Genomic DNA, 55,663 nt, shown 5'->3' with positions numbered 1-55,663 from the left:
GGCGAGGCGGCCCGGCGCGGACGGCCGCTCGGCATCGTCGTGCCCGGCATCTGGCAAAGCGACGCCCAGCACCGCCGCGATGGCGCCGCGCGAGAGGCCGCCGGGCCGCAGCAAAGCGGGATGGGCGCCGGTGCAATCGACGATGGTGGATTCAACGCCCACCGTCGTCGGGCCGGCATCGAGGATGGCGTCGATGCGCCCGTCGAGATCGGCCCGCACATGGGCCGCGTCCGTGGGCGAGACGTGGCCGGAGAGATTGGCGCTCGGCCCCACCACCGGCACGCCGGCGGCACGCAGCATGGCCAGAGTGGTTTCGTGCGCCGGCACCCGCAGCGCGATGGTGGGCAGGCCGGCCCGGGCGAGATCGCACACCGCCCCGGTGTCGTGATACGGAACGACCAGCGTCAGTGGTCCCGGCCAGAAGGCGGCGGCGAGCGCCTGCGCGGCGGGGGAGAACACGCCCAGCCGCTCGGCCGACGCGCCGTCGGGCACGTGGGAGATGAGGGGATTGAAGGCGGGGCGGCCCTTGGACGCATAGACCTGCGCCACCGCCTGCGCATTGCCGGCGTCCGCGCCGAGCCCATAGACGGTTTCCGTTGGGAAGGCGACCACGCCGCCCGCCCGCAGCAGGCGCGCCGCCTGCGCCGCGGCCTCCAGGCCCGGTCCGCGGGCATCGAGCATCTGCGTGCGTTTTGGGGCGGGGCCGGTGGCGGTCATGAAAGCTGCTCCACGGCCCCCTACGACGAAAGCGGGTAGAGCCGGGTCTTGACGGGGGATCGTCGAGGCGCCGAATTGGTGCCCAACGTTCGCCGCACGGCTTAAGGCCGCGTCGTGCGGATGGTCAAGGCGCATGTCGCGCCGCAACAGGTTTCGGAGGTGATGATGCCCTATCGTGCGCCCGTGGAGGATGTGTCCTTCTTCCTCAAGCACTGCACCTCACTTCCCCACCTCATCGACCAGGGCGAGGTGGACCTCTCCTTCGACCTCATCGACAGCGTGCTGGAGGAAGCCGGAAAGTTCGCGGGTGCGGTGATCGAGCCGCTGGACCGGGTCGGCGACACCAAGGGCAATGTGCTGAAGGACGGCGTGGTCACCACCGCCCCCGGCTGGCGCGAGGCCTATGCGGCGTGGACGCAGGCGGGCTGGAATTCGGTGGCGGCCGAGGAAAGGTTCGGCGGCCAGCATCTGCCGACCGTCGTGACCTCGGCGCTCAACGAATTCTGGAACAGCGCCTCTCCCGCCTTCGGCATCGGCCCGGTGCTCACCATGGGGGCCATCGAGGCCCTCACCGTCCACGGCTCGGCGGCGCTGCAGGGCCTGTTCCTCGAAAAGCTGGTCTCGGGCACATGGACCGGCACCATGAACCTCACCGAGCCGCAGGCCGGCTCCGACCTCGCGGCGCTGCGCGCGCGGGCCGAGCGGGCGGCCGACGGCAGCTACCGGATCTTCGGCACCAAGATCTTCATCTCCTACGGCGAGCACGACATTGCCGAGAACATCGTCCATCTGGTGCTGGCGCGCCTGCCCGACGCACCCGCCGGTACGCGCGGCATCTCGCTGTTCGTGGTGCCGAAAGTCCTGGTGAATGCGGACGGCACGCTCGGCGCGCGCAACGACGTGAAATGCGTTGGGCTGGAGCACAAGCTCGGCTTGCACGGCTCGCCCACCTGCACCATGGCGTTCGGCGACACCGGCGCGGGCGCCATCGGCTATCTCGTGGGCGAGGAAAATCGCGGCCTCGCCTGCATGTTCACCATGATGAACAACGCTCGTCTCGCGGTGGGCATCCAGGGCGTGGCGGTGGCCGAGCGCGCCACCCAGCGCGCCATCGCTTTTGCCCAGGAGCGCCGGCAGGGCAAGGCGCAGAGCTGGTCCGGCGAAGGCATGGCACCGATCATCGCCCACCCCGACGTGAAGCGCATGCTGCTGACCATGCGGGCGGAGACCGATGCCGCCCGTTCGATCTGCCTGATGACGGCGGATGCGCTCGACCGGGCACGGCGCACCGACGACCCCACCGCCAAGGCGGCGGCGATGGCGGAAGCGAGCCTGCTGACCCCGGTGGCCAAGGCCTTCTCCACCGACATCGGCATCGAGGTCGCCTCCACCGGCGTGCAGGTTCACGGCGGCATGGGCTATATCGAGGAGACCGGCGCCGCCCAGCATCTGCGCGATGCCCGCATCTTCGCCATCTATGAGGGCACCAACGGCATCCAGGCCATCGACCTCGTCACCCGCAAGCTGACCCAGGAGGGCGGCGACGTGGTGGCGAAGCTGATCGGCGATTATCGCACCGTTGCGGAAGCGGTGGCGGCGCTGAACGCACCGGAATTCGGGCGCGCCGGCGAACAGCTCGCCGCGGCCGTGGATGCGCTCGGCCGCGCCACGCGGGTGATGCTGGATTGGCTGTCCGACGAACAATCCGCCAGCGTGCTGGCGGGCGCGACACCCTATCTGCGCCTGTTCGCCCGCGCCGCCGGGGGCGCCTATCTGGCCCGCGCCGCCCTTGCCGCGCACGCCGCCATCGCGGCCGGCGAGAGCGACCCGCGCCATGCCCGGCGAGTGCTGGTGGCGCGCTTCTTCGCCGAGGATTTGTGCCCGCAGGCGCTGGGCCTGGAGGCGGCGGTGGTGTCCGGCGGCGCGGCGGTGCTGCAGAGCGAGGCCGCGCTGGTGCTGTGAGCACCGATGCCGCGTTCTTGCTCAGCGGCCCGGCAGCACCAGCACCGTGGGCTTCGCCGGCAAGGTCTCGCGCGACAGGGTCACGCTGGGCGAGGCCTGGCGGGTGATCACATAGTCATTGCCCAGGCGGGAGAGGAAATTGTCCAATCCCCATGCGCTGAAATAGTGCATGGGGATCACCAGCGGCGCGTTGATCGCCTTCAGAGTCTCCTTCATCCCCTCGATATCGAGCGTGTAGGAGCCGTCCACCGGCGCCAGCACCACGTCGATGCGCCCGAGCGCTTCCAGATGGTCGGGGGTCAGCACGTGGTGCAGATGGCCGAGATGGGCGATGCACAGGCCCGCCACCTCGAACACGAACATGGAATTGGCGTCGTAATCGGTGCCCACGCCATGGCGGATGTTGGTCGGCACGTTGCGGATCCACACATCCTCGACGGTGAGGTCGTAATGCGCCGGCTGGCCGTTCTCGCCCCAGCCGCGCAGCACGTAGGCGATGCCGGGGTCGGGATGGTTGGTGTAGTGGGTATCGTGCGCCCGGTTCATGGTGGCGATCATCGGCACCACGTCCGGACGGACATAATCATTATAGTCGGTGGCGATGGTCACGCCCGCCGGGCTCTCGATGAGGAAGGTGGAATGGCCGACGAAGGTGAGGCGCACCTGTCGCCCCTCGTCCGCCCGCTTGGCGTCCGCCATCTGCCGGAAGGCGGCGGGCCACACGCGCGGCGCGCTCTTAAACGGGAGGTCCTGCGCCACCATGCGCGGGCATTTTTCCGGCGGCTCGGCGGCACGCGCCATGCTGCCCATAGGGAAGGCGAAAAGCAGAATCGCCCCCAAAAGCGCCGCCATCTGCCGCATGGATCGAGCCTCCCCACCGCCCGTCGGGACTGCTGATGACCGCACACCCTGCAGCGTTGTGCAATCCGCCGGCCTTCACACCGGCGTGACGGGGCGCGCCGTCTGCTGCGATGCGAAAGCAGGGGTGGAACAAGGGGAGCCGTTCTGATCTTTCTAGCGCGAGCGCTGCCGATGCGGCGGGCGCGCGAACGAGGTGGCAAAAATGACCCTGAGTATCGTTGCCCTCCAGCCGATCGTCGCCCTCGTGGCCGGCGTCCTGATTTTGCTGTTTCCCCGCCTGCTTAATATGGTGGTGGCGATCTATCTGATCGCAATCGGAATTCTCGGATTGATGCCGCATTGAAAGGCAAAATGATGGGCTGCGCCTAAGGGTGCAGTTGATGGCGGGAGCTGAGCGGGCTAAAGCATCCGCGCTCTTTGAAATGCGCGTCACCCTAAGGGATCTCCAGATGACGAAATGGGTCTACTCCTTCGGCGATGGTAAGGCCGAGGGGAAAGCCGAGATGCGGAACCTCCTTGGCGGCAAGGGTGCGAACCTTGCCGAGATGGCCAATCTGGGCCTGCCCGTCCCTCCCGGCTTCACCATTCCGACCGAGGTCTGCACTTATTATTACGCGCATGGCGAGACCTATCCCCCGGAGCTGAAGGCCGACGTGGATGCCGCCCTGGACCATGTGGGCGCGCTTACCGGCCGCAAGTTCGGCGATCCCGAGAACCCGCTGCTTGTCTCCGTGCGCTCCGGCGCCCGCGCCTCCATGCCCGGCATGATGGACACGGTGCTGAACCTCGGCCTCAACGATCAGACCGTGGAAGCCGTCGCCAAGTCCTCCGGCGACCGGCGCTTCGCGTATGACAGCTACCGCCGCTTCATCACCATGTATTCCGACGTGGTGCTGGGCGTGGATCACCACCATTTCGAAGACCTGCTGGAATCCTACAAGCTCAAGCACGGCCACACCCTCGACACCGACCTTTCGGCGGATGATTGGGCGGCGCTGGTGGTGCAGTACAAGGCCAAGGTGCAGCAGGAACTGGGAACCCCGTTCCCGCAGGATCCTCACGCGCAGCTCTGGGGTGCCATCGGCGCCGTGTTCGGCTCCTGGATGAACCAGCGCGCCATCACCTACCGCCGGCTGCACTCGATCCCCGAGGCCTGGGGCACGGCTGTGAACGTGCAGGCCATGGTGTTCGGCAACATGGGCGAGACCTCGGCCACGGGCGTCGCCTTTACCCGCAACCCCTCCACCGGCGAACATGCGCTCTATGGCGAATTCCTGGTGAATGCGCAGGGCGAGGACGTGGTGGCCGGCATCCGCACCCCGCAGGACCTGACCGAGAAGGCCCGCAAGGAAGCCGGCTCGGAAAAGCCCTCCATGGAGCTGGCGCTGCCCGAGGCGTTCAAGGAATTCGAGCGCATCTCCAAGGTGCTCGAGACCCATTACCGGGACATGCAGGACCTGGAGTTCACCGTCGAGAAGGGCAAGCTCTGGATGCTCCAGACGCGCTCCGGCAAGCGCACCGCCAAGGCGGCGCTGCGCATCGCGGTTGAACTGGCGGCCGAAGGGCTGATCACCCAGGAAGAGGCGGTCGCCCGCGTCGATCCCGCCTCCCTCGACCAGCTGCTGCACCCGGCCATCGACCCGAAGGCCGAGCGCAAGGTGGTGGCGAGCGGCCTGCCGGCCTCGCCCGGCGCCGCCGCCGGCGCCATCGTGTTCTCCGCCGACGAGGCGGAAGCCATGAAGGAACAGGGCCGCAAGGTCATCCTGGTCCGCGTGGAAACCTCGCCGGAAGACATCCACGGCATGCATGCCGCCGAAGGCATTCTCACCTCGCGCGGCGGCATGACCTCGCACGCGGCGGTGGTCGCGCGCGGCATGGGCAAGCCCTGCGTCTCCGGCGCCGGCTCGCTGCGCATCGATTACGCTGCGCAGACGCTCACCGTCTCCGGCCAGACCTTCAAGAAGGGCGACATCCTCACCATCGACGGCTCCACCGGCCAGGTGCTGGCGGGTCAGGTGGCGATGCTCCAGCCGGAACTGTCCGGCGAGTTCGCGACCCTGATGGGCTGGGCCGACAAGGTGCGCCGCCTGAAGATCCGCGCCAATGCTGAAACCCCGGCCGACGCCCGCATGGCGCGCTCGTTCGGCGCGGAAGGCATCGGCCTGTCGCGCACCGAGCATATGTTCTTCGATGCCGGCCGCATTCTCGCCGTGCGCGAGATGATCCTTGCCGACGACGAGGCCGGCCGCCGCTCGGCGCTGGCCAAGCTGCTGCCCATGCAGCGGGCCGATTTCGTCGAGCTGTTCGAGATCATGAAGGGCCTGCCCGTCACGATCCGCCTGCTCGACCCGCCGCTGCACGAGTTCCTGCCCCACACCGACGAGGAAGTGGCGGAAGTCGCCAAGAGCCTCAATGTGGATGTGGAGCGCATCCAGCGCCGCCAGAAGGAGCTGCATGAGGTCAACCCCATGCTCGGCTTCCGCGGCTGCCGCATTGCCATCGCCTTCCCGGAAATCGCGGAAATGCAGGCGCGCGCGATCTTCGAGGCGGCGGTGATCGCCGCCAAGACCACCGGCGAAGCCGTGGTGCCGGAAGTCATGGTGCCGTTGATCGCCACCAAGGCCGAGTTCGACATTGTCAATGCCGTGATCCAGAAGACCGCCAAGGCGGTGGAGGAAGAGACCGGCGCGACCCTCACCTTCCAGGTGGGCACCATGATCGAGCTGCCGCGCGCCGCGCTGCGCGCCGAGGAGATCGCCGAGACGGCGGAATTTTTCTCCTTCGGCACCAACGATCTGACCCAGACCTGCTACGGCGTCTCGCGCGACGACGCGGGCACCTTCCTTGGGCCCTATGTGCAGAAGGGCATCATCGAGGTGGACCCCTTCGTCTCCATCGACGTGGAGGGCGTGGGCGAATTGGTGAAGATCGGCGTCGAGCGTGGCCGCAAGTCGCGTCCGAACATCAAGCTCGGCATCTGCGGCGAGCATGGCGGCGATCCGGCCTCGGTTGCGTTCTGCGACGAGGTGGGCCTCGACTATGTGTCGTGCTCGCCGTTCCGCGTCCCCATCGCCCGCCTCGCGGCGGCGCAGGCGGCGCTGGGCAAGAAGGCCGCCAGCCAGGCGTGACCGGCCACACGGCATGAGGTTCGGGAAAGGCGGGCATCGGCCCGCCTTTTCTCTTTGCCGGCGTGCATCCAAGCGGCGCGCAAACCCGGCGGCTGCAATCGACCGGCGCCGGTTACCGTCGCGTCCGGGCGGGGCCCTCAGGCGGCTTCTCGCGCTTCAGGGTGAGGATGCCGTTGGCAAGCTTCACCTCCACGTCCTTCTCCTCCAGGCCGGGCAGCTCGGCGGTCTGCTTCTCGAAAGAGACGCGGATGGCCACGCTGAGCCATCCGCAAGTTCTCCCGGCGGGGACGGTGCCAGCCGGAGACATCGCGCACGGTTCAGTGAAACCGCACCTTCGCCGGGGGGAACGAAGCGTGGCGTTCGAGGCCACGGCCGAGGCCAAGGCGGTCCGAATTCACCGGACCTGCGACAGTTCGAGAGAAACATCGCTGGTATGTGCCGGCTTTGATTGGCATCAAGGAAGCGCGAGTATTCTGGGCGTTCTATTGTCACAGGTTGCATGACGCGGCCGGGGCAGTGGTGCGGTCTAGTAATGGCCGGGGCGCATGCCCATCTCCTTGGAAGGAGACAGGCTATGATATCCACAATGGTGATGATGACGTTGTTTTTGGTCCCCGCCGCCATGACCCTCGCCACGCTGTGGCGGATGGCGGAGCCGGCTCGGGTTCCGGTTCGGGTGCGGGCGCATCGCCGCCCATACTGATCCCGCATTGGACGCGACCGCTTCCTGCGCCCGGCATGCCCGCCGAAGAGGAGGACTAAGCGGATGGAGCACGTACATATTCCCTGGAAGGGCTGGGTCCTCGTCTGCGACGGCGGAAAGGCGCTGCTGTTCCGCAATGATGGCGACGCCGAGCTGCTCAACCTGAGCGCCGTCGATGTCCTCTCTCAGCCGGACGCGCCGGCGCGCGATCTCGGCACCGACCGGCCGGGGCGGGTGTATCAAGCCCATGGCGCCGCGCGCAGTGCGGTGGAAGACGTGGATCGCCATGCGCAGGCCGAGGCGGATTTTCTCGCCGCGCTCGCCGCCAATCTCGGCAGAGTGGTGCGGGAGAACGAGGTGAGCAGCCTCGTCCTCGTCGCGCCGCCGCGCGCGCTGGGGATTTTGCGCAAGCACCTTCCACCGGCTGTTACGGCTGTTCTCAAGGCCGAAGTGGCCAAGGACCTGGTCGGGATGACCACGCCCGAGATCGAGCGGCACCTCGCCGCCTGATCGTCGGGCGCTGCGGGCCTCAGCCCAAGATATCCCGCACCATGGGAATGACCTTCGTGCCGTACAGCTCGATGCAGCGCATGAGCCGGTCGTGGGGAATGGGGCCTGCGGAATATTTCAGATCGAACCGGTCGAGGCCAAGCGCTTTCGCCGTTGAGGCGATCTTGCGGGCGACGGTCTCAGGGCTGCCCACATAAAGCGAGCCATGCTCGATCTCGTGCTCAAACTCGTCCCGCCCCATGGGCGACCAGCCGCGCTCCGCCCCGATGCGGTCGCGCATTTCCTTATAGTCCGAGAACAATTCCTCGCGCGCCTGTTCGTCCGTGTCGGCCACATAGCCGGGGGAATGGGCGCCGATGGGCAGCGTCGGCTTGCCGAGCTGGCCGAGCGCGCGATGGAAGAGGTCCACATAGGGCCGGAACCGCTTGGGATCACCGCCGATGATGGCGAGCATGAGCGGCAGGCCGTAGCGCGCGGCCCGCACCACCGATTCCGGCGTGCCGCCGACCCCGATCCAGGTCTTCAGCGTGCCGTGCTCGATCGGCGGGAATACCGCTTGATCCTTCAGCGCGGTGCGGTGCGTGCCCTGCCAGGTGACCGGCTGGTTCGACAGCAGCGCCGCGAACAGGTCCAGCTTCTCCGAGAACAGGGTCTCGTATTGGTTCATGGGAAAGCCGAACAGCGGGAAGCTCTCGGTGAACGAGCCGCGCCCCAGGATCACCTCGGCGCGCCCGTTGGATACGGCATCGAGGGTGGAGAAGCGCTGGAACACGCGGATCGGATCGTCGGAGGAGAGCACGGTGACCGCCGAGCCGAGGTGGATGCGGGAGGTCTGGCCGGCGACCGCGGCCAGCACCACGTCCGGCGCGGAAATGGCGAAATCGCCGCGGTGATGTTCGCCGAGGCCGATGAAATCCACGCCGACGCTGTCCGCCAGCACCGCCTGGGCGACAACTTCGCGGAGCACTTGGGCATGGGGCGTCAGGGTGCCGTCGGGGGCGCGGGTCACGTCGCCGAACGTGTCTAGGCCGAGTTCAAGATGGGGCACGGGAGAAAGCTCCGATAAGACTTTGCAGCTTCATATCAGAGTTCGCGCGCGGCCTGCCTTGCCCCGGTGCAAGGTGCATTTGCACCCCTGCACCGCTCCCCGTGCGCGGCGGGGCGGGGCACACCCGCCGCGACGATGCAGGCTAGCGCTCAGGAGCTGAGTTCGCTCCGCATCTGCGCGAACGCCTCGCGCAGATGGTCGACCATGGGCCGTTGTCCGCCGGACGCGCTCCAGGCCTCAGCCGCGAGGCGCAGCGCGCCGATGCTCACCATGGCGACCATGCGCAGGGCACCGGCGCGTGCGGGATCCGGCCAGCGGGCCATCAGCGCCGCATGGAGCGCGCGTTCCTGGCGCTCGTATTTCCCTTGCTTGCGCGCGCGCAGCGCCTCGGTGGAGCGCAGCAGCCTGTCGATCGCGAGGGCCTGATCGCTCTCATAGCGGGCGATCACCGCCTCCAGCGCGAGGCGAACGGTTTCAAGCGGGGTCTCCGCCTCCGGCTGGGCGGCGAAGGCGGCGAGGAACAGGTCGTCGATGCCCGCCTCCCACGCCAGGAGGATGGCTTCCTTGCTGTCGAAATAATGAAAGAAGGTGCGGCGCGAGATGCCGGCGGCATCGGCAATGGCGTCGAGCGTGGTGGCCTCGAAGCCCTGCGCCACGAACAGGCGGAGCCCCGCCTCCGCGATGCGGGCGAGGGTTTCACGGCGTTTGCGCGCGCGCAGGCCCCCAGCGGGCGTGCCTGCAGCGGCTTTGCCCTCGGGAGAAGACACAGGGGCCGGAACACGCGGCACGGCGGGAAGCGGATCGCTCATTCCTTGCTCATCGCACATCGGGCGGCGCGCCTCATCTGATAAATTTACCCTCTTTGCAAATATGCACTCAGTGCATATTATTCGGGTATCGAACCAACAGCGAGCGCTTCATCGTGTCAGAGTGGTCAATCAAGGATATCCCGCCTCAGGCGGGCCGCATCGCGGTCGTCACCGGGACCGGCGGGCTCGGTTATGAGACGGCGCTCGCGCTGGCGGCCAAGGGGGGCGAGGTGGTCCTCGCGGGCCGCAACGCGCAGAAGGGCGCGGCGTCGGTGGGGCGGATCCAGGCGGCCGTGCCCGGAGCTGCGATCCGCTTTGAGATGATGGATCTTGCCAGCCTCGCCTCGATCGCCGCCTTCGGCGCGGGGATGATCGCCGCCGGCCGGCCGCTCGACCTCCTGGTGAACAATGCCGCCGTCATGTCGCCGCCCGACCGGCGGGAAACGGCGGACGGCTTTGAACTGCAGTTCGGCACCAATTATCTCGGCCATTTCGCCTTGACCGCGCACCTGCTGCCGCTGCTGCGTCAGGCGCCGGCGCCGCGGGTGGTCAATCTCTCCAGCCTCGCCCATCGCGGCGGGCAGATCGATTTCGCCGACCTGCAGGGCGCGCATCCCTACAAGCCGTGGAAGGCCTATTCCCAGTCCAAGCTCGCCATGCTGATGTTCGCGCTGGAGCTGCAGCGCCGCAGCGATGCCGGTGGCTGGGGCCTCATGAGCAACGCCGCGCATCCCGGCTACGCCCGCACCGATCTCATTCCCAACGGCCCCGGCACGGATCGTTTCCTGTGGCAGATCAACCGGATTCTCCAGCCTTTCGTCAGCCATTCCGCAGCGGCCGGTGCCCTGCCGACCCTGTTCGCGGCGACCGCGCCCGAGGCGAAAGGCGCCGCCTATTACGGACCGGACGGGTTCTATGAGCTGAAAGGCCCGCCGAAACCCGCCAGGATCATGCCCCAGGCGGAAGACCAGGTGGTCGCGCGGCACCTATGGCAGGTCTCGCAGGATCTGACGGGCGTCCGCTTCCCGGACTGAGGTCCGGCCGGCGGGAAGCGGGCAGGGCGAACCCTGCCTGCCTTCAATGGGCCGCTGCCGAGGCGCCGCCGGCCCCGCCCTTGCCGGTGAGCAGCACCGCCGCCGCCGCGATCAGCAGCATTACGCCGATGATGGCGAAGGTGTCGCTATAGCTCATCACCAGCGCCTGCCGCTTCACCAGGTTGCCGAGATAGATGATCGCCTGGTGATGCGCCGTCTCCATGTCCGGGATGCCGTGCTGCATGAAGTAATTCTGCATCACCGCAATTCGGTCGCGCACCACGCCGCCGAACTCCGTCACCGACTGGCCGATGACGTTGGAATGGAACTGCTCGCGCTTCGTGACGATGGTCGCCAGCGCCGCCGTGCCCACCGCGCCGCCGAGATTGCGCAGCATGTTGAAGATGCCCGACGCAGCCGCGCTGTCCGCCCGCGCGATGTTGCGCATGGCGATGCCGCTGAGGGGCGCGAGGATCACGGCCTGGCCGATGGCGCGCACGATATTGGGCCAGAACAGCTGGTCGCCGCCGTAATTGACGCTCATGTGGGTGTTCATGAAGCAGCTGATGGCGAAAATGGTCAGCCCGCCGAACACCACATAGCGGGCATCCACCCGCTTCAGCAGCATCGGCACCAGCGGGATCAGGATCAATTGCGGCAGGCCCACCCAGGCCATCACCGAGCCGATCTGCTCGGAATTATAGCCCTGCACCTGCCCGAGATATTGCGGCAGGATGAACACCGAGCCGTAGAGCGCAAATCCCACCATGACGTTGGCGACGGTGCCGAGCGCGAAATTGCGGTCCGCCAGCACGCGCAAATTCACCGCCGGCTTCTTCACGTTGAACTCGATGATGAGGAACAGGGCGAGGAACACCACCGCGATCAAGGCGGTGCGGGTGATGAAGGGCGAGCCGAACCAGTCGTTCTTGTTGCCCTCCTCCAGCACGGTCTGCAGCGCCGCGAGGCCGATGGCCATGGTGCCGATGCCGAACCAGTCGCCTTCTTTCAGAAGCGCGAGGTTCATGGGCTCGCGGTCCAGCGTCAGGGCAAGCGCGGTCAGCATGAAAGCGCCGGGCACGAGGTTGATGAAGAAGATGTACTCCCACCCGTAATTCTCGGTGAGATAGCCGCCGATGGTCGGGCCGATGGCGGGCGCGAACGTGGCAGTGAGCGCGAACATGGCCATGCCCACCGGCTGCTGGGTCTTCGGCAGCTTGGTGAGGGTGTAGGTGAAGGCCATGGGGATCATGACGCCGCCGCAGAAGCCCTGGAAGCCGCGCAGAACGATCATCTGGCTCAAATTCTGCGCGAATGCGCAGGCCACCGAGAAAGCCAGGAACAGCGCGGCGTTCGTCATCAGGAACAGGCGGAAGGAGAACACCCGGCTGAGATAGTCGGTGAGCGGGATGACGATGATCTCGCCGATCAGATAGGCGGTGGAGATCCAGGCGCCATTGTCCGCGCCGGTGCCGATGCCGCCCTCGATATTGGCGAGGGAGGAATTGGTGATCTGGATGTTCAGCACCGCCATGAAGGCGCCGAGCATGGTTCCCATCACCGCGATCCAGACGCGGGCGGAAGCTTTGTCCTGCATCGCGGCAGGGGCGGAGGGTGCGGCCTGGGACATGATGTGTCGTCCAGTGGCGCGGCGGGCGCGCCTCGGTTCGGCGGCGCCTTTTGCGGCGCCAAGGTTGGGACGCGCGCCTGTTCGCGCGCGGAAATCAGGCGCCTCAGGAGGCGTCGGCGGTCGCCTGCGGCACCGGCTTCACCGTCACCGTAGGCACCACCGACATGCCGGGGCGCAGCCGGCCGGCCAGCGGGCCCTGCGGATCGATGGTGATTTTCACCGGAATGCGTTGGACGATCTTGGTGAAATTGCCGGTGGCATTGTCCGGCGGCAGAAGCGCGAACACCTGCCCGCTGGCGGGTGCGACGCTATCCACGCGGCCCGTCACTTCCGCGCCGGGGAACGTGTCCACCTCGATGGAGACCTTCTGGCCCTTGCGCACGTCGGTGAGCTGGGTTTCCTTGAAATTGGCAATGATATAAGCGCCTTGCAGGGGCACGAGCGCCATCAGCTGGGTGCCGGCCTGGACGAACTGGCCGACCCGCAGGCTGCGGTTACCCACCACGCCGTCCTCGGGCGCGACGATCTGGGTATAGCTCAGGTTCAGCTGCGCCTGCTGGAGCAGAGCCTGGTTGTGGGCGAGCGTCGCCTTGGCCTTGTCCAGCTGGGCATTGAGCGTGTTCACCTGCTTCTGGGCGGCGACCAGGGAGGCCTCGTCCTTCTGCACCGTGGCCTTGGCAGCGGCGATCTTGGCGGTCGCCTGCTGGGCATTCTGCAAGCTGCCGAAGCCGCTCTTGGCCAAGGTGTTGTAGCGGGTGCTGTCCTGCTCGGCGAAGGTCTCGTTGGCCTTGTCGGTATCGAGCGTGGCGCGCGCGCCGTCGATCACCGCATTCTGCTGGTCCAGCAGGGCCTCGATATTGGCGATGTCGGCCTTGGCGCCGGAAACGTCGGCCTGCGCTTGGTCGAGCGCCACCTGATAGTCCCGGTCGTCGATGCGGGCGAGCACCTGCCCCTTGTGCACGGTCTCGTTGTCGCCCACCAGGACGGCGCCGATATAGCCGCCGACCTTGGGCGCCACGGTCACCACGTCCGCCTGCACATAGGCGTCGTCCGTGGATTCCTGGAACCGCCCGACGGTCCAATAGTGCCAGCCAAAATAACCGCCGCCCGCCAGAACGGCGAGAAGGGCGACGCCCGCCAGCAGGCGCTTGCGGGACCGGCGCGGCGGGGCCGTGCCGGTGTCGGGATCGTCATCGACGCTCGTCCTTTTTGCCTGCGCGGCAAGCTCGGGAAGAGCTTCGGCTTGCGGAACCGGGCGCTCGGCCTTCAGCTCCGACATGGGGGTCTGGCGGGTCATTTTGATTTGCTCCTCACCGCGCGAGCCTCGTTTGGGTGGCGCGGTGGTGTAACGCTTTACGAAACGAATTCGTTTCCTATATATGCCCAAAGTAATCTGGGCTTCAAGTCGCGAGGAGCTGAATCTTTGTCGAAAGCCACTGCCGCGCGATCCGGGGGTGTCGGACCGGATCGTGTCGCGCCTTCGCCAGCGGGCTGCCCAGACGAGGGCGCGGCCTGCAGCCGTCCCCGGGGCCGCCCCCAGGTGCGGCCGGATGCGGAAACCGCCCGCCTGGTGCTCCGTGCCGCGGAACACTCCTTCGCCGAGCGCGGCTATGCCGACACCACCATCGATGAGGTGGCCAAGGCGGCCGGGGTCGCCAAGAAGACCGTGTATCGTCTGTTCGGCGGAAAGGCCGACCTGCTGGGCGGCATCATCCGCGCGCGCGCCGATACCTTCACCATGAGCATTGAGGGTGAGACCGACGATATCCCCATCGCCCAGGCCCTGTTCGAGATCCTGGAGGAGTTCACCCGCCTGGTGCTCTCGCCCGAGGCGATCGCACAGAACCGGCTGAGCATGGCGGAGGCGCAGCGCTTTCCCGAGGTCGCTGCCGCATTCTACGAACATGGCCGCCTTCACACCACCAAGGCGCTGGCGGAATGGCTGGCGCACCAGTGCGACCGCGGCTTGATCGCCCTCGACGATCCGTTCACCGCCGCCAGCATCCTCCTCAGCATGGCGGCCGACGAACCGCTGCGCCGCACCAGCCTCGGCATTGCAGCGCCGGTGTTCGACGCCAAGAGCCGCAAGCGCATCGCCACATGCGTTTCGCTGTTCCTCGACGGGTGCCGAAAGCCGGGTTGAAGCCATGCCCCCAGGGGCTCGCCCCGACCCACGTGGTGTCGACGCCGGCCTGCATCGCCTTGTTCATGCAAGCGTTTCGCGACCAGTGCCGCCCGGCGGCCGGACCCGGACCAGCGCCGCAGGCCCGATGGGCAGCCGCCCTATTCCTGGCGCTTGGGCGGCGGGCGGCGCGCGGCTGTGGAAGGCGCTTCACGCAACCTTTGAGCCGTCTCAAAATCATTCCGTGGTTCGGTGGATATGGTATGTCAGGGAAGAAACAAATCTTGGACCTGACGCCAAATGTCCACGCTGCTCATCACGCACCCCGCCGGCCTCGACCATGTCACGCCTCCCGGGCACCCTGAACGCGTGGACCGCCTGAAAGTCCTGGACCGCATCTTCGAGCAGGAAAAATTCTCCACCTTGCTGCGCGAACTCGCGCCGCGCGGCGAGCGGGAGGACATCATCCGCGTCCATCCCGAGGATTTCGTGGACGGCCTCGCCGCCGCTTCGCCCGAGAGCGGGCTGGTGCGCATCGATTCCGACACCGTGATGGCGCCGGGCAGCTGGGAAGCGGTGCTGCGCGCCGTCGGCGGGGCCTGCTATGCGGTGGACGAAGTGATGGACCGCAAGGTGGATAACGCCTTCGTCGCCATGCGCCCGCCCGGCCACCATTGCGAGACGCGCCGGCCCATGGGCTTCTGCCTGCTGAACCAGGTGGCCATCGCCGCCCGCCATGCCCAGGCCAAATACGGCTTGAAGCGCGTCGCCATCGTCGATTTCGACGTGCACCACGGCAATGGCTCGCAGGAGATCTTCTGGGGCGACGACAGCGTGATGTATTGCTCCACCCACGAGATGCCGCTTTATCCCGGCTCCGGCGCGGTGAGCGAGACCGGAGCCGCCAACACCATCGTCAACGCGCCGCTGCGCTCCGGCGACGACGGGGTGAAGTTCAAGGAAGCCATGGAGACGCGCATCCTGCCGCGGCTCAACAATTTCGCCCCCGAGCTGATCCTGATCTCCGCCGGCTTCGACGCCCACGTGCGCGACCCTTTGGCCTCGCTGCGCCTGGTCGACACCGATTTCGCCTGGATCACCAAGCGCCTGATGGAGATCGCCGACAAGCGCGCCGGCGGCCGCCTGGTTTCGGTGCTGGAGGGCGGCTACGATCTGGAAGGCCTCGCCACCTCCGCCGCCGCCCACGTCACGGCGCTGATGCACGGTTGAGGGGAGCGGCGCAATACGGCGCGCCGCCGGGATTCACCGCCGCTCGCCGCTCGGCAGATAGGGCTGGAGCACGTGCGCGAGCTTTGAGGGTGTGAGCGATTGCAGCCACACCTTTCCCGGCCCCGTCAGCTCGGCCAGGAACAGCCCGTCGCCGCCAAACAGCATGTTGCGCACGCCGCGGATGGTGGTGATCTCGAAGCCAACCCCTTCCTCGAACATGCCCACATGGCCGGGATGGACCAGCAATTGCTGGCCCGCTTCCAGCGTGTAGGCGACGATCTCCCCGCCCAGCTCCACGAATGCCGCGCCCGTCCCGGTGAGGCGTTGCAGGATGAATCCGTCGCCGCCGAAGATGCCGGCGCCGAGCGATTGTTGGAACCCCATGGCGAGTTCCAGCCCCTGCGCGCCCGCAAGGAAGCCGTGGCGATGGATGAGGAAGCCGCGCCCCGGCGCCACATGGATCTCGACGATATTGCCCGGAACGGTGGCGGCGAACGCCACCAGCGCGTCCCCGCCCTGGGCGGTGAACTCGGTCATGAACAGGCCGCCGCCCGAGATCGCCCGCCCGATGGCCCCGAACAGGCCCGACGCCCCGCCGCTCGCGGTGGTGGTGTGCAGGGCGACGTTGGAGGTCATCCAGGACAAGCGATCGGTTTCGGCGATCAGGGTTTCGCCTGCGGAAAGGGTGACCTGGAGAACGGGAAGGGTCGAGCCGGTGATTTCCGTCCGCATTTGCTTGCTCCAAAGCCTTGATCGTGCTCGCAGGAAGAGGCAAGTCTGCGTTCGAGGCAAGCGCTGCCGTGGGGAAAATCGTCTTCTTCCGGTCGGCTCCGCGCTCGTGCCCGCGGACCGGCCGGGGTAGCCTCGGAGCGTGCGAGGGAGCTTCGCCGATGCGGTTCCGCCAGTCTGTTTCGCCAACGCCCGTGCCGCGCCCCCGCGAAAGGCGCAACCTGCGCCTGCTCGCTTTTCTGGCAGCCCTGGCGATGCCGGCCGGGGCGCATGCCGCCGACGCGCCCGACCTTGCCGCCTACAAGACCGCGACCTTCCTGCCCTATCTCGACGCGCCGCTTGCCGGCGCACCGATGACACGGCCGCCGTCCCTCGGCCTCTCGTTCGGCGGGCGGACGGTGCGGGCGGTGATGGATACCGGGTCCACCGGCGTCGTGGTAGCGGCGCGGGCCATTCCCAACCTCGCCAGCCTGCCCAGCCTCGGGCCGGGGCAGCTGACCTATACCAGCTCGGGCCGCATCATGAGCGGCACCTGGGTCGTGACGCCGGTCCAGATCAGCGGAACGCAGGGCGCCCAAGTGACGACCCGTCCCATCGCAGTGCTCGCGGTGACGCGCGTGGAATGCCTCAAGCACGCCCGCAAGTGCCAGCCGCGCCAGAATCCGGGCGGCATCGCCATGCTGGGCGTCGGCTTTGCACGGCAGGGCGATCATCAGGCGCAGAGCGCGCCGGACCGCAACCCGTTTCTCACCGTCGAGGACATGGGGGACGCCGCAAAGCCCGGCGCGGTGCGGCGCGGCTATGTGGTGACCAAGCGCGGCGTGCAGGTGGGGCTGACGGGGGAGGCGGCCGCCGGCTTCACCTTCACCAAGCTTGCCCGCAGCACGGCATTCGCCGATTGGGCGGCGGCGCCCGCCTGCCTGTCGCTGAACGGGCGCATGCCGCAGGCGTGCGGCACGGCGCTGGTGGATACCGGCGTTTCCGTCATGTACGTCACCTTGCCGCCGGCCCAGCAGCAGGGGCAGGTGACGCGCGACGCGCGGGGAAAGCCGGGCCTGCCCGCCGGCGCCACGCTTTCGGTTAAGCTCGGCACCGACGGCGCCGGCGCGGCCTACAGCTTCACGGTGGGCGACGTTGAGAACCCGCTGGCGCCGCTCGGCGTGGTGCTGGTGCAGCGGGGCGAGCGCACATTCGTTAACACCAGCCTGCGCTTCCTCAACGGCTTCGATTATCTGTACGACGCCGACGGCGGCTATGTGGGCTACCGGCCGCGGCAAGCCCGGTAAGGGTGTCGCTTCAGGCGGGGTCGCCCGGTGCCGCGCCGCGCTGATCGAACGCGGCCTGGGCGCTGGCGATCTCGTCCATATGGGCGGTCGCCCAGCGGGCGAGCGGCGCGAGGGTTTCCGCCAGCGACGCGCCGAGCGGGGTGATGGCATATTCCACCGTCACCGGCACGGTGGCGAAGGCGCTGCGGGTGACGAGGCCGTCGCGCTCCAGGCTCTTCAGGGTCTGCGAGAGCACTTTCTGCGAGAGTCCTTCCACCTGCCGGCGCAAGGCGTTGAAGCGGGTCGGCCGCGCGGCGACGATGCTGAGGATGAGCACCGTCCACTTGTCGGCGATGCGGTCGAGGATGCGGCGCGTGGGGCAGTCGGCTTGAAACGGATTTCCCTCGACATGGTCGTGCAGCATGGTCCCTCGCGCTGGGTTTCACCGGGGAAACCTGATGACCCCCAAGTGCCTTCTTTCGCCTTGGATGCATTTAGCGCATCTAGTTTCCATTGGATACCCGGTTTGGCCGGGCAATGGAGACTCGAAGATGAAAATCGCTCTGGTGGGCGCCTCGGGCGCCGTGGGTTCGCGCATCCTTCACGAACTGGCCGCGCGGGGCCATCAGGTCACGGCCATCGCGCGGGACCCTTCCCGCATTCCCGCCGCCCCGGGCGTGACCGCCATCGCGGGCGATGCGCGCCGCCCCGAGGCCCTGGCGCCGCTGCTGGCGGGGCACGATGCGGTGGTGAGCTCGATCCATTTCACCGATGTCGATGCGGGCGCCCTGATCGCGGCCGTGAAGGCCGCGGGCGTGCGACGCTATCTCGTGGTGGGTGGCGCCGGCAGCCTGGAGGTCGCGCCGGGCGTCGCCCTCTATGACATTCCGGAATTCCCAGCGATCTATCTAGCCGAAGCCAAGGCCGGCGGCGCCTTCCTGGACCTGTTGAAGGGCGAGGATGCGCTGGAGTGGACCTTCCTCTCCCCCTCGGCGGAATTCGTGCCCGGTGAGCGTACCGGTGTCTTCCGCCTGGGGACGGATACGCTTTTGACGTCGGCCTCCGGCCGCAGCTTCATCAGCTATGAGGATTTTGCGGTGGCGCTGGTGGATGAGATCGAGCATCCGCGCCACGTGCGGGCGCGCTTTACGATCGGGTATTGAGCGGCGCGGAGCGCTTGCGTCACTCTTCTCAGCCCCCTTCGGTTGTTCCCCCTCCCCATTCCCGCTCCCTCCGCGAGGGGCAGACGGGGAGCGCGCACCCGTTCGGGACAAAGAAAAAGGGCGCGGCTTGCGCCACGCCCTTCTCCCTTAAACTTGGTCGGCTGGACGTCCTCAGAAGTCCATGCCGCCCGGAAGCCGGCACTGCCGGCTTCCCACCTCAAGGTTTTGGTCGGCTGGACTTCCTCAGAAGTCCATGCCGCCCATGCCACCCATGCCGCCGCCGGGCATGGCGGGCATGCCGCTGTCCTTCTTGGGCAGCTCGGCGATGAGGGCTTCGGTGGTGACGATCAGGGCGGCGATGGAGGCCGCGTCCTGCAGGGCGGTGCGCACGACCTTCGCGGGATCAACGATACCGGCCTGGATCATGTCCACATATTCTTCCGACTGGGCATTGAAGCCGAAGTTGGCGTCGTTGGACTCCAGCACCTTGCCGACCACGATCGAGCCTTCCACGCCGGAATTCTCGGCGATCTGGCGGATCGGGGCTTCAAGCGCGCGCAGCACGATCTTGATGCCGGCGGTGATGTCGGAATTGTCGGAGGTCAGCGCCTCGACGGCCTTCTTGGCGCGCAGGAGGGCGATGCCGCCGCCCGGCACGATGCCTTCTTCCACCGCAGCGCGGGTGGCGTTCAGGGCGTCGTCGACGCGGTCCTTCTTCTCCTTCACTTCCACTTCCGTGGAGCCGCCGACGCGGATGACCGCGACGCCGCCCGCCAGCTTGGCCAGACGCTCCTGGAGCTTCTCGCGGTCGTAGTCCGAGGAGGTTTCCTCGATCTGCGCCTTGATCTGGTTCACGCGGGCTTCGATATCGGCCTTCTCGCCGATGCCGTCCACGATCGTGGTCTTTTCCTTCTCGAGGATGACCTTCTTGGCGCGGCCGAGCTGGGCCAGCGTCACGTTCTCAAGCTTGATGCCGAGGTCTTCCGAGATCACCTGGCCGCCGGTGAGGATGGCGATATCCTCCAGCATGGCCTTGCGGCGATCGCCGAAGCCGGGGGCCTTCACGGCCGCGACCTTGAGGCCGCCGCGCAGCTTGTTCACCACCAGGGTGGCGAGCGCCTCGCCTTCCACGTCCTCGGCCACGATCACCAGCGGCTTGCCGGACTGAACGACGGCTTCGAGCACGGGCAGGATCGGCTGCAGACCGGAGAGCTTCTTCTCGAAGATCAGGATGTAGGGATCTTCCAGGTCGGCGATCATCTTCTCCGCATTGGTGACGAAATAGGGAGAGAGATAGCCGCGGTCGAACTGCATGCCTTCGACGACTTCGAGCTCGGTCTCGGCGGTCTTGGCTTCCTCGACCGTGATGACGCCTTCATTGCCGACGCGCTGCATGGCGCCGGCGATCATCTCGCCGATGGACGAGTCGCCATTGGCGGAAATGGTGCCGACCTGCGCGACTTCGGCGGAGGACGACACCTTCTTGGCGCGGCCCTTGATGTCGGCGATGGCGGCGGCGACGGCGAGGTCGATGCCGCGCTTCAGATCCATCGGGTTCATGCCGGCGGCGACCGACTTGGCGCCTTCCTTCACGATCGCCTGGGCGAGCACGGTGGCGGTGGTGGTGCCGTCGCCGGCCAGGTCATTGGTCTTGGAGGCGACTTCGCGCACCAGCTGGGCGCCGAGGTTCTCGAACTTGTCTTCCAGTTCGATTTCCTTGGCGACGGTCACGCCGTCCTTGGTGATGCGGGGCGCGCCGAAGCTCTTCTCGATCACGACGTTCCGACCCTTGGGGCCGAGCGTCACCTTCACTGCATTGGCGAGGATATCAACGCCGCGCAGCATCTTCTCGCGGGCATCGCCGGAAAATTTTACGTCTTTGGCAGCCATGTGCCGTCTCCTGAATAGCTAATCTTGTGGAAGCGAAAGGGCGAACCTTCAGGCGATGACGCCGAGGATGTCGCTTTCCTTCATGATGAGCAGGTCCTGGCCGTCCACCTTCACTTCGGTGCCGGACCATTTGCCGAACAGAACGCGGTCGCCCGCCTTCACGTCCAGCGCGACGACCTTGCCGCTTTCGTCACGGGCGCCGGGGCCCACGGCCACGACTTCGCCCTCCTGGGGCTTTTCCTTGGCGGTATCGGGGATGATGATTCCGCCGGCGGTCTTCTGCTCGGCTTCAATGCGCTTCACGACCACGCGGTCATGCAAAGGGCGGAAGGACATGGGCATGATCCTCTTGGTATTGGAGCGAGCCGGGGGCTCGCGGTCTTTGGCACTCGCGCGATGGGAGTGCCAATCCCGGCCGGAGATAAGGAGCCGCCGCCCGCGCGTCAAGGCAGGCAGACTTACCAATGTGTAAGAGATCGCCGCATAAAGTGACTCAAACAGCGTGTCGGGGCGGCGCGAACGCGAATTTGTGTGTTGGACCAAGCATCGACGCCGCGACGAACAGGCTTTATGGTTGCGTCTCGCCCCGTTTCCCCGACGGGCGCGGTGCCGCATGCGGGTTGCCGTATTCGAGTAAGCTCTCGCCTCGGAGTGTGTGAATGTCTCAGTCCGCAGTTCGGTCCGTCGCCGGGGATGCCTGCGACACCGGCCCTGTTCGCCGTTCCAGCATCTCTTTCTATCGCCTCGGGATGGTCGCGGCCGTCATCGGAGGCCTGGGTCTTGGCGCCTGCGCGACCGGCCCGAGCGAACCGCCCCCCCCGGCGGCGCCGCAATATACCAGCCCTATTCCCGCCGCCAGCCTGGTGGGCCGCTACGGCCTCGCCGCGTTCCACCGCCCGGAGGACGCCGCCCGCACCGAGACCCAGGCGCGCGCGCAATGCAGCAATCCCTATGTCATCACCGCCGGCCCCAATGGCGGCGTGATGATGTATCTGGCCGACGACAACAAGCTCACCGAGCTGGTGTCCAAGGCCGCCGGCGGCCCCACCTTCATCGGACCGCCCGAGGACCCCGCCGGTGGCGAGCGCGACCGCCAGGTCCTGCGCTGGGACGGCCAGGTGCTGGTGCTCAAATGGGTGGACCCGGAAATCTCCAAGCGCTACGGAACCATGGTCTACGTGCGCTGCAGCTGAGCGGGCATGTCCGGGTGGCGGCGTTGGCCGCTGCCCGTCATATGAGCTATTGAACTGTCGCGCCGCGCCGCGGCGACCGGCACTTCCGGGGCGAGCGTGCGGCGCCCCAGAGGGCCAGATGGATCGTTCCGAAAAGCTGCTCCACGGCATCGACAAGAGCATGCGCGTGCTTGAGATCGGGCCGTTGTTCCGCCCCATATGCAGCCGGGCCGAGGGGTGGAACGCCTATTCCATCGATCACGCCAGCGAAGACGAGTTGCGGCAGAAATACCGCAACCATGTGGACGTGGATGTCTCGCGCATCGAGCGCGTCGACTTCGTCTGGCGGGGCGGGCCGATGGTGGATGCCGTTCCCAAGGTCTATCACGGGGCGTTCGATGCCTGCATCGCCAGCCACGTCATCGAACACATTCCCGATCCGATCGCGTTCCTGCGTTCCCTCGCGGCCCTGCTGAAGCCGGGCGCGGTGGTTGCGCTCGCGGTGCCCGATAAACGCTGGTGCTTCGATTTCTTCCGTCCGCTCAGCACCACGGCGGGCTGGCTGGAGGCCAATCGGCTCGGGCTCACCAAGCACAGCCGCGCCACCCGGTTCGAGTACGAGACCTCGGTGATCAATAGCGACGGGCGGGTGGCCTGGGGCCCCGGGCCGCTGGGCACGCCGAGCTTCTCGGGATGCCCGATCTGGCAATCCTATAATGTGTTCCGGCCGCAGAGCGACCTCGAGAACGAGGATTATGTGGACTGCCACGCCTGGTGCTTCACGCCCAGCAGCTTCGTGCTGATCATCGAGGAACTGCACGCCCTTGGCGCGCTCGACTTCCGCATCAAGCACACCTTCCCCACCGTAGGGCACGAGTTTTTCGTCATTCTGGAACAGAGCCAGGAGCGCGAAACCGATGTCGCCCGCATGCAGAAGAGACGCATGCGCCTCATGATGGCGACGGCGCGGGAATTGCGGGAGCAATTGGAGATGCTGCCGGTTCACCTTGACCTGGATTAGAGCTCTTCTGACCTTCCTGCGTGCGGGCCGTGAAAAGCGCGGCGAAATCTTGCAATACGGCGGATGCCCGCTTCCCTCGGCGGAAAACCCGCTTTAGATGGGTCCGGACTCCGCACAGCCTCAGGCGCCGCGGCCCCCTTCTTCGCGCCGCGCTCGGAACGGGCCGCCCGCGCCAGCACCTTGAGTGACACGATGGAACGCGCCGCGACCACCTATGATCCCCTGACTCCCGTGCCCCCCCACCGGCGGGTGTTCTCCGGCTCGGATGCCTTCGCCCTCTGGTTCAGCCTCGGCATCGGCCTGCTGGTGCTCCAGGCGGGTGCGCTGCTGGTCCCGGCGCTCAGCCTCGGCACGGCCTTTGTCGCGATCGTCGCCGGCACCGTGCTCGGGGTGGTCTTGCTCTCCGCGGTGGGGGTGATCGGCGCCGATTCCGGGCTCTCGGCCATGGCGAGCCTGCGGCCCACGCTCGGCTTGCGCGGTGCCATCCTGCCGACGCTCATCAATATGGTGCAATTGGTGGGCTGGGGCGCATTCGAGATCATCATCATGGGCGAGGCGGCGGAAGCCTTGTCCAAGCAGGCCTTCGGCTTCTCGCTGCCGGGCGTGTGGACGCTGCTGTTCGGCGTGCTCGCCACGACCATCGCGGTGATGGGGCCGGTGTCCTTCGTGCGGCGCTTCCTGCGCGCCTGGGGGCTGTACCTGCTGCTGGGCGCGGCGGTGTGGCTCACCTGGCGGCTCATGGCCAATTACGATCTCGCCGCGCTTTTCGCCAAGCCGGGCACCGGCGAGATGAGCTTCGGCGGCGCCATCGACCTCGTGGTGGCCATGCCGCTGTCCTGGCTGCCGCTGATTTCCGATTATACCCGCTTCGGCAAGTCCTCCGGCAGCGTCTTCCGGGGCAGCGCGCTCGGCTATCTGGTCGCCAATATCTGGTTCTACGGGCTCGGCGCGGCCTATGCCCTCGCGTCGGGCGGGGAGGGCACCATCGTGGTGGCGCTCGCCACCGCCGGCGGCGGCTTCGCGCTGCTCCTGATCCTGCTGGACGAGACCGACAACGCGTTTGCCGACATCCATTCCGCGGCGGTCTCCACCGGCACCTTGGTGCCGCTCGCGGTGCCGCATCTCGCGCTCGGCTTCGGCGCGCTGTGCACGCTGATCGCGCTGCTGGTGCCGCTCGCGCAGTATGAAGGGTTCCTGCTGCTGATCGGCTCGGTGTTCGCGCCGCTGTTCGGGGTGGTGCTGGCGGACCATTTCATCGTGCGCAAGCGCCGCATCGAGGCCGAGGAGATCACCCGCGTGCGCGGCGCCTATTGGTTCTCCGGCGGCTGGAACATCGCCGGCATCCTGGCCTGGGGCATCGGCATCGTCACCTTCCATGCGGTGACCGCCCTGCTGCCAGACCTCGGCGCGACTCTGCCCTCGCTGGTGACGGCGGGCGTGCTGTTCGTGCTTGCCCGCCGCCTGATGCCCTGATCGCGGGGGTAAACCCCCGCCGCTTTCGCCTCAGACTACGGTGCCGAAGAGGGCGCCGATGCCGGCGGTGGCGGCCATGGCGATGGCGCCCCAGAAGGTGACGCGGGCCGTGGCGCGCATCACTTCGGCGCCGCCGGCCTTCGCCGCGATGGCGCCCAGCACGGCAAGAAACACCAGCGAAGCGCCCGCCACCACGGGCACCTGAAGCGTGGACGGTGTCACCACCGCCATCAGCAGGGGCAGGATGGCGCCGACCGCGAACGAGGCGGCGGAGGTGAGCGCGGCCTGGATCGGCCGGGCGGTGGTGAATTCGGAAATGCCCAGTTCGTCGCGCGCATGGGCTTCAAGCGGGTCGCGCGCCATCAACTGCTCGGCCACCTGATGGGCCAGCCCCGGTTCAAGCCCGCGGCTGATATAGATGGCCGCCAGCTCGCGCCGCTCGGCGACCGGATCGGCCTTGAGTTCCGCGGTCTCGCGCGCGAGGTCGGCCTTTTCCGTGTCCGATTGGGAGCTGACCGAGACATATTCGCCCGCCGCCATGGACATGGCGCCGGCGACCAGCCCCGCCACGCCGGCGACCAGAATGTCCGAATGGGTGGCCGAGGCGGACGCGACGCCGACGATCAGGCTGGCGGTGGAGACGATGCCGTCATTGGCGCCAAGCACGGCGGCGCGCAGCCAGCCGATGCGGTCGATGAGGTGACCTTCCGTGTGCGGGCTGGCCATGAAGCACCTCGATCCTGTGGGAGTGGAAAGGGCATCAGCCGGTTCCTCCCAGGACCGTCCGAGCGCAGCCGGGGCTCTGGCGCAGGCTGGGGCGAGGGACGAATCGCCGTCTGCCCGAGATCCGTGATGCTCGGGCAGACGCGACCCGTTCCAGCAGCCCCCCGACTGCCAGCCGTCTCGACGACCCCGCGCTGGTATCAGCCGCGCATGACACCTGTGCGTCGGGTCAACGCCTTGTGTTCAAAATCTTTTCCCGCATATGTTGCGGCGCAATTGTCGCATGCTGCAGTGCGCGCGCCCGGCTGAACCTGGGGTCAGTCGTCCATCTTCAGCGCGGCGATGAAGGCTTCCTGGGGAATCTCGACGCGCCCGAACTGGCGCATCTTCTTCTTGCCTTCCTTCTGCTTGTCCAACAGCTTGCGCTTACGGGAGATGTCGCCGCCGTAGCATTTGGCGGTCACGTCCTTGCGCAGCGCCTTGATGGTCTCGCGCGCGATCACCTTGGCGCCGATGGCGGCCTGGATCGGGATGTTGAACAGATGCTGGGGGATCAGGTCCTTCAGCTTCTCGCACATGGCGCGGCCGCGATGATCGGCACGGGTGCGATGGACCAGCATGGAGAGCGCGTCCACCGGCTCGGCATTCACCAGGATCGACATCTTCACGAGGTCGCCCTCGCGATAATCGGTGATGTTGTAGTCGAACGAGGCATAGCCCTTCGAGATGGACTTCAGCCGGTCGTAGAAATCGAACACCACTTCGTTCAGCGGCAGATCGTAGGTGACCATGGCGCGCGCGCCCACATAGGTCAGTTCGATCTGGTTGCCGCGCCGGTCCTGGCAGAGCTTGAGCACGCTGCCGAGATAATCGTCCGGCGTGAGGATGGTGGCGCGGATCCAGGGCTCGCGGATTTCCTTGATCTTCACCACGTCCGGCATGTCGGCCGGGTTGTGCAGGTCGATGGTGGAGCCGTCGCTCATCTCCATCTCGTAGATGACGGAGGGGGCGGTCGCGATCAGGTCGAGGTTGAACTCGCGCTCCAGGCGTTCCTGGATGATCTCCAGGTGCAGGAGGCCCAGAAACCCGCAGCGGAAACCGAAGCCGAGCGCCGCGGAGGTCTCCATCTCGAACGAGAAGCTGGCGTCGTTGAGGCGCAGCTTGCCCATGGCGGCGCGCAGATCCTCGAAATCCGCCGCATCCACTGGAAACAGGCCGCAGAACACCACCGGCTGGGCCGGCTTGAAGCCCGGCAGGGGCTCGGCGCAGGGGCGCTTCTCATCCGTGATGGTGTCGCCGACGCGGGTTTCCGCCACTTCCTTGATGGAGCCGGTGAGGAAGCCGATCTCGCCGGGGCCGAGGCTCTCCATGGCCACCATTTTCGGGGTGAACACGCCGACGCGGTCCATGTCATAGGCGGCGCCGGTGCGCATCATCTTGATGCGCTGGCCCTTCTTCACCACGCCGTCGACCACGCGCACCAGCACCACCACTCCGAGATAGGTGTCGTACCAGCTATCCACCAGCAGCGCCTTCAGCGGCGCGTCGCGGTCGCCCACGGGCGGGGGCAGGCGGGTGACGATCGCTTCCAGCACCTGGTCGATATTGAGCCCGGTCTTGGCCGAAATGCCGATCGCCTGGGAGGCGTCGATGCCGATCACGTCCTCGATCTGCGCCTTCACCTTCTCCGGCTCGGCGGCGGGCAGATCGATCTTGTTGAGCACCGGAACGATGTCGTGATTGTTGTCGATGGCCTGATAGACGTTGGCCAGCGTCTGCGCCTCGACCCCCTGGGAGGCGTCCACCACCAGCAGCGAGCCTTCCACGGCGGCGAGCGAGCGGTTCACCTCATAAGCGAAGTCCACGTGGCCGGGGGTGTCGATTAGGTTGAGGATATAGGTTTCCCCATCCTTCGCTTTGTAGGAGAGGCGCACGGTCTGCGCCTTGATGGTGATGCCGCGCTCGCGCTCGATATCCATGTTGTCGAGCACCTGCTCGGTCATCTCGCGTTCGCTCAGGCCGCCGGTGAGCTGGATCAGGCGGTCGGCGAGCGTGGACTTTCCATGGTCGATATGGGCGACGATGGAGAAGTTGCGGATATGGGTCTGCGGCGTTGCGGTCATCCGCGCCGCATAGCACCGGCATTCGAGGGCCACAAGGCGCGCGCCGCATTTGTCCCTCCCGCGCCGGGATCGCGCGGGGCCGGGGCGGCGGTTCCGGGGGGCAGAGCGAGAGGGCGAGGGCGAGGGCCCCACAAAAGCAAAACCCTCAGGACGTGCGGAGCCGCTCGCTTTCAAAACCATCGAATAGTGCCAACAGAGCGTCCAGCCCGTCGGTGAAGGCGGCGGGGCCGGGCTGCAGGATGAGGCTCGACTTGATCTCATGCAGCCGCCCCGCGCGCACTGCGGGAAGCTCGGCGAAGCCCGGACGGGCGGCGAAGCGGGCGGGATTGAACTTCTTGCCGCACCAGGAGCCGATGACCATGTCGGGCGCCCGCGCGATCACCTCCGCCTCGCTCACGAAGCGTTCGCGGGCGGCGCGGCCTTGGGCGCGGTCGGCGAAGATGTCGATGCCGCCTGCGATTTCCACCAATTGCGACACCCAGCCGATGCCGCAGATCATCGGCGCGTCCCATTCTTCGAAATAGACGCGGGGGCGCACGGCGCGTGCGGCGGCGCGGACCTTGGCCGCCCCCAGCCGCGCGTCCAGATCGGCGATGAGCGCGGCCCCTTTTTCGGCCGCGCCCACAAGGGCGGCGAGGGTCGCGATCATGGCGAAGATGCCATCGATGCCGCGCTGGTTGAAGACGTGCACATCCAGCCCGGCGCGGGCGAGATCGGCGACGATGTCCGCCTGCAGGTCGGAAAAGGCCAGCACCAGGTCCGGCGCGAGCGCCAGGATCTTCGGCAGGTCCGCCGAGACGAAGGCGGAAACGCGGGGCTTTTCCTTGCGCACGCGGGGCGGGCGCACCGCATAGCCGGATACGCCGGCGATGCGGTGGTCCTCGCCAAGCAGATAAAGCGTCTCCACCGTCTCCTCGGTGAGGCAGACGATGCGGCGGGGATAAGGATCGCGTCCCACCCCGCCCGGTCACATGCCGGGACGGGAGCGAGGCTCAAGGGCCTCGTCGTCGTCGAGCTCCGGGCCCGGGTCGTCCGGTAGCGGCGGCAGGGCGACGAGCGGGGCGGGCTTGGGCGTCTCCGCTCTGGCGCCCTCACTCCGGGTGGTCTCGGCCGGACCGGCGGGTGGATGAGTGCCGTTGGTCGCGGGCTCGGCCGCCGCATCGTTGCTTTCGGCCGGTGGCGCCTCGGGCGCGGCCACGGGCTTGGGCGGAATGGCGGCGATGGCGGCGCGCACGCGCTCCGCCTCGTGTTCCAGGATAGGGGTCGCGGCAACCCCCGGCGGCACGGCCCACACATAGGCGTCGAGCTTGCCGGTGACCGGCGAGAGCGGCGCCCATTGCTCGGACACCACGCCGTCGGCGATCCAGGCGGGGTCGCGCGCGGCGCGGACCGCCCGGGCGGCCCATTCGCGCGCCTTGCCGATATCGCCGTGCTCGCTTGCTTCCAGCTCCGCCATCAGCAGGCAGATGCGCTGGGTCGGCGCGGCGGCGAGCGGCTGGAGCACGGCGCGCGCCTCGCCGAATTCCAGCGCGTCGATGCAGGCGTGGGCGAGCGCGATCGCGCTTTCCGGGTGCGCCGGCGCCTTGGCCGCGAGCAGGCGGATGCGCTTAAGCCGATCGAGGGCGGCATCGCCCGGCCGCAGATGGGCGGCGACTTCGGCCAGTTCGGGATGGGGCGTCGTGGCATAGGCGGCCTCGACGATCTTGAGCGCCTTCTTCAATTCGCCGGCGGAGCCGAGCAGGCGCCCTGCGACGGCGGCGGCGGGCACCAGCGTCGGCGCGAGGCGTACGGCTTCGAGCGCGCGTTCCTTGGCCACCGGCGGGTCGGAGATTTCCACCGCCATGGCCTCGGCGGCGAGCAGGATTGCGCGGCGCCGGCGATGCTGCACCTTGTCGATGCCCTTCGCCGCCATCTGCTTTTCCAGCACCGCGCGGGCGCCGGGATAATCGCCTTCGGCGCAGCGCGCCTCGATCACGGCATCGGCCGCCCAGGCGAGCGCCGGGGCCTGTTCGGCCGCCTGTTCCGCCAGCAGGCGCGCGGCGGAAAGATCGCCGGCGCGGCGCGCTTCCATATGCAGGCCGCGCAAGGCGAGCAGGCGGGTGTCGGGGGATTCCAGCATCAAGCGGAAGCTCGCCCGCGCCAGTTCCGGGTCGCCCTCGAACTGGGCGGTCTGAGCTGCCAGAAGATGGGTGAGCGGCTCATGTGGCAGCAGACGGGCGGCGTCCTGGCTGGCTTTCTTTGCTTCCGTGCCGTTGCCCGCGCCGATGGCGAGCAGGCCGCGCGACACCGCGGCCCAGCCTTTTTCCCGGCGCCGGCGGCGCGAGAAGCGGGCGATGAGGCGCGGCGAGGACAGCAGCAGCGAAATCAGCCGCCAGACCAGAAGCAGCACACCGCTGAACAGCGCGAGGGCGGCGAGCGCCACCGGCACGCTGGTCTCGATGCGCCAGCCTTGCCAGACCATGGTGATCTCGCCCGGCCGGTCGGCGAGCCAGGAGGCGCCGAACGCGACGGCGGCGAGCAGAACGAGGAGGATGACGAGACGGATCACGGCACTTTCCCGGAAATGGCGGCCAGGGCCTGGAGATAGAGCGCACCGACCGCATTGGCTGCGTTCCGGCGCTGCTGGATCTCGGCGATCAGGGACTTGAGCTTGTCCTTCGTGCCCTGGGGCAGGGCGTCGAGCCGCGCGAGCGCGGTGTCGAAATCCCCGGCGCGCAATGCGGCGAGCGCCTGGTCGAGCGTCGCCTGGACCTCGGGCGTGGGCGCGGTTTCAGCCGGGCGCACCTTGACCAGGCTTTCGGCGCTGGACAGCAGGCGGTTCACCACGCTTCCCGCCGTCGATGTCGCTTCGGCCGGGGCGGCCGCAGCCTCGGTTCCCGCCTGCTGCAACCGGCTCGCGAGCTTGGCGGGAGAGGAGAAGCCGACGCTCGCGAGCGAGGCGAACGGATCAAGCGGGGCGGCCGTGGTGCCGAGCACGGCGCGGGCGGCATCCAGTTCCGCGACGAACGGGCGGCCGGACCGGATGGCATCGTTCAGCACCGCCAGCACCGCGATGGAGGCTGCGGCGCGGCTGGTGGATGTGGACGCGGCGACGGATTGATCGACCCGGGCGCTGAGGGCGGTCACCTGCTGGCTGGCGCCGGCGGCGGCGGTGGCCGCGTCCTTCACCGAACCCTGAAGGCCCTGCTGCCCCTGGCGCAGGGTGGTGATGTCGGCCTGAGCCTGGGCGAACAACGCGCGCTCCTGCTCCGGGGAGGGCTGCTGCGCGGCGGTGGCCTCGATCTTGTCGACCCGCTGCGTCAAGGCTGCGAGCGCACGCGGATCGGCGGCGCCGCGCGCCTCCAGGGCCGCGATGCGGGCGGCCAAGGGCTGGATTTCGTCGCTGACGCTGACCGTTCCAAGGCGCGAGGACAGGCCATAGACCACCAGGGCCGCAACCACGGCGCCGCCCAACGTGCCCAGCAGCAGCGCAAGCCAGGGCGAGGCCCCGCGCGCCGCCGGGGCGGGCGGAGGGATGAGAATCGGCTGGGCGGCTTCGAAAGCGGCCTCGTCCGCAGCCTTCGAGGCGGCGCCGGTTGCCGGGCTAGCCGGCGCGTCCGCGCCGGTTTCCTCATGGGGCTCGGTGGGCGGGGCGGGGGGCAGAGGGTCGTCCACGGCGCCGTCGGGGGCGGCACGCGGCACATCCTGGGGCTCATTCGCGCGCGGCTCCGCCTGCGGACCGACCGGGGCATCGAGCGCGTCGGTGGCAGCGGCGGCGCCGCTTGCATCGTGCGGCTCCACGCCATGGGACGTTTCTCCCGCAGCCAGGGAGGCGGCGGCCGGGTCCTTCGGACGGGCCGTATCCTCGCGGGTCGGATCGTCGTGCGCCATGGGCCTCCTCGTATTCTTGGTTACCGGCAGGCCGGTGACGAATGTCCGGCCGGTTCGGCCGGCAGCTTGCCTCTGCCTTACAGCAAAGTCAGCAGCGCGTCCTCTTCGGCCGCCCCGGCGATCTCGACCGCGCAGCCGGCGGCAGCCAGCGGCGCGGCGATGGCCGGCGACAAGCACAAGTGCCGCAAAGCCCGTAAGAGTTCCTTAACGCCGTCCGTAGCGACGCAATGAAGCAGGGTTTGGGCGCTGCGCGCCGAATAATGCAAAGCGGTGTCGAGATTGCCCAGAAGCAGCGCCGTGCGCGTTGCATCCGCAAGGGTTTGCGCGGGGGCCATGGCATAGAGCACGCACAGCGCAACCGCCAGATGGTGCCGCCCGAGCAAGGCGGCGAGGTCGCCCGCCCGGTCGGCGCCGGCGGCATGCAGGATTCGGGCACCCGGCGCGAGCCGCGCCGCCAGCAGGGCGGCGAGAGCCTGCACGTTTCCGTCCGCCTCGATCACATGGGCAAAGCCGGCCGCCCGCGCCTGCGCGCCGGTGCGCGCGCCCACGGTGAACACCGGCAGGCCCCGCAGGGCGCTGGCCTGCGGCCGCGCGGCGAGCGCCCGCACCCCATGCGCGCTGGTGAAGGCGAGAGCGGAGAACGGGCCGCGCGGCAGCGGCGCGCCGGTTTCCTTGAAGCGCAGCATGGGATCGCTCACCACCGTGTGCCCGAGCGCCTCCAGCCGCGCCCGCGTGCGCGCCGCGCCCGGTTCCGGGCGGGTCAGCAGGATGCGCTGGGACGGGACGGCGAGGGACATGGGACCGGGCTTTCAGGCGAACGATAGCGGGAGTGGGGGTAAAGGGTCCATGCGGAAGCCGACCCCGGCCCGCGGCAGCGTGCCGAGCGGCGCTTAGCTCCTCCCAGTCGGCGCATGAGGCCGGCGTAGCGTCTACAGGCCGAGCGCCCGCGCCGGCGCGCTGGTGCGCAGTTCCTTGCCCAGGTCGGCGCCGAGCCGCGCGGCGTCCGCAACGGGGGCGCTGGAATCGGCTTCGGCGGCGTCGCGCCCGTCGGGCGAGAGCACCAGGCCGCGCAGGCGCACCCGCTCCCCGTTCAGGGTCGCGAGCGCGGCGATGGGCGTGCGGCAGGAGCCGTCCAGTGCGGCGAGGAAGGCGCGCTCGGCGGCGAGCGCGATGCCGGTGGCGCGGCACGTGATAGCCGCGATGGCGGCATTGGTGGCTTCGTCCGAGATCCGGCACTCGATGGCGACGGCGCCCTGGCCCACGGCGGGCAGGAAATCATCTGTGTCCAGGATCGCGCTCGTCTCATGGGCGAGCCCGAGCCGGGTGAGGCCGGCGAGCGCCAGCAAGGTGGCGTCGAAGATGCCGGAGCGCACCTTGGAGAGGCGCGTCTGCACATTTCCGCGCAGCAATTGCACCTCCAGATCGGGCCGCTTGCGGCGCAATTGCGCCTCCCGCCGCAGCGAGGCGGTGCCGATGATGGCCCCGGGCTTGAGGTCGGACAGGCCCGCGCCCTCGCGCAGGATCAGCGCGTCGCGCACGTCGGCGCGGGGGAGATAGCCGGCTAAATGCAACCCGTCGGGCAGATAGGTCGCCACATCCTTGGCCGAATGCACGGCGAGATCGATGCGACCGTCGAGCAGCGCTTCCTCGATCTCCTTGGTGAACAGCCCCTTGCCGCCGGCTTCGGAGAGTGCGCGATCCTGGATCGCATCGCCCGAGGTGCGGATGATCTCGATGGCGATGCTGTCGGCCGGGCGGGCCAGGGCCGTGGCCAAGGCGTCGCGCACGGCATGGGCCTGCCACAGCGCCAGCGCGCTGCCGCGGGTGCCGATGGCGAGGCGGGGCGCGTGGGCGGGGAGCGGGGACGCGGCGGAAGAGGACTCGGAAGAGGACATGGGGGAGAGGTTCGTCTCTTGTGTCATTGGCGCGTACAATGATAGCCGGAATCGCAATGGCATAGAGCGGCGTGGCGGCGCAGGCCGCGCTACCCCCGGCGCAGGCGCCGGTCTGGAGGATAAAGTGGCGGATCTGCTGGTGCTCGGCATCGAGACCACGTGCGACGAAACCTCGGCGGCCGTGGTGGCGCGCTCGCCTTCCGGGGCCGGCCACGTGCTCTCGAACGTGATCCGCACCCAGGTCGAGGAACATTCCCCCTATGGCGGCGTGGTGCCGGAAATCGCCGCCCGCGCCCATGTGGAAGTGCTCGATGTCGTCATCGCGGAGGCGATGCGCGCGGCGGGACTGAACTTCGCCAATCTCGCCGCCGTGGCCGCCGCCGCGGGTCCTGGCCTGATCGGCGGCGTCATCGTCGGCCTCACCACCGCCAAGGCTATCGCCTTGTCCACGCGCCGCCCGCTGGTGGCGGTGAACCATCTGGAGGCGCATGCGCTCACCGCGCGCCTTACCGACGGCGTCGCCTTTCCCTATCTGCTGCTGCTGGTCTCCGGCGGGCACACTCAATTGCTGGCGGTGGAGGAGATCGGCCGCTATCGCCGGCTCGGCACCACGCTCGACGATGCCGTGGGCGAGGCCTTCGACAAGGTGGCGAAGATGCTGAGCCTGCCGTATCCGGGCGGGCCGCAGGTGGAGCAGATGGCGCTGCTGGGCGATGCCCACCGCTTCGCCTTCCCCCGGCCGATGCTGGGCCGGCGCGAGCCGGACTTCTCCCTGTCGGGCCTGAAGACCGCCGTGCGGCTAGAGGCGGACCGCCTCGCCCCCCTGTCGGACCAGGACGTGTATGACCTGTGCGCCTCGTTCCAGGCGGCGGTGGTGGATCTGATCGCCGACCGGGTGCGCGCCGGCGCGCGGGCGTTCCGCGATCTCGTCGGCTGCGGGCCGACCGCGCTGGTGGTGGCCGGCGGAGTCGGCGCGAATGCCGCGATCCGCGAGGCGCTTCAGCGCACGGCGGTGGATCTCGGCACGCGCATGGCGGTGCCGCCGCCGGAACTGTGCACCGACAACGGCGCCATGATCGCCTGGGCGGGGGCCGAGCGGCTCTCGCGCGGGCTCACCGATCCCCTGAGCATCAGCCCGCGCGCGCGCTGGCCACTCGATCCCGCCTCCACCGGCGCCAAGGCCTGAGAGAGAGGCCTGAGAGACATGGCGCAGGCGGCAACCGCTTTTTCCCGCATCGGCGTGGTGGGCGCCGGCGCGTGGGGCACGGCGCTCGCCAATGTGGCGGCGCGGGCCGGGCGCAGCGTAACGCTCTACGCGCGCAATGCGGATCAGGCGGCGGACATGGAGGCGCGGCGCGAGAATGTGCGCGGCCTGCCGGGTATTCCCCTGGAGCCGGGCGTGCACGCGAGCGCACGGCGCGAGGATCTCATCCCCTGCGACGCGCTGCTCCTCGTGGTGCCGGCGCAGGCGCTGCGGGCGGTGCTGGCGGAGCTTGGTCCCTCAATCGCGGCGGGAACGCCGCTTGTCTCCTGCGCCAAGGGCATCGAGCGCGGCACCGGCGCTTTCATGAGCGAGGTGATCGCCACCACCTTGCCGCACGGCCGCGCGGCGGTGCTTTCCGGCCCGAGCTTCGCCCATGATGTCGCGGCCGGCTTGCCGACCGCGGTGACGCTCGCTGCCGCCGATGTGGCATTGGCGGAGCAACTGGCGGATGCGCTGGGCGGCCCCACCTTCCGCCTTTATCATTCCACCGATGTGCGGGGCGTGGAGATCGGCGGGGCGGCCAAGAATGTGCTCGCCATTGCCGCCGGCATCGTCGCCGGCCGCCGGCTGGGCGCGAGCGCGGGCGCGGCGCTGACCGCGCGGGGGTTTGCCGAGCTGGTGCGCTTCGGTCGGGCGTTCGGCGCGCAGGCGGAAACGCTCACGGGGCTGGCGGGCCTGGGCGATCTCATTCTCACCGCCTCCGGCCCGCAATCGCGCAATTTCGCCCTCGGCTTCGCGCTCGGCGAGGGCCGCGCCGGCGAAGGCAAGCTCGCGGAAGGGGCCTATACGGCCAGCGTGCTGGTGGAAATGGCGGCGGGCCGGGGCGTCGACATGCCCATCTGCGCGGCGGTCGATGCGGTGCTGGCGGGCCGGCTCACCATCGCCGGGGCGATTGATGCGCTGATGGCCCGCCCGCAGCGGTCCGAGACCAGCCGGGCTTAGGCGGACGGCCGCTGAACGGGCTTTCGCTTCTGCCCGCGCGCGCCGCACGGCGTCGGTCAAGGACCGATGCTGGCCTCAGAAGCCCTTCACCACCGTGTGGCGATGTTCCATCTGCGGGCCAGACACGAAATAGGGGCTCACCAGCGCGCGCCATTCCTTGAAGGCGGGCGATTCGCGGAAATGGATCATGTGGTCGTCCACGGTCTCCCATTCCACCACCAGCGTATAATGGGTCGGCGACTCGATCGAGCGGTCGACGCGCATGCTGCGGCAGCCGCGGGCGTTCTGGAACAGGGCAACGGCTTTGGTCGCGCCGGCTTCGAAATCGGCTTCCTGGCCGGGCTTAACTTCGATGTGAGCGAATTCGTAGACCATCTTATCCTCCCAAAAGGGAGGCGACGGTATCAGGCGACAAGCCGTGCACAACTGTCCCGCACGGAAAAAATGCCGGGCGCTGCATCCAGCGCGTGCGCGGCCTTCGGCCGGCTTGCCAATCGCCCCGCCCGCTCGCTAGAGCAGAAGCGTGCGCATTCAGGCGTCTGGAGTTTCGCGATGGCCCATTGGCTCTACAAATCCGAGCCGTTCAAATGGTCGTGGGAGATGCAGGTCAAGGCCGGCGCGAAGGGCACCCATTGGGATGGCGTGCGCAACCATTCGGCCAAGCTGAACCTGCTCGCCATGAAGCTGGGCGACCAGGGATTCTTCTATCATTCCAACGAGGGCAAGGAGATCGTCGGCATCGTCGAGGTGATCCGCGAGGCCTATCCCGACCCCTCCGACCCCACGGGCAAGTTCGTGATGGTGGACCTGAAGGCGGTGAAGCCGCTCAAGGCGCCGGTGTCGCTGGAAACCATCAAGGCCGATCCCCGTCTCCAGGACATGGCGCTAGTGAAATTCTCCCGCCTCTCGGTGCAGCCGGTGACGGACGAGGAGTGGGACCTGGTGCTGGCGCTCGCGCAGGGGTGAGCGGCAGCCGTCACTCCGCCGCTTCCAGCCGCGAGGTGGCGACGATCTGGGCCAGCACCTCGGCGCGCCGGGCGGGCGAGCGGCAGCCCTTCAACGTGGCGGAAAAGCGCTCCAGAACGCCGTCCTCGAAGGCGGTGACGATGGTGCCGTGCACATAGCTTTTTCGGCAGACGGTGGGCGTGTTGGCGAGCGCCTCTGCCGCGTCCCGCACCGCCTCCAGCACCTGGGAGCGGCGGGCGCGGGCGCTGCCGGCGGGCACCGCGCGGGCCAGCGTCTCCAGCACGCTGGCGGAGGCGACGAGGGTGCGGAAATCCTTCAGCGAGATGGGCGCGCCCGACATCTCCTTCAGCGCCCGGTTCACCTCGTCCGCCCGCACCGGTCGCACCGTGCCCTCGGCGTCGCGATACTGGAATAGCCGGCGCCCCGGCAAACGGTGCAGACGGGCGATGGCGGCGGCGAAACGGGGAACGCACACGTCCTTCTCCACCTTCTGCCCGCCCTTGGCCTTGAAGCGGATGACGACCCGGTCGCCGTCGCGCGTGACGTTCGACTTCAGCAAGGTCGTGGCCCCGCGCGTGCCGCGTGCGCGGGCATAGGCTTCGCCGCCGGCACGGATGGCGGTGAGGGCGACCAATTCGATCACCGCGGCGAGCGCGAACTCCTTCGTCGGATCGCGGTCCGCCCCGGCGTCGGCGAGCCCCCGGCCGAGCGCGCGCCGCAGCGTCGGCAGGGCATCCGCGAGCTTCGCCAGCCGCCGGGCCTTGAGCACCTCGCGCACCTTTTCCCAATCGGGATGGTAGCGATATTGCAGCCGCCCCGCCGCATCGCGGCCGATGGCCTGCAGATGCGCGCGCGGATCTGGGGCGTAACGCACGTCTTGATAGGCGGGCGGCACGGCCTGCGCGGCGAGGCGGGAGAGGATCTCCGCATCCCGGATCGGCGCGCCGGTTTCGTCCCGGTAGGAGAAGCCGGTCCCGGCCTTGCGGCGCGACCATGTGAGGTCCTCGGGGCCGGCGAGCACGAGGCCGGCCTTGTGGGCAAGGCGGGTCATCTGGGAGGGACGGCGGTTCATGGCGGGGGTCCAGCTGCCGGCGGGCGCCGGCTTTCCCATTGAAAATGCGGGGGATGCCGCGAAGTTCCCACCGGCGGGCCATCGGTTTTCCTTGTGGCATGCCCCGCGGGCGGCCAAGGTCGCGGCGTGAGCGAACCGAAATCTCCACCTCTCCCCTCTCCGACCGCCATCGATCCCGCCTGCTTCGTGCGCGCGGAGACGCGGCTGCGCCCGGTGCCGCTGGTACCGGAGCTTTCCCTCCATGTGGCCGATGAGGCCGTGCCGCTCTGGCAGCGCACCGAGGAGCAACTGGGCGCCATGGGCTTGCCGCCGCCGTTCTGGGCCTTTGCCTGGGCGGGCGGGCAAGCGCTGGCGCGCCATGTGCTGGATCATCCCGACCTAGTCGCGGGGCGGCGGGTGCTGGATTTCGCCTCCGGCTCCGGCCTGGTGGGCATCGCCGCCACGCGGGCGGGGGCGGCGCACGTCTCCTGCGCCGATATCGATGCCTATGCGCTCGCCGCCATCGCGCTCAACGCCGCGGCCAACGGCGTCGCGGTGGAGGTGTGCGGCACCGATCTGATTGGCACCGACGCGGGCTGGGAGACGGTGCTGGCCGGCGACATTTGCTATGAGCGCGACCTCGCCGAGCGGGTCTTCGCCTGGCTCAAAGCGCTGTCGCGGCGCGGCGCAATCGTGCTGATCGGCGATCCCGGGCGGTCCTATCTGCCGAAAGCGGAACTCGAGCAGGTGGCGGAGTATTCCGTGCCGGTGACGCGGGAGCTGGAAGACGCGGACATCAAGCACACCTGCGTGTGGCGCCCGCGCTGAATCGATCGCGGGGGGAACCCCGCGCACGCCCCATCGTTGGCCCTGGAGCCCTCAAGAGGAGATGCACCATGGATAGCCACGAGATCTGGGAAGAAATGGCCGGCCGCCATTCCTGCATGCTGATCGACCGCGACGGACACCGCCTGCGGGCGCGCCCCATGGCGCCGGTGGCGCGGGAAGAGGACCACGCCATCTGGTTCGTGACCGACGCGCACGCCTCGAAGGATGACGAAATCGCCCACGATCCCCAGGTGTGCGTCACCTTCGCCGACCCGTCCGACCATTTTTATCTCTCGGTCTCGGGACCGGCGGAAGTGGTGCGCGACCCCGCCAAGCTGAAGCAGATCTGGTCCAACGCCATGGAGGCGTATTTTCCCGGCGGGCCGGACGATCCCAATGCCATCCTGCTGCGGGTGCGGCCGGAGCAGGCCGAATATTGGCAGGGCGATTCCACCCTCATGACCGGCGTGAAGATGGCCGCCGCGATCATGAAGGAAGAACGCGCGACCCTCGGCGAGAACGCCAAGCTGCGGCTATAGGATCAGGCGCGCGACCAAATCGCGCGCACACCGCCGATGGCGAACACGAGCCAGCCGGCAATCATCAGGGTGCCGCCCGTCGGGGCGGTGCCCCAGAGCAATTTGACATCCATCAAAGCCCGCAGCGTCAAATCGCCCGAAAATAAAAGCGTGCCAAGGCCGATGGCCGAGGCGCCGACGAGAATCCCGGTGCGGCCCCGCAGCAGAGTGACGCTCACGGCCACCGCCCCGAGGAGAGTGAGCGCGCCGAACAAGAAGAACTGGGCCGCCGTGGCGAGCGAGGCACCCCCCGCGAGATGCGCGGCCACGGCCGAAGCGCCCACGCCGGCCGCGCCATAAAGGCCGGCGACGAAGAGCAGGGAGCGGAGCCAGAGAGTCATTTCGTGCCATCCTACGATCACGGGGCCGCATCTTAGCGGGCGACGATCTATAGCGCGCCGCACGGGCGCGAAGCAGCGTGCGCGGCGCCGCAGGGCGCGCGGTCGCACGTGCCTGTGCATTGCCATTTAAAATCCGGAAGCGCTTTCCTACGCGCCGCGCCGGATCGTCTAGAACCAAAGTATTCTTGGTCCAAAGTCTGCCCTGCCCGAGCCTTGTGGAGCGCCGACCCGCTCACCATAATCGCGCCAAGCAAACACGATCGGGCGCAGCGCGGACCTCATGTGACGCGCGAAACGCCAACGCACGAAGGGGAGGTCTCAATGTCCGATACGGTCTATCAGGTCCCGGCTGAATGGCAGGGGCGCGCCTTCGTGGACGCCGCCGAATATGCGGCCATGTACCAAGCCTCCGTTTCCGATCCCGACGCCTTCTGGGCCGAGCACGGCAAGCGCATCCATTGGTTCGAGCCCTTCACCACGGTGAAGAACACCTCGTTCGAACCCGGCGCGGTCTCGATCAAATGGTTCGAGGACGGCATCACCAATGTCGCCTACAATTGCGTGGACCGGCATCTTGCCGAGCGCGGCGACCAGGTGGCGATCATCTGGGAAGGCGACGACCCCTCCGAATCCCGCAACGTGACCTATCGCGAGCTGTCGGAGCAGGTGAACCGCTTCGCCAACGTCCTGCGCAATCGCGACGTGAAGAAGGGCGACCGCGTCACCATCTACATGCCCATGATCCCCGAGGCCGCCTATGCCATGCTGGCGTGCGCGCGGCTTGGCGCGATCCATTCGGTGGTGTTCGGCGGCTTCTCCCCCGACAGCCTCGCGGGCCGCATCTCGGATTGTGAATCGCGCTGCGTCATCACCGCCGACGAGGGCCTGCGCGGCGGCCGCAAGGTGCCGCTGAAGGCCAATGTGGATGCCGCCATCGCCCGCGTCGAGGGCGGCGTGGACCATGTCATCGTGGTCAAGCGCACCGGCGGCAAGGTGGACATGGAGCCGGGCCGGGACGTCTGGTATCACGAGGCCGCCGACATGGTGACCGACGAATGCCCGGTGGAGCATGTGAACGCGGAAGACCCGCTGTTCATCCTCTATACCTCGGGCTCCACCGGAAAACCGAAGGGTGTGCTGCACACCACCGGCGGCTATCTGGTCTATGCCTCCATGACGCACCAATATGTCTTCGATTATCACGAGGGCGACGTCTATTGGTGCACCGCGGACGTCGGCTGGGTGACCGGCCATTCCTATATCGTCTACGGCCCGCTGGCGAACGGCGCGACCACCTTGATGTTCGAGGGCGTGCCCAATTATCCCAGCAACTCCCGCTTCTGGGAGGTGATCGACAAGCACAAGGTCAACATCTTCTACACCGCCCCCACCGCCATCCGCGCGCTGATGCAGAGCGGCGAGGAGCCGGTGAAGAAGACCTCGCGCGCGTCGCTTCGCCTGCTCGGCTCGGTGGGCGAGCCGATCAATCCGGAAGCGTGGGAATGGTATCACCGCGTGGTCGGCGAGAACCGCTGCCCGATCGTCGATACCTGGTGGCAGACGGAGACCGGCGGCATCCTCATCACCCCGCTGCCGGGCGCGACCGCGCTGAAGCCGGGTTCGGCCACCAATCCCTTCTTTGGCGTCCAGCCCCAGGTGGTGGATGCGGAAGGCAAGGTGCTGGATGGCGCCTGCGAGGGCAATCTCGTGATCGCCGACAGCTGGCCGGGGCAGATGCGCACGGTCTATGGCGACCATGAGCGCTTCGAGCAGACCTATTTCTCCACCTATCCCGGCAAGTATTTCACCGGCGACGGCTGCCGCCGCGATGCCGACGGCTATTATTGGATCACCGGCCGCGTGGACGACGTGATCAACGTGTCCGGCCACCGCATGGGTACGGCGGAAGTGGAAAGCGCGCTCGTCGCCCATCCCAAGGTGTCCGAGGCGGCGGTGGTGGGCTTCCCGCACGATATCAAGGGCCAGGGCATCTATGCCTATGTCACCTTGATGGACGGGGAAGTGCCGAGCGAGGACTTGCGCAAGGAACTGGTGAATTGGGTGCGCCGCGAGATCGGCCCGATCGCCTCGCCGGACCTGATCCAGTTCGCGCCCGGCCTGCCGAAGACCCGCTCCGGCAAGATCATGCGCCGCATCCTGCGCAAGATCGCCGAGGACCAGTTCGAGAGCCTGGGCGACACCTCGACCCTCGCCGATCCCGGTGTGGTGGACGATCTGGTGCACAATCGCCAGAACAAGCGCACTGCGGCCTGATCCTCCCGCGCCTGAGATTTCGAAGTGCCCGGGCTTGGCCCGGGCATTTTCGTTTGTGCCGGTGATTTGAAGGGCGAGGGTGTTTGCCCTCGCGGAAGCGTGTGCTACATAGCGTCACGTGAAATTACGAATTTCACAAAGAATAATAGTTTTATGGAGAGCCCCATGCTGACGCGCCGCGCGTTCTCGACCCTGAGCCTCGCCGCCTTGCTGGCGCCCGGCGTCGCCTTCGCCCAGCAGCCCGGGCCGAACTCGATCCTGAATGTCTCTTACGACATCGGCCGGGAATTGTTCACGGCGGAGAATGCCGAGTTCGTGCCGTTCTGGAAACAGAAGACGGGGCAGGAGCTGACCGTCAACCAGAGCCACGCCGGCTCCTCGCGCCAGGCGCGCGCTATCCTGGAAGGGCTGGAGGCGGACGTGGTGACCTTCAACCAGGTGCTGGACGTGGATGTCCTCGCCAAGGCCGGTTATGTGGCCAGGGACTGGCAGAAGAAATTCCCCAACAATGCCTCGCCCTATTATTCCTTCCCGGCCTTCCTGGTGCGCGACGGAAACCCGAAGAACATCAAGGATTGGAACGATCTCGTCCGCGACGACGTGAAGGTGATCTTCCCCAATCCCAAGACCTCGGGGAATGCGCGCTACACCTATCTTGCGGCCTATGCCTATGCGCTGGAGCAGAACAAGGGCGACACCGCCAAGGCGGACGCGTTCGTGAAGAAGCTGCTCGCCAACGTGCCGGTTTTCGACACCGGCGGACGCGGCGCCACCACCACCTTCGTGGAGCGCGAGACCGGCGACGTGCTGGTAACCTTCGAGGCCGAGACCCGCGCCATCGAGGGGCTCTATAAGGACAAGAAGCTCAAGACCATCGTGCCGTCGGTCAGTCTGCTGGCGGAATTCCCAGTGGCCGTGGTGGACAAGGTGGTGGACAAGCGCGGCTCGCGCCCCGCCGCCACCGCCTATCTTGAGTTCCTTTATTCGCCCGCCGGCCAGACGGTGGCTGCAAAGGCGTTCCACCGCGTGGTCGACAAGAGTGTGGAAGCCCAGTTCAAGGATCAGTTCCCGCCGGTGCGCCTGGTGACGGTGGAAGATGTGTTCGGCGGCTGGGAAAAGGCGAATGCCGACCAGTTTGTCTCCGGCGGCAAGCTGGACCAGGTGTTCGGCGCGCGCTGACCCACCTCGCCCGCGAAAATGCCAAGGGCCGCCCACGGGGGCGGCCCTTTTTGTTGGGGGCAAGCCCTTGGCGGGAGCGACATCCGCTGTCGGATTCGCGCCGCGGATGGCGCGGGAGTGTCGCAACCGGCCGGACACGGGCCGGCGCGCGGGCGGCGTGGCGCATGTAAGCTATTGCGAACGCGTGGGTTTCAGAACGGCCGGCGGCGGCATGCTCCTTGAAAGGCAAAGGGATGTTCCGCACAGGGGTCCCAGCACCGCCATGACCGACACCACGATTGCGCCGACCGAAACCCTTTCCATGGGCGACGTGCCGCAGGTCTATCGCCGCCACGTCTTCGCCTGTTTCCAGCAGCGCCCGCCGGGACATCCGCGGGGGAGCTGCGCCAATTCCGGCGCCAAGCCGTTGTGGGATCGCCTGGGCCAGAAGATCGAGGCGACGGGCCAGCGCGACATCGCCATGAACGCCAGCGGCTGCCTGAGCTTCTGCGCCGCCGGTCCGCTGATGGTGGTCTATCCCGAGGGCATTTGGTACGCGCCGAAGACCGTCGAGGACATCGACGAAATCGTCGAGACCCATCTGGTCGGCGGCACGCTGGTGGAGCGTCTGGTGATCGTGCCGCGCGTCTGAACCGGCGCGCAGGTACGAAAAAGCCGGGCCACCGGGCCCGGCTTGAAAAAGGCGAGGCGCGACGGGATCCCGTCGCGGTATCGCTCAGGCCGTTGCCTTGTCCAGCTCGGCGAGGATCGCGTCGCCCATTTCCTCGGTGCCGATGATGGCGGCGCCGGGGGTGCGAATGTCGCTGGTGCGCTTGCCGGAGGCCAGAACCCCGGCGATCGCCGCCTCGATGCGGTCGGCCACCGGGCCGAGGCCGAACGAATAGCGCAGCGCCATGGCGAGCGAGCCGATCATGGCGATGGGATTGGCGATGCCGCGCCCGGCGATGTCCGGCGCCGAGCCGTGCACCGGTTCATAGAGCGCCGCGCGCTTGCCGGAGACCGGGTCCACCGCGCCCAGCGAAGCGGAGGGCAGCATGCCGAGCGAGCCGGTGAGCATGGCGGCGATGTCCGAGAGCACGTCGCCGAACAAATTGTCGGTCACGATCACGTCGAACTGCTTGGGCCAGCGCACCAATTGCATGGCCAGCGAATCCGCCAGCTGGTGCTCCAGCTCCACGTCCGCATAATCCTTGGCGTGCAAAGCGGTGATGGTCTCCTTCCAGAGCACGCCGGAACGCATCACATTGTGCTTCTCGCAGGAGGTCACCTTGTTGCGGCGGGTGCGCGCCAGCTCGAACGCCACGCGGCCGATGCGGTCGATCTCATAGGTGTCGTAGACCTGGGTATCGATGGCGCGGCGCTGGCCGTTACCGAGGTCGAGAATGGTCTTCGGCTCGCCGAAATAGACGCCGCCGGTCAGCTCGCGCACGATCAGGATGTCGAGCCCTTCCACCACTTCGCGCTTGAGCGAGGAGGCGTCCGCCAAGGCGGGATAGCACAAGGCCGGGCGCAGGTTGGCGAACAAGGCGAGGTCCTTGCGCAGGCGCAGCAGGCCGGCTTCCGGGCGCGCCTCATAGGGCACGTTCGCCCATTTCGGGCCGCCGACCGCGCCGAGCAGAATGGCGTCCGCCGCCTTGGCCTTTTCCATCGCGCCGTCGGAAATGGCGACGCCGTGCGCGTCATAAGCGCTGCCGCCCACCAGATCTTCTTCCACCGCGAAGGACGCGAGGCCCTGCGCGTCGAGCCAGGACACCACGCGCTTCACCTGCGCCATGACTTCCGGGCCGATGCCGTCGCCGGGGAGAAGAAGAAGCTTGTGCGTGGCCATGAGACGTTCCTGCTTGTGAAGACCCCGGCTCCTTGAGCATGGGTGGGGGCGGTTCTGGTTGGCGCGGAGTGCTAAAGCCTTCCGCCCCGCAAGACAAGCTTGGCGTTATCTGTTGGCATATTGTCGACCAGTTCGCGTCGCGATCCACGCTCCGCCCACGATGAGCGCGCACGCCACAAGGAGGGGCCAGCGCGCGGCGGCAAATCCGGCGGCGACCAGCAACAGGGTGGAGAGCACCGGCGCCGCGTAGGAGGCGACGCCGAGCAGGCCCACGTCGCCGCGTTTCATCCCGATGTCCCAGGCATAAAAGGCGATGCCCACCGGGCCGATGCCGAGCGCCGCCACCGCCGCCCATTGGATCGGCCCGGCCGGCCACACGGTCTCCTCCCAGGCGAGGTGGCAGAGCGCCGCGAGAAGCGCCGTGGCGAGGCAGAAGCCGGCGACGGCCTGTGTCGGCACATCCGCGAAGCGGGTCGCGGTGACCGAATAGATGGCCCAGATGAAGGCGCAGGCGAGGGCCGCCAGATAGCCCGGCAGGAAGCGCGCCTCGAAGCCGGAGAAGCCGCCTTTCCCCATCAGAAGCACGCCGGTGCCGGCAAGGCCGAGCAGGGCGCCGAGCACGTGCGCCCGCTTCAGGCCGGCGCCCGGCAGCATGGCGGAGAGCAGAACGATCAGCAGCGGCCAGAGATAGGCGATGAGCCCGGCCTCGGCCGGCGGCGCCAGCTTGAGGGCGGTGAAATACATGAAATGATAGCCGAACAGGCCGCCCACCCCGTGCAGCCAGGCGGCCGGCCGCTGGCGCAGGACGCGCAGGCCCGGCCCCCGCAGGGCGGCGATCAAGCCCACCAGCCCGCCGATGGCGAAGGTGAGCGCGGTGAGCTGGAACGGCGGCACCTGCCCGGTGGCGGCGGTGCAGAGCGCCAGCGTCGACCACAGGGCAATGGCGATGAGGCCGACGCGGGTGGCCCGGCGGGAGGATAAAGGCGGCGTCCGGCGCGCCGGCGGCGCTGCGGATTCATCGTCGCGAAACTTCGTCCGAAATGGCGGTTTCATCCGCCGTCAAGCCGCGGAGAAGCGGCCTTAAACCGATGTTCGTCTACGCTAAACCATTGTTTCACGTGAAACATTTTCGGAAGAACGCGGCTTGGGGGGGGCGCTTCTGCGGGCCACCTGGAGCGGCCCGCAGAAGGAGGATTGAGCGGCGAAAAGCCGAAGGCGGCGCGTGAAGTCCGCCCTCAGCAGATATATTGCGCGCCGTTGGCGGTCAGCGTCGAGCCGGTGATGAAGCCCGCGTCGTCGGCGGCCAGGAACACCACGCAACGGGCGATATCCTCCGGCTCGCCGAGGCGGCCGACCGGGATGGTGGCGACGATCTTCTCCAGCGCGTCAGCCGGCACCGCCCGCACCATTTCGGTGGCGATGTAGCCGGGCGCGATGGCGTTGACGGTGACGCCGACCTTGGCGCCTTCCTGCGCCAGCGCCTTCACGAAGCCGATCTCGCCGGCCTTGGCGGCGGAATAATTGGTCTGACCGAACTGGCCCTTCTGCCCGTTGATGGAGGAGATGCAGATGACGCGGCCGAACTTGCGGGCGCGCATGCCCTCGATCACCTGCCGGGTCATGTTGAACAGGCTGTTGAGGTTGGTATTGATGACCGCCTGCCACTGCTCCAGGGACATGCGGTGCAACTGCCCGTCGCGGGTGATGCCGGCATTGTTCACCAACACGTCCACCGGGCCGACTTCCGCCTCGACCTTGGCGACGCCGGCCTTGCAGGCTTCGAAATCTGAGACGTCCCATTTGAAGGCGGGGATGCCGGTCTTCGCGGTGAAAGCCTCGGCCGCGGCATCATTGCCGGCGTAATTGGCGGCCACCTGATAACCCGCCGCCTTGAGCGCGATGCAGATCGCTTCGCCGATCCCGCGGGTTCCCCCAGTCACCAGTGCGACACGCGCCATGTTCGTCTCCCTCTCGGTTCGTCTTCTGCCATGGCCGCATTGGTGCGGCCTTCCTCATCCGGCCGGGTGGCTGGCTGAGCCGTGCCCGGACCGTTCGCACATCGCTCCGCTTCGTTCGAGCGTGTCCGACGCGTCTTGCTGCCGCGCCCGGACCCGGGATCGAATCGGTGCAACCTTCCTTACGCCGACAACCGTGACGGATGAAAGCAAGAGGAACCATCCCCTTAGCGGGGATCGCTTCCGTTAGGTTTGATTCATCCCAAGGGAATTCGCCCTCCGCGGGTAAAAAACCGGATTGCACCGGACGCGGCGGGACCCTGGTAACGAAAACGCCCGGATTGGCGGTCCGGGCGTCATCGAAATCGAGGCGCGGCCGGTTGTCTCTACCGGCCGCGATTGAGATGCAATCAGTCGCGGGCGATGCACATGGCGATGCCCATGCCGCCGCCGATGCACAAGGTGGCGAGGCCCTTCTTGGCGTCGCGCTTTTCCATCTCGTGCAGCAGGGTCACCAGGATGCGGGTGCCCGAGGCGCCGATGGGATGGCCGATGGCGATGGCGCCGCCGTTCACATTCACCTTGCTGGTGTCCCAGCCGAGTTCCTTGTTCACCGCGATGGCCTGGGCGGCGAACGCCTCGTTGGCCTCGATGAGGTCGAGGTCATCGATGGTCCATCCGGCCTTTTCGAGCGCGGCCTTGGAGGCGGGGATGGGGCCCGTGCCCATCACCTTCGGATCGACGCCGGCCTGGGCCCAGGAGACGATGCGCGCGAGCGGCTTCTTGCCCTCGGCGGCGGCGCGGGCGGCGCTCATGAGCACCACGGCGGCGGCACCGTCATTGATGCCAGAGGCGTTGCCGGCGGTGACCGTGCCGTCCTTCTCGAACGCAGGCTTCAGTTTGGCCATGGCTTCAAGGGTGGCGCCGTGGCGGGGATATTCGTCGGTGTCCACCACCACATCGCCCTTGCGGGTGGAGATGGTGACGGGAACGATCTCGTCCTTGAAACGGCCGGCCTTCTGGGCGGCTTCCGCCTTGTTCTGGGAGGCGACCGCAAAGGTGTCCTGGTCGGCACGGGTGATCTGGTACTGGCGCGCCACGTTCTCGGCGGTATTGCCCATGTGGTAGCCGTTGAAGGCGTCCCACAGGCCGTCCTTGATCATGGTGTCCACGAAGCCGAGGTCGCCCATGCGGGTGCCGTTGCGCACGTGCGCGGCATGGTTCGACAGGCTCATGGATTCCTGGCCGCCTGCCACCACGATGTCGCTGTCGCCGGTCTGGATGGCCTGGAAGCCGAGGGCAACGGAGCGCAGGCCGGAGCCGCACACCTGGTTGATCTCCCAGGCCGGGCTCTCGATGGGCACGCCGGCGGCGATGGAGGCCTGGCGGGCGGGGTTCTGGCCCTGCGCTGCGGTGAGCACCTGGCCGAGGATCACTTCGCTGACCTTATCGGACGGCACGCCGGCGCGCTCCAGCGCGGCCTTGATGACGATGGCGCCCAATTGATGGGCGGGCAAGGTGCTCAGCGCACCGTTGAACGAGCCGACCGGGGTGCGGGCGGCTCCGACGATGACGACGTCGTCTGGCATGATGGTCTCCTGCGGGCGGGCGGCTTTTGCGCCGCACTCGGATGCCGCGCATCGTGGTTTCGCGCGGCTCTCCGTGTCAATGACCCATGTCGTCGTACGGCACTGCGCAAATACGAAACAGGCGTGCATGTTGCGCACTATTTGCGCAGCAATTTCCACGCCTGCGCTGCACAAAAGGGTGGCACAACCCACGGAAACGACTTAACCTCGGCACAGTTGAGGAAACGGATGACCGGACAATGGCCAAGACGCAAGAGCCAGTCACCATCAAGAAATACGCCAATCGCCGTTTGTATAATACGGGCACCAGCACGTATGTGACCCTCGAAGACCTCGCCACCATGGTGAAGGAAGGCGAGGATTTCGTCGTATACGATGCCAAGAATGGGGACGACATTACCCATTCGGTGCTCACGCAGATCATCTTCGAGCAGGAAAACAAAGGGCAGAACCTTCTGCCCATCGCTTTCCTTCGGCAGATCATCCGCTTTTACGGCGACAGCATGCAGATGATGGTGCCGCGCTACCTGGAGATGTCGATCGACAGCTTCACGAAGGAGCAGGGCAAGTTTCGCGACCAATATGCGAAGACCTTGACCAATTCGCCGCTCACGGGCTCGCCCCTGCCGGGCACGCCGTTCGGTGGGTTCGATGAGCATGTGCGGCGGAACATGGAAATGTTCGAGCGCGCCTTCAATATCTTCCTGCCCTTCCCGAAGGGAGAGGCCGGCGAGCCGCCGCCGCCCGCCGCTCCGGCTGCCGCCGAGCATGCGGCGGACGATCTGGAAGCCCTGAAGCGCCAGATGCTCGACATGCAGCAGAAGCTGGAAAAATTGGTCTCGAAGCCGGACACCTCCGGTAATTCCTGACGAAAGCCGGCATGGCCACAAGGCCATGCCGCGCCAGGCTTTTAGCGGAGCGCAGCCTGATTGCGGGGCATGCCAGCTATGCCCCGCGCGTAAAATCCGAGACGCGCGCATTGCGTTCGTTGCGCCACGGAAGACCTCGGCATGTTGGCTGGATACCCGCGCGCCTCTACCAGAGGGCGGGATCGGCCATGGGCTTTGCCAGACCGGTCAGCGCACCTTGGATCAGATCGCAACCCGCGGCCGTGAGCATCGCCGCCGTATGTTCGTCCTGAACCCACTCGGCCACGGTGGCGATGCCCAGTTGGCGCGCAAGATGGATCAGCGCTTCCACGAAGGCGCGGTCGTCGGCGGACTGCGTCATATGCATGATGAAGCCGCCATCGATCTTCACCATATCGACGCCAAGGCTGCGCAAGTTCCGGAACGAGGTTGAGCCGGCGCCGAAATCGTCGATCGCCACCCTTGCACCCGTCGAGCGCGCCAGTTCCACGAAGGTGCGGGCGGCGTTGAGATCGTGGACAGCAACGGATTCGGTGAGCTCCAGCACCAGGCGGGCGCCGATGTCCGGTGTCACCTCGGCCGCGAACAGGCGCATCCACTCCCGGTCGGCGATGGAGGAGGGGGAAACATTGACCGACAGCCGCAGATTCTGGTCGGCACGCATCGCCGATGTCACCAGCCTCAGGACGCGCCGATCCAGCACGCCCATCAGCCCCAGCGCTTCGGCGGTGGCGATGATGCTGCCGGTTTCATGTGGATTGTCGTTCGGCCCCGGCGAGATGCGGGCAAGAGCTTCGTAGAACACGACCGCACGCGAATGAGCATCCGCCACGGGCTGGAGCGCAATGGTTACGCGCTTCTCTTTCAGCGCCTTGACGATGTCTTCCGCAATCCTGAGATTGGTGCGGCGGCGCCCATCGCGGGCCGCGTCGCGCTCGTAGAGGTGAACTGATCCACGCTCGCGCTTCTTGGCGCGCTCAAGCGCCTCCTGCGCCCGCGCGACCATGTGCGCGCCGGTTATCGCCCGCAGCGGGGCAACGGCGGCGCCGATGGTAACGCTGACCGGCATCGGGCCGGCACCAGTGTCGATCGGCGTGTCCCGCACGTGCGCAATCAAGGCTTCGCAGAGCTCCGGCAGGGCCTGGGGATCGATTCCCCGCGCCAGCAAGGCGAACTTGTTGCCGGAGAAGCGCGAGAGCACATCGGACCCGCGCACCCGCGTGCGCAGCCGCGCGGCGACCTGGCCGATCGCCTGATCGGCGATCTCGAAGCCGAAGCTGTCGTTCATGCGGCCTAGATAATCGATTCCGATCAGGATCAGCGCCCAGCTGATATGGGTATCCTCGACCGCCTTGATATGGTCGGACAGGATATCCATCAACCGGCTGCGCGTGACCAATCCCGTGAGGGGATCTATATGGCCGCCGTGCAGGGCGTGTGTGCTCTTTGGGATCTCGCCGATCACATGCAGCGTGCCCAATGCGTGGCTTGGGCGCCCATCCGGGCCGCCGAACCAGCGGCCATTGTCCACCACCCAGATCAGGCGTCCGTTTTGCCCGGACCCAAGCTGGAGCTGATAGGAGGAATCATAGGGTGCGCCGTCGCCGATTTCGCGCAAAGGGGCATGCAACAGGGACTTGCGGCCGGTGGCGGCCCCGGCGGCGGTGCGGCAATATTCATCGAACGAACGGCCGGTCGCAAATAGTCGTGTGGCTTCGTCACCTAAAACGCGAGTTGCGTTGTCGCTCCAAGACAGTCTGTCGGTTGTAATATCCCAGCGATAGCCCACGCATTCGATGGCGGTCATAAAGTCAATGATATCGGAAGGGACAGGCCCTGATCTGGCGGAATCATTCCCTCCGCCGCTGGACATGCCGGCATCGTCGATCTGCCCTGCCACGGTTGCCTACCTCTGCCTGGCCGAACCCTCACGGGTTGCTCTGCTCAGGTCAACCCCGCGATCACCTAACCGTGTCCAGTGACTACCGCACGACACTTTTCAGTTTGCGCGAGGCTCGACGCTGAAATCACGCTGCGCGACGCGCACCGAAACGGAAAACCCAGCCACCACATCCAGCAGCATGATGCACAGAAGGAGGGCAAAAACCGAAGTGCCAGCCTGAGGCACCAAGAGAAATTCGACGATGCCGCCAATGAACACCAGCATCGAGAGCATATGGTCGACCAGCGAGCGTGACGAGACGCGGGTGGATTTGAGGATCTCGAAAAACAGGATGAACAGGCTGAATGCGACGAATGCGTCCGCAATCGTGATCTGCCAGACAGCACCCGACATCATCGCGAACGACCCGAGGATGGAATGCCAATCCAGGCCCGGGGTCAGGAAGCAGAAAATGTTATAAATGGCGAGCGGGACAATCAGCAGCGGAATCGGCGTCAGCATTGATTGCTCCTCCACCCGGCTTCACCGGAAGCGGAATGCCCGCTGGTCCGGTTATCGGGGGATGGGTCGCACATTCCCGCGCAAAAGTCACCGTCCCCGCAGCGGGGCGGTCGCGACTTTCCTGCCTGATCAAAGACTTGGCTAAGAATGGCTTGCGATCCGCGCAAAATGCGGTTGAAGGGCCAATGCCCGGAATCCACCGCATTGCGCATGTGCGTGCGATCCGCAGGGCGATCGCCGCTATAAAATGACGCTTCGCCTCGGGCGGAATCATCCACTCAAGAGGCGGAGGCCTCCCTCAGGAGGCCATATGCGCGGGCTGTTCCCCGCGGCGCCTTGGCGAGAGGGCGCCCGCGCTGTTCGCGTACGCCAGCAGGCTCAGGCTTCGGCCTTGGGCTTCAGGATCTGACGGCCGCGATACATGCCGGTCTTCGGGTCGAGGTGGTGCGGGCGACGCAGTTCGCCGGAATCCTTGTCCTCGACATAGGTCGGCTGCTTCAGCGCATCGGCCGAGCGGCGCATGCCGCGACGGGACGGCGAGGTTTTTCTCTTAGGGACGGCCATGTCCAAACTCCGGGGAAAACGACCAAACTCATTGCGCCTGCAGCGAAGGTCCGCGCAGACTAGCGAAACCAAAATCTCGATTGGAGGCGCGCCTTATACAGGCTTGCGCGACGGAGCGAAAGGCCCCCGCGGCAAATTCTGGTGGGCGAGATTTCTCTTAATTGGCACGCCCGCGCCGCACGAATGCCCACTTGCCACGCGAAGGGACCTGAGCGAGGGTGCGCGCCGCTTCGGGCACCCGCAAGATTTTAAGGACTTCGGACATGATGCGTTCCGCTCCTACCGCCGCAATGGCGCTCGCGCTGTCGGCCTTCGCCTTTGGCGGCGTGGCTTCGGCCCAGACGGCCGCCCCGGCGCCGGCTGCAGCTGCTGCCGCCGCTCCTGCGGTTCCCGCCGGGACGCCCGCCGGCGACGCGATCGTGGCGACCGTCAACGGCACGCCCATCCGCGCCAGCGAAGTGGCGATCGCCGAGGAAGACATCGGCCCCGGCCTGCCGCAGGTGCAGGGCGAAGCGCGGCGCGAATATGTGCTTTCCTTCCTCACCGACATGACCCTGCTCGCCAAGGCCGCCGAGGCGCAGAAGCTGGACCAGACCGCCGATTTCAAGATGCGGATGGATTATTCCCGCACCAAGGCCCTGATGGAAGCGCTGATGAGCGCCGAGGCCAAGAAGGCCGTGACCGAAGAGGCCAAGAAGGCCACCTATGATGAGTTCGTGAAGGCCAGCAAGCCCGAAACCGAGGTGCGCGCCCGGCACATTCTGGTGGATACCGAGGCCAAGGCCAAGGAAATCGCCGCCAAGGCCAAGGCCGGCGAGGATTTCGCCAAGCTCGCCAAGGAAAACTCCAAGGACAGCGCCGAAGACGGCGGCGATCTCGGCTATTTCACGAAGGAACAGATGGTGCCGGAATTCGCCGACGCCGCGTTCAAGCTCGAAAAGGGCCAGATCTCCGACCCGGTGAAAAGCCAGTTCGGCTGGCACGTCATCAAGCTGGAAGACAAGCGCACCAAGCCCGTGCCGACCTATGACCAAGTGTCCGATCAGATCGACCAATATCTGATCCGCAAGGCCCAGGGCGACCTCGTCACGAAGCTGCGCGCCGAAGCAAAGATCGAGCGCACGACGCCGCCTGCCGGCGCCACCCCCGCCGCGCCCGCGCCAGCCGCTCCTGCCGCGACGCCGGCCCCCGCCGCGAAGTGAGGCGAGGCCGGATCAGCCGGTCGGCTTGTGTCATGTAATTTTGCGCCGTCCGGGTATCCCGGGCGGCGTTTTCTTTATTTTATGGCAATGAGGTGAAGGCCGCCCGGCTCAGGCCTGGAGGCCGAGGGCCTTGCGCAGGGCGAGGCTGCGCGCCGTGCGCTCGGCTGCGGGCAGGGGCACGCGCGTGCCATGACCGAACACCGGGCCGGGCCAAGCCGCGTCGTCGGGATTGCGGCCGACCACATGCACATGGAGCTGGGCCACCACATTGCCAAGCGCCGCCACGTTGAGCTTGGCACAGCCGCTGATGGCCTTCAGGGCGGCACTGGCGGCGGAAATCTCGTCCATCAGGACGCGCCGGTCTTCCGGAGGCAGGTCGATGATCTCGCTCGCCCCCGCGCGGCGCGGCACGAGAACGATCCAGGGGAAGCGGGAGTCATCGACCAGGCGCACATGGCACAGGGGGAGGTCGCCGAGGGCGGGGCCATCAGCTGCGAGCCTGGGATCGATATGGAAAAGGGATCTGGACATGGAGCCACTTGAGCTTGCGTCCTCGCGAAGGGCAAGCGACCAGGAGGTGTGCACGAAAAGGTGAACAGCCCCCGCCCGCCGCCGGCCTGCCGGGAGGGCCCGGAACCCCCATCCGCAAGAAAGAGAGCCGGCGCGCTTGCCAAGCGGGCTGCAGCCGACGATATAGGGGCCGGGAGGTTGGCGGTGGACGAGCCACTCGCCAACCGGGTCAGGTCCGGAAGGAAGCAGCCCCAACGAGACCGTCTCGGGTTGCCGATCAGCCTCCCACCTTTTTCTCCACCTCGCCTGGAAATCCGCATCGCCTGATGCCGCATCGCGCGGCCCCGGGCTCGGGTGGCGATCAGATGCGGAGGCGCATATGTGGGCCATTGCGGTCATTCTGCTGAGCGCCTTGTCCGGTCCCGATGCCCACGTGGTCACGAAGGCCGGCCTGTTCACGACCGAAGACAGCTGCAAGGCCGGGCTCGCGGCCGGCGTGCCGTCGCGGCTGGAAGGCGAGGCGGTCCAGCAATTCAAGGACGGCTATCGCCGCTACATCTGCGTCCGTGTGGGCGGGGCCGATCTGTTTCAGCGGGCGAAATGATTTTCGCGGGATCGGGCGGCCGGCGAAGCGGCGGCCGGAAGGGCTGGAAGCCCTGTGATTTTCGCAAAATGTTTCACGTGAAACAATAACTTAGCGAAGACGAACAGGGGTTTGGTGAAGCGTCTCCGTGCCTTTTCGCCGGACGACACCGCCTTTTCGCCCGAAGTTCCGCGAAACGCTTCGCCACCTTCCAGGCTGGGGGCGAAGCAGCTGGGATCGCCAAAAATCGCTGCGCCCGCCGCCCGGAATGGTATGAAGGGACATGAGCGCGGATCTTCCTGACGACACCCCCGGCTTCGACCTCGGCGCCCCGCCCGCGGCGGCTGCCGCTGCGCCCTATCGCGTGCTGGCGCGCAAATACCGGCCCCAGAATTTCACGGACCTGATCGGCCAGGAGGCCATGGTCCGCACCTTGTCGAACGCCTTCGCCTCCGGCCGCATCGCCCAGGCCTATATCCTCACGGGCGTGCGCGGGGTGGGCAAGACCACCACCGCCCGCATCCTCGCCCGCGCGCTCAATTACGAGCCCATGGAAGGCGGCGGCGGGCCGAGCCTCGACCTCTCGGTCATGGGCCGGCATTGCCGGGACATCATCGAATCGCGCCATGTGGACGTGATGGAGATGGACGCAGCCTCCAACACCTCCATCAACGACATTCGCGAGATCATCGAGGGCTCGCGCTACCGCCCCGCCATGGCGCGGTACAAGGTCTACATCATCGACGAAGTGCACATGCTCTCCACGGCGGCCTTCAACGGCCTGCTGAAGACGCTGGAGGAGCCGCCGGAGCATGTGAAATTCGTGTTCGCCACCACCGAGATCCGCAAGGTGCCGGTGACCGTGCTCTCGCGCTGCCAGCGCTTCGACCTGCGGCGGGTGGAGGCCGGCGTCCTCGCCGCCCACATCGCCGGCATCTGCGCGAAGGAGAACGTAACGGTCGAGGCGGAGGCGCTCTCCACCATCGCCCGCGCGGCGGAAGGTTCGGTGCGCGATGCGCTTTCGCTGCTGGACCAGGCCATCGCCCATGGCGGCGGCAGCGTCGGCGCGGAAGAAGTGCGCCGGCTGCTGGGCCTCGCCGACCGGGCGCGCGTGATCGACCTGTTCGAGGCGCTGATGAAGGGCGACATGGCCCGGGCGCTGGACGAGTTCCGCGAGCAATATGACGGCGGCGCAGACGCGGCCGTGATTCTGACGGATCTGGCCGAATTCACTCATCTTGTGACACGGCTAAAGATCGTGCCTGAGAGCGCGAGCGATGCGGCGCTGGTGGAGGCCGAGCGGGTGCGCGGCGTCGAGATGGGCAAGGCGCTTTCCATGCGGGTGCTGTCGCGCGCCTGGCAGATGCTCGCCAAGGGCATCGCCGAGGTGCAGCAGGCGGCCAAGCCCGCCCAGGCGGCCGAAATGGTGCTGGTGCGCCTCGGTTATGCCGCCGATCTGCCCACGCCGGACGAGGCGCTGCGCCGGCTAAGAGACATGCCCGCCTCGGAGGGTGCGGCCCCCGCACTGCCCGGCGGCGGTGGTGGCGGCGGTGGCGGGGCCAGCGCGCGCCTCGCGCTTGCGCCCCGCGCCGAGCGTGCGCCCGACCCCGTCATGGCGCGGGCGGCCCCGGCCCCCGTGGCGCAGGAGGGGCCGGTTC

Annotated in this window: 53 protein-coding genes and 1 other RNA gene (2 of these 54 only partly in view); 25 read left to right on the top strand and 29 right to left on the bottom strand. The window is 67.5% G+C overall.

What is annotated here, in order from left to right:
• On the bottom strand, window positions 1-717 hold the 5' portion of the coding sequence (locus V5F68_RS18155; protein ID WP_394015763.1) for an L-threonylcarbamoyladenylate synthase. 309 nt of this gene lie to the left of the window's left edge; only the first 717 of its 1,026 coding nucleotides appear in the window; it begins with the start codon at window positions 715-717; the stop codon falls past the left edge of the window.
• A 165-nt stretch (window positions 718-882) separates the two neighbouring features.
• Here V5F68_RS18155 and V5F68_RS18150 point away from each other — a divergent pair, with 165 nt between their 5' ends.
• Complete coding sequence (locus V5F68_RS18150; RefSeq protein WP_394015764.1) at window positions 883-2,679, top strand: acyl-CoA dehydrogenase family protein; 1,797 nt, start codon at window positions 883-885, stop codon at window positions 2,677-2,679.
• 21 nt (window positions 2,680-2,700) lie between these two features.
• Here V5F68_RS18150 and V5F68_RS18145 read toward each other — a convergent pair whose 3' ends face one another.
• Window positions 2,701-3,540 carry an MBL fold metallo-hydrolase gene (locus V5F68_RS18145; protein WP_394015765.1) on the bottom strand — a complete coding sequence of 280 codons (840 nt, stop codon included), beginning with the start codon at window positions 3,538-3,540 and terminating at the stop codon, window positions 2,701-2,703.
• 202 nt (window positions 3,541-3,742) lie between these two features.
• Here V5F68_RS18145 and V5F68_RS18140 point away from each other — a divergent pair, with 202 nt between their 5' ends.
• Window positions 3,743-3,883 (top strand): DUF3096 domain-containing protein, encoded by a 141-nt coding sequence (locus tag V5F68_RS18140; RefSeq protein WP_394015766.1) that lies wholly within the window; start codon window positions 3,743-3,745, stop codon window positions 3,881-3,883.
• Between the two features lie 106 nt (window positions 3,884-3,989).
• On the top strand, window positions 3,990-6,668 hold the full coding sequence (ppdK, locus tag V5F68_RS18135) for a pyruvate, phosphate dikinase (protein ID WP_394015767.1): 2,679 nt from the start codon (window positions 3,990-3,992) through the stop codon (window positions 6,666-6,668).
• A gap of 112 nt (window positions 6,669-6,780) precedes the next feature.
• Here the strand turns inward: ppdK and V5F68_RS18130 are convergent, their stop codons facing one another.
• On the bottom strand, window positions 6,781-6,924 hold the full coding sequence (locus V5F68_RS18130) for an Hsp20/alpha crystallin family protein (protein WP_394015768.1): 144 nt from the start codon (window positions 6,922-6,924) through the stop codon (window positions 6,781-6,783).
• Window positions 6,925-7,434: 510 nt separating this feature from the next.
• On the opposite strand from V5F68_RS18130, the gene V5F68_RS18125 reads away from it, so the two are divergent.
• Window positions 7,435-7,881 (top strand): baeRF12 domain-containing protein, encoded by a 447-nt coding sequence (locus V5F68_RS18125; RefSeq protein ID WP_394015769.1) that lies wholly within the window; start codon window positions 7,435-7,437, stop codon window positions 7,879-7,881.
• Between the two features lie 19 nt (window positions 7,882-7,900).
• On the opposite strand, the gene V5F68_RS18120 is transcribed toward V5F68_RS18125, so the two are convergent.
• Window positions 7,901-8,929, bottom strand: a complete 1,029-nt coding sequence (locus V5F68_RS18120) for an LLM class flavin-dependent oxidoreductase (protein ID WP_394015770.1) — start codon at window positions 8,927-8,929, stop codon at window positions 7,901-7,903.
• 149 nt (window positions 8,930-9,078) lie between these two features.
• Complete coding sequence (locus tag V5F68_RS18115) at window positions 9,079-9,738, bottom strand: TetR/AcrR family transcriptional regulator (RefSeq protein WP_394015771.1); 660 nt, start codon at window positions 9,736-9,738, stop codon at window positions 9,079-9,081.
• A 113-nt stretch (window positions 9,739-9,851) separates the two neighbouring features.
• On the opposite strand from V5F68_RS18115, the gene V5F68_RS18110 reads away from it, so the two are divergent.
• Window positions 9,852-10,772, top strand: coding sequence for an SDR family oxidoreductase (locus V5F68_RS18110; protein ID WP_394015772.1), 921 nt, complete (start codon window positions 9,852-9,854; stop codon window positions 10,770-10,772).
• 43 nt (window positions 10,773-10,815) lie between these two features.
• Here the strand turns inward: V5F68_RS18110 and V5F68_RS18105 are convergent, their stop codons facing one another.
• On the bottom strand, window positions 10,816-12,402 hold the full coding sequence (locus tag V5F68_RS18105; RefSeq protein WP_394015773.1) for an MDR family MFS transporter: 1,587 nt from the start codon (window positions 12,400-12,402) through the stop codon (window positions 10,816-10,818).
• 103 nt (window positions 12,403-12,505) lie between these two features.
• Window positions 12,506-13,699, bottom strand: coding sequence for an HlyD family secretion protein (locus tag V5F68_RS18100; RefSeq protein ID WP_394015774.1), 1,194 nt, complete (start codon window positions 13,697-13,699; stop codon window positions 12,506-12,508).
• A gap of 273 nt (window positions 13,700-13,972) precedes the next feature.
• On the opposite strand from V5F68_RS18100, the gene V5F68_RS18095 reads away from it, so the two are divergent.
• Window positions 13,973-14,545, top strand: coding sequence for a TetR/AcrR family transcriptional regulator (locus V5F68_RS18095; RefSeq protein ID WP_394015775.1), 573 nt, complete (start codon window positions 13,973-13,975; stop codon window positions 14,543-14,545).
• A 279-nt stretch (window positions 14,546-14,824) separates the two neighbouring features.
• Window positions 14,825-15,754 (top strand): histone deacetylase family protein, encoded by a 930-nt coding sequence (locus V5F68_RS18090; RefSeq protein ID WP_348844049.1) that lies wholly within the window; start codon window positions 14,825-14,827, stop codon window positions 15,752-15,754.
• A gap of 33 nt (window positions 15,755-15,787) precedes the next feature.
• Here the strand turns inward: V5F68_RS18090 and V5F68_RS18085 are convergent, their stop codons facing one another.
• Window positions 15,788-16,486, bottom strand: coding sequence for a TIGR00266 family protein (locus V5F68_RS18085; protein ID WP_394015776.1), 699 nt, complete (start codon window positions 16,484-16,486; stop codon window positions 15,788-15,790).
• A gap of 158 nt (window positions 16,487-16,644) precedes the next feature.
• Between V5F68_RS18085 and V5F68_RS18080 the strand changes: the two genes are divergently transcribed.
• Complete coding sequence (locus V5F68_RS18080; RefSeq protein WP_394015777.1) at window positions 16,645-17,769, top strand: hypothetical protein; 1,125 nt, start codon at window positions 16,645-16,647, stop codon at window positions 17,767-17,769.
• A gap of 10 nt (window positions 17,770-17,779) precedes the next feature.
• Here V5F68_RS18080 and V5F68_RS18075 read toward each other — a convergent pair whose 3' ends face one another.
• Window positions 17,780-18,172 carry a winged helix-turn-helix transcriptional regulator gene (locus V5F68_RS18075; protein ID WP_394015779.1) on the bottom strand — a complete coding sequence of 131 codons (393 nt, stop codon included), beginning with the start codon at window positions 18,170-18,172 and terminating at the stop codon, window positions 17,780-17,782.
• A 127-nt stretch (window positions 18,173-18,299) separates the two neighbouring features.
• Between V5F68_RS18075 and V5F68_RS18070 the strand changes: the two genes are divergently transcribed.
• Window positions 18,300-18,911, top strand: coding sequence for an NAD(P)-dependent oxidoreductase (locus V5F68_RS18070; protein WP_394015780.1), 612 nt, complete (start codon window positions 18,300-18,302; stop codon window positions 18,909-18,911).
• Window positions 18,912-19,154: 243 nt separating this feature from the next.
• Here V5F68_RS18070 and groL read toward each other — a convergent pair whose 3' ends face one another.
• Together groL and groES are read right to left on the bottom strand one after the other, a co-directional pair.
• On the bottom strand, window positions 19,155-20,801 hold the full coding sequence (gene groL, locus V5F68_RS18065; RefSeq protein WP_394100459.1) for a chaperonin GroEL: 1,647 nt from the start codon (window positions 20,799-20,801) through the stop codon (window positions 19,155-19,157).
• Window positions 20,802-20,849: 48 nt separating this feature from the next.
• Window positions 20,850-21,137 (bottom strand): co-chaperone GroES, encoded by a 288-nt coding sequence (gene groES, locus V5F68_RS18060; RefSeq protein WP_348844055.1) that lies wholly within the window; start codon window positions 21,135-21,137, stop codon window positions 20,850-20,852.
• A gap of 323 nt (window positions 21,138-21,460) precedes the next feature.
• Between groES and V5F68_RS18055 the strand changes: the two genes are divergently transcribed.
• The 3 genes from V5F68_RS18055 (at window position 21,461) to cytX (ending at window position 24,467) form a co-directional block, all read left to right on the top strand.
• Window positions 21,461-21,994: a hypothetical protein gene (locus V5F68_RS18055; protein ID WP_394014377.1), complete on the top strand. Its 534-nt coding sequence runs from the start codon at window positions 21,461-21,463 to the stop codon at window positions 21,992-21,994.
• A 118-nt stretch (window positions 21,995-22,112) separates the two neighbouring features.
• The gene (locus tag V5F68_RS18050) at window positions 22,113-22,994 is read left to right on the top strand and encodes a class I SAM-dependent methyltransferase (protein WP_394014376.1); all 882 of its coding nucleotides are present in this window, start codon (window positions 22,113-22,115) and stop codon (window positions 22,992-22,994) included.
• Between the two features lie 192 nt (window positions 22,995-23,186).
• Window positions 23,187-24,467, top strand: coding sequence for a putative hydroxymethylpyrimidine transporter CytX (gene cytX, locus V5F68_RS18045; protein ID WP_394014375.1), 1,281 nt, complete (start codon window positions 23,187-23,189; stop codon window positions 24,465-24,467).
• A 30-nt stretch (window positions 24,468-24,497) separates the two neighbouring features.
• On the opposite strand, the gene V5F68_RS18040 is transcribed toward cytX, so the two are convergent.
• The 7 genes from V5F68_RS18040 to hemC all read right to left on the bottom strand — a co-directional run bounded on the left by V5F68_RS18040 (window position 24,498) and on the right by hemC (window position 33,078).
• Window positions 24,498-25,193, bottom strand: a complete 696-nt coding sequence (locus tag V5F68_RS18040) for a VIT1/CCC1 transporter family protein (RefSeq protein ID WP_394014374.1) — start codon at window positions 25,191-25,193, stop codon at window positions 24,498-24,500.
• Window positions 25,194-25,507: 314 nt separating this feature from the next.
• Window positions 25,508-27,313: a translation elongation factor 4 gene (lepA, locus tag V5F68_RS18035; RefSeq protein ID WP_394014373.1), complete on the bottom strand. Its 1,806-nt coding sequence runs from the start codon at window positions 27,311-27,313 to the stop codon at window positions 25,508-25,510.
• 145 nt (window positions 27,314-27,458) lie between these two features.
• Complete coding sequence (locus V5F68_RS18030; protein ID WP_394014372.1) at window positions 27,459-28,271, bottom strand: ABC transporter substrate-binding protein; 813 nt, start codon at window positions 28,269-28,271, stop codon at window positions 27,459-27,461.
• Window positions 28,272-28,280: 9 nt separating this feature from the next.
• Window positions 28,281-29,861, bottom strand: a complete 1,581-nt coding sequence (locus V5F68_RS18025; RefSeq protein ID WP_394014371.1) for a heme biosynthesis protein HemY — start codon at window positions 29,859-29,861, stop codon at window positions 28,281-28,283.
• A complete protein-coding gene (locus tag V5F68_RS18020; protein WP_394014370.1) occupies window positions 29,858-31,183 on the bottom strand; it encodes a COG4223 family protein in 1,326 nt (441 codons plus the stop codon). Before V5F68_RS18020 ends, V5F68_RS18025 begins: the two co-directional genes overlap by 4 nt.
• Before the next feature lie 77 nt (window positions 31,184-31,260).
• On the bottom strand, window positions 31,261-31,980 hold the full coding sequence (locus V5F68_RS18015; RefSeq protein WP_394014369.1) for a uroporphyrinogen-III synthase: 720 nt from the start codon (window positions 31,978-31,980) through the stop codon (window positions 31,261-31,263).
• A gap of 132 nt (window positions 31,981-32,112) precedes the next feature.
• Complete coding sequence (gene hemC, locus V5F68_RS18010; RefSeq protein WP_394014368.1) at window positions 32,113-33,078, bottom strand: hydroxymethylbilane synthase; 966 nt, start codon at window positions 33,076-33,078, stop codon at window positions 32,113-32,115.
• 124 nt (window positions 33,079-33,202) lie between these two features.
• Between hemC and tsaD the strand changes: the two genes are divergently transcribed.
• Window positions 33,203-34,264: a tRNA (adenosine(37)-N6)-threonylcarbamoyltransferase complex transferase subunit TsaD gene (gene tsaD, locus V5F68_RS18005; RefSeq protein ID WP_394014367.1), complete on the top strand. Its 1,062-nt coding sequence runs from the start codon at window positions 33,203-33,205 to the stop codon at window positions 34,262-34,264.
• 18 nt (window positions 34,265-34,282) lie between these two features.
• On the top strand, window positions 34,283-35,284 hold the full coding sequence (locus V5F68_RS18000; protein WP_394014366.1) for an NAD(P)H-dependent glycerol-3-phosphate dehydrogenase: 1,002 nt from the start codon (window positions 34,283-34,285) through the stop codon (window positions 35,282-35,284).
• Between the two features lie 75 nt (window positions 35,285-35,359).
• Here the strand turns inward: V5F68_RS18000 and V5F68_RS17995 are convergent, their stop codons facing one another.
• On the bottom strand, window positions 35,360-35,659 hold the full coding sequence (locus tag V5F68_RS17995) for an antibiotic biosynthesis monooxygenase family protein (protein ID WP_394014365.1): 300 nt from the start codon (window positions 35,657-35,659) through the stop codon (window positions 35,360-35,362).
• A 177-nt stretch (window positions 35,660-35,836) separates the two neighbouring features.
• Between V5F68_RS17995 and V5F68_RS17990 the strand changes: the two genes are divergently transcribed.
• The gene (locus tag V5F68_RS17990) at window positions 35,837-36,250 is read left to right on the top strand and encodes an EVE domain-containing protein (RefSeq protein WP_394014364.1); all 414 of its coding nucleotides are present in this window, start codon (window positions 35,837-35,839) and stop codon (window positions 36,248-36,250) included.
• 10 nt (window positions 36,251-36,260) lie between these two features.
• Here the strand turns inward: V5F68_RS17990 and V5F68_RS17985 are convergent, their stop codons facing one another.
• The gene (locus V5F68_RS17985; RefSeq protein WP_394014363.1) at window positions 36,261-37,322 is read right to left on the bottom strand and encodes a DNA topoisomerase IB; all 1,062 of its coding nucleotides are present in this window, start codon (window positions 37,320-37,322) and stop codon (window positions 36,261-36,263) included.
• Between the two features lie 126 nt (window positions 37,323-37,448).
• Here V5F68_RS17985 and V5F68_RS17980 point away from each other — a divergent pair, with 126 nt between their 5' ends.
• Together V5F68_RS17980 and V5F68_RS17975 are read left to right on the top strand one after the other, a co-directional pair.
• Entirely contained in the window at window positions 37,449-38,129 is a 681-nt protein-coding gene (locus V5F68_RS17980) for a class I SAM-dependent methyltransferase (RefSeq protein ID WP_394014362.1), read from the top strand.
• A 68-nt stretch (window positions 38,130-38,197) separates the two neighbouring features.
• On the top strand, window positions 38,198-38,668 hold the full coding sequence (locus V5F68_RS17975) for a pyridoxamine 5'-phosphate oxidase family protein (protein WP_394014361.1): 471 nt from the start codon (window positions 38,198-38,200) through the stop codon (window positions 38,666-38,668).
• 2 nt (window positions 38,669-38,670) lie between these two features.
• On the opposite strand, the gene V5F68_RS17970 is transcribed toward V5F68_RS17975, so the two are convergent.
• On the bottom strand, window positions 38,671-39,048 hold the full coding sequence (locus V5F68_RS17970; protein ID WP_394014360.1) for a DUF423 domain-containing protein: 378 nt from the start codon (window positions 39,046-39,048) through the stop codon (window positions 38,671-38,673).
• Window positions 39,049-39,369: 321 nt separating this feature from the next.
• Here V5F68_RS17970 and acs point away from each other — a divergent pair, with 321 nt between their 5' ends.
• The 3 genes from acs (at window position 39,370) to V5F68_RS17955 (ending at window position 43,132) form a co-directional block, all read left to right on the top strand.
• The gene (gene acs / locus V5F68_RS17965) at window positions 39,370-41,322 is read left to right on the top strand and encodes an acetate--CoA ligase (RefSeq protein WP_394014359.1); all 1,953 of its coding nucleotides are present in this window, start codon (window positions 39,370-39,372) and stop codon (window positions 41,320-41,322) included.
• A gap of 165 nt (window positions 41,323-41,487) precedes the next feature.
• A complete protein-coding gene (locus V5F68_RS17960; RefSeq protein WP_394014358.1) occupies window positions 41,488-42,501 on the top strand; it encodes a sulfate ABC transporter substrate-binding protein in 1,014 nt (337 codons plus the stop codon).
• A 262-nt stretch (window positions 42,502-42,763) separates the two neighbouring features.
• Window positions 42,764-43,132 (top strand): (2Fe-2S) ferredoxin domain-containing protein, encoded by a 369-nt coding sequence (locus V5F68_RS17955; protein WP_394014357.1) that lies wholly within the window; start codon window positions 42,764-42,766, stop codon window positions 43,130-43,132.
• 84 nt (window positions 43,133-43,216) lie between these two features.
• Here V5F68_RS17955 and leuB read toward each other — a convergent pair whose 3' ends face one another.
• From leuB to V5F68_RS17935, 4 genes are all read right to left on the bottom strand, one after another.
• Entirely contained in the window at window positions 43,217-44,329 is a 1,113-nt protein-coding gene (gene leuB / locus V5F68_RS17950) for a 3-isopropylmalate dehydrogenase (RefSeq protein WP_394014356.1), read from the bottom strand.
• 105 nt (window positions 44,330-44,434) lie between these two features.
• On the bottom strand, window positions 44,435-45,382 hold the full coding sequence (gene yddG, locus V5F68_RS17945) for an aromatic amino acid exporter YddG (RefSeq protein WP_394014355.1): 948 nt from the start codon (window positions 45,380-45,382) through the stop codon (window positions 44,435-44,437).
• 182 nt (window positions 45,383-45,564) lie between these two features.
• On the bottom strand, window positions 45,565-46,287 hold the full coding sequence (gene phbB / locus V5F68_RS17940; protein WP_394014354.1) for an acetoacetyl-CoA reductase: 723 nt from the start codon (window positions 46,285-46,287) through the stop codon (window positions 45,565-45,567).
• Window positions 46,288-46,694: 407 nt separating this feature from the next.
• Window positions 46,695-47,873 (bottom strand): acetyl-CoA C-acetyltransferase, encoded by a 1,179-nt coding sequence (locus tag V5F68_RS17935; RefSeq protein ID WP_394014353.1) that lies wholly within the window; start codon window positions 47,871-47,873, stop codon window positions 46,695-46,697.
• A 239-nt stretch (window positions 47,874-48,112) separates the two neighbouring features.
• Here V5F68_RS17935 and phaR point away from each other — a divergent pair, with 239 nt between their 5' ends.
• Window positions 48,113-48,742, top strand: coding sequence for a polyhydroxyalkanoate synthesis repressor PhaR (gene phaR / locus V5F68_RS17930; protein ID WP_348844080.1), 630 nt, complete (start codon window positions 48,113-48,115; stop codon window positions 48,740-48,742).
• 166 nt (window positions 48,743-48,908) lie between these two features.
• Here phaR and V5F68_RS17925 read toward each other — a convergent pair whose 3' ends face one another.
• The 3 genes from V5F68_RS17925 to rpmF form a co-directional block, all read right to left on the bottom strand.
• Window positions 48,909-50,549, bottom strand: a complete 1,641-nt coding sequence (locus V5F68_RS17925) for an EAL domain-containing protein (protein WP_394014352.1) — start codon at window positions 50,547-50,549, stop codon at window positions 48,909-48,911.
• Window positions 50,550-50,741: 192 nt separating this feature from the next.
• On the bottom strand, window positions 50,742-51,146 hold the full coding sequence (locus V5F68_RS17920; protein ID WP_394014351.1) for a hypothetical protein: 405 nt from the start codon (window positions 51,144-51,146) through the stop codon (window positions 50,742-50,744).
• Window positions 51,147-51,524: 378 nt separating this feature from the next.
• Window positions 51,525-51,710: a 50S ribosomal protein L32 gene (gene rpmF / locus V5F68_RS17915; RefSeq protein WP_348844083.1), complete on the bottom strand. Its 186-nt coding sequence runs from the start codon at window positions 51,708-51,710 to the stop codon at window positions 51,525-51,527.
• Between the two features lie 263 nt (window positions 51,711-51,973).
• Here rpmF and V5F68_RS17910 point away from each other — a divergent pair, with 263 nt between their 5' ends.
• Entirely contained in the window at window positions 51,974-52,912 is a 939-nt protein-coding gene (locus tag V5F68_RS17910; protein ID WP_394014350.1) for a peptidylprolyl isomerase, read from the top strand.
• A 108-nt stretch (window positions 52,913-53,020) separates the two neighbouring features.
• Here the strand turns inward: V5F68_RS17910 and V5F68_RS17905 are convergent, their stop codons facing one another.
• The gene (locus tag V5F68_RS17905; RefSeq protein WP_394014349.1) at window positions 53,021-53,443 is read right to left on the bottom strand and encodes an HIT family protein; all 423 of its coding nucleotides are present in this window, start codon (window positions 53,441-53,443) and stop codon (window positions 53,021-53,023) included.
• 171 nt (window positions 53,444-53,614) lie between these two features.
• Between V5F68_RS17905 and ffs the strand changes: the two genes are divergently transcribed.
• From ffs to V5F68_RS17890, 3 genes are all read left to right on the top strand, one after another.
• An RNA gene (gene ffs / locus V5F68_RS17900) (signal recognition particle sRNA small type) lies at window positions 53,615-53,712 on the top strand.
• A gap of 89 nt (window positions 53,713-53,801) precedes the next feature.
• Window positions 53,802-54,026 (top strand): hypothetical protein, encoded by a 225-nt coding sequence (locus V5F68_RS17895; protein WP_348844086.1) that lies wholly within the window; start codon window positions 53,802-53,804, stop codon window positions 54,024-54,026.
• A gap of 262 nt (window positions 54,027-54,288) precedes the next feature.
• Window positions 54,289-55,663, top strand: the 5' portion of a protein-coding gene (locus V5F68_RS17890; RefSeq protein ID WP_394014348.1) for a DNA polymerase III subunit gamma/tau. The gene runs 437 nt beyond the window's last position; only the first 1,375 of its 1,812 coding nucleotides appear in the window; it begins with the start codon at window positions 54,289-54,291; the stop codon falls past the right edge of the window.

Origin of the sequence: Roseixanthobacter pseudopolyaromaticivorans, from assembly GCF_043195145.2 — a bacterium.
In the GTDB taxonomy this organism is placed as follows: Bacteria; Pseudomonadota; Alphaproteobacteria; order Rhizobiales; family Xanthobacteraceae; genus NCEH01.
This window is presented reverse-complemented; position numbering and strand designations above follow the sequence as displayed.

Coding starts and splice junctions, on each gene's coding strand:
- hemC (WP_394014368.1), bottom strand. CDS start 33,078: ATGTCCTCTTCCGAGTCCTCTTCCGCCGCGTCCCCGCTCCCCGCCCAC.
- ppdK (WP_394015767.1), top strand. CDS start 3,990: ATGACGAAATGGGTCTACTCCTTCGGCGATGGTAAGGCCGAGGGGAAA.
- V5F68_RS17895 (WP_348844086.1), top strand. CDS start 53,802: ATGTGGGCCATTGCGGTCATTCTGCTGAGCGCCTTGTCCGGTCCCGAT.
- V5F68_RS17935 (WP_394014353.1), bottom strand. CDS start 47,873: ATGCCAGACGACGTCGTCATCGTCGGAGCCGCCCGCACCCCGGTCGGC.
- V5F68_RS18020 (WP_394014370.1), bottom strand. CDS start 31,183: ATGGCGCACGACGATCCGACCCGCGAGGATACGGCCCGTCCGAAGGAC.
- V5F68_RS18090 (WP_348844049.1), top strand. CDS start 14,825: ATGTCCACGCTGCTCATCACGCACCCCGCCGGCCTCGACCATGTCACG.
- V5F68_RS18100 (WP_394015774.1), bottom strand. CDS start 13,699: ATGACCCGCCAGACCCCCATGTCGGAGCTGAAGGCCGAGCGCCCGGTT.
- V5F68_RS18140 (WP_394015766.1), top strand. CDS start 3,743: ATGACCCTGAGTATCGTTGCCCTCCAGCCGATCGTCGCCCTCGTGGCC.
- V5F68_RS17905 (WP_394014349.1), bottom strand. CDS start 53,443: ATGTCCAGATCCCTTTTCCATATCGATCCCAGGCTCGCAGCTGATGGC.
- V5F68_RS17920 (WP_394014351.1), bottom strand. CDS start 51,146: ATGCTGACGCCGATTCCGCTGCTGATTGTCCCGCTCGCCATTTATAAC.
- V5F68_RS18070 (WP_394015780.1), top strand. CDS start 18,300: ATGAAAATCGCTCTGGTGGGCGCCTCGGGCGCCGTGGGTTCGCGCATC.
- V5F68_RS18125 (WP_394015769.1), top strand. CDS start 7,435: ATGGAGCACGTACATATTCCCTGGAAGGGCTGGGTCCTCGTCTGCGAC.
- acs (WP_394014359.1), top strand. CDS start 39,370: ATGTCCGATACGGTCTATCAGGTCCCGGCTGAATGGCAGGGGCGCGCC.
- phaR (WP_348844080.1), top strand. CDS start 48,113: ATGGCCAAGACGCAAGAGCCAGTCACCATCAAGAAATACGCCAATCGC.
- V5F68_RS18115 (WP_394015771.1), bottom strand. CDS start 9,738: ATGAGCGATCCGCTTCCCGCCGTGCCGCGTGTTCCGGCCCCTGTGTCT.
- V5F68_RS18055 (WP_394014377.1), top strand. CDS start 21,461: ATGTCTCAGTCCGCAGTTCGGTCCGTCGCCGGGGATGCCTGCGACACC.
- V5F68_RS17985 (WP_394014363.1), bottom strand. CDS start 37,322: ATGAACCGCCGTCCCTCCCAGATGACCCGCCTTGCCCACAAGGCCGGC.
- V5F68_RS17990 (WP_394014364.1), top strand. CDS start 35,837: ATGGCCCATTGGCTCTACAAATCCGAGCCGTTCAAATGGTCGTGGGAG.
- cytX (WP_394014375.1), top strand. CDS start 23,187: ATGGAACGCGCCGCGACCACCTATGATCCCCTGACTCCCGTGCCCCCC.
- phbB (WP_394014354.1), bottom strand. CDS start 46,287: ATGGCGCGTGTCGCACTGGTGACTGGGGGAACCCGCGGGATCGGCGAA.
- lepA (WP_394014373.1), bottom strand. CDS start 27,313: ATGACCGCAACGCCGCAGACCCATATCCGCAACTTCTCCATCGTCGCC.
- V5F68_RS18040 (WP_394014374.1), bottom strand. CDS start 25,193: ATGGCCAGCCCGCACACGGAAGGTCACCTCATCGACCGCATCGGCTGG.
- V5F68_RS17925 (WP_394014352.1), bottom strand. CDS start 50,549: ATGACCGCCATCGAATGCGTGGGCTATCGCTGGGATATTACAACCGAC.
- leuB (WP_394014356.1), bottom strand. CDS start 44,329: ATGGCCACGCACAAGCTTCTTCTTCTCCCCGGCGACGGCATCGGCCCG.
- V5F68_RS18015 (WP_394014369.1), bottom strand. CDS start 31,980: ATGTCCCTCGCCGTCCCGTCCCAGCGCATCCTGCTGACCCGCCCGGAA.
- V5F68_RS18150 (WP_394015764.1), top strand. CDS start 883: ATGCCCTATCGTGCGCCCGTGGAGGATGTGTCCTTCTTCCTCAAGCAC.
- V5F68_RS18050 (WP_394014376.1), top strand. CDS start 22,113: ATGGATCGTTCCGAAAAGCTGCTCCACGGCATCGACAAGAGCATGCGC.
- V5F68_RS17975 (WP_394014361.1), top strand. CDS start 38,198: ATGGATAGCCACGAGATCTGGGAAGAAATGGCCGGCCGCCATTCCTGC.
- V5F68_RS17910 (WP_394014350.1), top strand. CDS start 51,974: ATGATGCGTTCCGCTCCTACCGCCGCAATGGCGCTCGCGCTGTCGGCC.
- V5F68_RS18000 (WP_394014366.1), top strand. CDS start 34,283: ATGGCGCAGGCGGCAACCGCTTTTTCCCGCATCGGCGTGGTGGGCGCC.
- groL (WP_394100459.1), bottom strand. CDS start 20,801: ATGGCTGCCAAAGACGTAAAATTTTCCGGCGATGCCCGCGAGAAGATG.
- V5F68_RS17970 (WP_394014360.1), bottom strand. CDS start 39,048: ATGACTCTCTGGCTCCGCTCCCTGCTCTTCGTCGCCGGCCTTTATGGC.
- V5F68_RS17955 (WP_394014357.1), top strand. CDS start 42,764: ATGACCGACACCACGATTGCGCCGACCGAAACCCTTTCCATGGGCGAC.
- V5F68_RS18080 (WP_394015777.1), top strand. CDS start 16,645: ATGCGGTTCCGCCAGTCTGTTTCGCCAACGCCCGTGCCGCGCCCCCGC.
- V5F68_RS18145 (WP_394015765.1), bottom strand. CDS start 3,540: ATGCGGCAGATGGCGGCGCTTTTGGGGGCGATTCTGCTTTTCGCCTTC.
- rpmF (WP_348844083.1), bottom strand. CDS start 51,710: ATGGCCGTCCCTAAGAGAAAAACCTCGCCGTCCCGTCGCGGCATGCGC.
- groES (WP_348844055.1), bottom strand. CDS start 21,137: ATGTCCTTCCGCCCTTTGCATGACCGCGTGGTCGTGAAGCGCATTGAA.
- V5F68_RS17995 (WP_394014365.1), bottom strand. CDS start 35,659: ATGGTCTACGAATTCGCTCACATCGAAGTTAAGCCCGGCCAGGAAGCC.
- V5F68_RS18085 (WP_394015776.1), bottom strand. CDS start 16,486: ATGCGGACGGAAATCACCGGCTCGACCCTTCCCGTTCTCCAGGTCACC.
- V5F68_RS17960 (WP_394014358.1), top strand. CDS start 41,488: ATGCTGACGCGCCGCGCGTTCTCGACCCTGAGCCTCGCCGCCTTGCTG.
- yddG (WP_394014355.1), bottom strand. CDS start 45,382: ATGAAACCGCCATTTCGGACGAAGTTTCGCGACGATGAATCCGCAGCG.
- V5F68_RS18105 (WP_394015773.1), bottom strand. CDS start 12,402: ATGTCCCAGGCCGCACCCTCCGCCCCTGCCGCGATGCAGGACAAAGCT.
- V5F68_RS18075 (WP_394015779.1), bottom strand. CDS start 18,172: ATGCTGCACGACCATGTCGAGGGAAATCCGTTTCAAGCCGACTGCCCC.